The 56,702-nt window shown below is 52.2% G+C and carries 54 protein-coding genes, 1 other RNA gene and 4 pseudogenes (1 of these 59 running past the window's edge); 19 read left to right on the plus strand and 40 right to left on the minus strand.

The genetic code is table 11. The features are described 5' to 3' along the window. Window positions 1-283: 283 nt before the first annotated feature. Window positions 284-1,585 carry an MFS transporter gene (locus ACFL9S_RS19825; RefSeq protein ID WP_405263567.1) on the plus strand — a complete coding sequence of 434 codons (1,302 nt, stop codon included), beginning with the start codon at window positions 284-286 and terminating at the stop codon, window positions 1,583-1,585. On the opposite strand, the gene ACFL9S_RS19830 is transcribed toward ACFL9S_RS19825, so the two are convergent. From ACFL9S_RS19830 to trxC, 5 genes are all read right to left on the minus strand, one after another. Further along, window positions 1,586-1,906 (minus strand): YfiM family lipoprotein, encoded by a 321-nt coding sequence (locus ACFL9S_RS19830; RefSeq protein WP_405263568.1) that lies wholly within the window; start codon window positions 1,904-1,906, stop codon window positions 1,586-1,588. Window positions 1,907-1,959: 53 nt separating this feature from the next. After that, window positions 1,960-3,315: a CDP-diacylglycerol--serine O-phosphatidyltransferase gene (gene pssA, locus ACFL9S_RS19835; RefSeq protein ID WP_405263569.1), complete on the minus strand. Its 1,356-nt coding sequence runs from the start codon at window positions 3,313-3,315 to the stop codon at window positions 1,960-1,962. 99 nt (window positions 3,316-3,414) lie between these two features. Next, complete coding sequence (locus ACFL9S_RS19840; protein ID WP_405263570.1) at window positions 3,415-6,084, minus strand: GNAT family N-acetyltransferase; 2,670 nt, start codon at window positions 6,082-6,084, stop codon at window positions 3,415-3,417. 115 nt (window positions 6,085-6,199) lie between these two features. Beyond that, on the minus strand, window positions 6,200-6,892 hold the full coding sequence (locus ACFL9S_RS19845; RefSeq protein WP_405263658.1) for a tRNA-uridine aminocarboxypropyltransferase: 693 nt from the start codon (window positions 6,890-6,892) through the stop codon (window positions 6,200-6,202). A 63-nt stretch (window positions 6,893-6,955) separates the two neighbouring features. Then, window positions 6,956-7,375, minus strand: a complete 420-nt coding sequence (trxC, locus tag ACFL9S_RS19850) for a thioredoxin TrxC (protein WP_405263571.1) — start codon at window positions 7,373-7,375, stop codon at window positions 6,956-6,958. A gap of 234 nt (window positions 7,376-7,609) precedes the next feature. Here trxC and ACFL9S_RS19855 point away from each other — a divergent pair, with 234 nt between their 5' ends. After that, a complete protein-coding gene (locus ACFL9S_RS19855; RefSeq protein WP_405263572.1) occupies window positions 7,610-8,650 on the plus strand; it encodes a tRNA/rRNA methyltransferase in 1,041 nt (346 codons plus the stop codon). A gap of 90 nt (window positions 8,651-8,740) precedes the next feature. Here ACFL9S_RS19855 and emrB read toward each other — a convergent pair whose 3' ends face one another. From emrB to ACFL9S_RS19915, 12 genes are all read right to left on the minus strand, one after another. After that, complete coding sequence (gene emrB, locus ACFL9S_RS19860; protein ID WP_405263573.1) at window positions 8,741-10,279, minus strand: multidrug efflux MFS transporter permease subunit EmrB; 1,539 nt, start codon at window positions 10,277-10,279, stop codon at window positions 8,741-8,743. A gap of 17 nt (window positions 10,280-10,296) precedes the next feature. Further along, entirely contained in the window at window positions 10,297-11,469 is a 1,173-nt protein-coding gene (emrA, locus tag ACFL9S_RS19865; protein ID WP_405263574.1) for a multidrug efflux MFS transporter periplasmic adaptor subunit EmrA, read from the minus strand. Window positions 11,470-11,638: 169 nt separating this feature from the next. Continuing rightward, on the minus strand, window positions 11,639-12,169 hold the full coding sequence (mprA, locus tag ACFL9S_RS19870) for a transcriptional repressor MprA (RefSeq protein ID WP_405263575.1): 531 nt from the start codon (window positions 12,167-12,169) through the stop codon (window positions 11,639-11,641). Window positions 12,170-12,677: 508 nt separating this feature from the next. Next, window positions 12,678-13,862, minus strand: a complete 1,185-nt coding sequence (locus ACFL9S_RS19875; RefSeq protein WP_405263576.1) for an MFS transporter — start codon at window positions 13,860-13,862, stop codon at window positions 12,678-12,680. A gap of 195 nt (window positions 13,863-14,057) precedes the next feature. After that, window positions 14,058-15,053 carry a glycine betaine/L-proline ABC transporter substrate-binding protein ProX gene (proX, locus tag ACFL9S_RS19880; RefSeq protein ID WP_405263577.1) on the minus strand — a complete coding sequence of 332 codons (996 nt, stop codon included), beginning with the start codon at window positions 15,051-15,053 and terminating at the stop codon, window positions 14,058-14,060. Window positions 15,054-15,072: 19 nt separating this feature from the next. Beyond that, window positions 15,073-16,230 (minus strand): glycine betaine/L-proline ABC transporter permease ProW, encoded by a 1,158-nt coding sequence (proW, locus tag ACFL9S_RS19885; protein WP_405263578.1) that lies wholly within the window; start codon window positions 16,228-16,230, stop codon window positions 15,073-15,075. Beyond that, a complete protein-coding gene (gene proV / locus ACFL9S_RS19890) occupies window positions 16,227-17,423 on the minus strand; it encodes a glycine betaine/L-proline ABC transporter ATP-binding protein ProV (protein ID WP_405263579.1) in 1,197 nt (398 codons plus the stop codon). The genes proW and proV overlap by 4 nt, the downstream gene beginning before the upstream one ends. Before the next feature lie 395 nt (window positions 17,424-17,818). Then, entirely contained in the window at window positions 17,819-18,778 is a 960-nt protein-coding gene (gene nrdF / locus ACFL9S_RS19895; protein WP_405263580.1) for a class 1b ribonucleoside-diphosphate reductase subunit beta, read from the minus strand. Between the two features lie 144 nt (window positions 18,779-18,922). After that, window positions 18,923-21,073 carry a class 1b ribonucleoside-diphosphate reductase subunit alpha gene (gene nrdE / locus ACFL9S_RS19900; RefSeq protein ID WP_405263581.1) on the minus strand — a complete coding sequence of 717 codons (2,151 nt, stop codon included), beginning with the start codon at window positions 21,071-21,073 and terminating at the stop codon, window positions 18,923-18,925. Continuing rightward, complete coding sequence (nrdI, locus tag ACFL9S_RS19905) at window positions 21,046-21,456, minus strand: class Ib ribonucleoside-diphosphate reductase assembly flavoprotein NrdI (RefSeq protein WP_405263582.1); 411 nt, start codon at window positions 21,454-21,456, stop codon at window positions 21,046-21,048. Before nrdI ends, nrdE begins: the two co-directional genes overlap by 28 nt. Before the next feature lie 4 nt (window positions 21,457-21,460). Beyond that, window positions 21,461-21,703 carry a glutaredoxin-like protein NrdH gene (gene nrdH, locus ACFL9S_RS19910; protein ID WP_405263583.1) on the minus strand — a complete coding sequence of 81 codons (243 nt, stop codon included), beginning with the start codon at window positions 21,701-21,703 and terminating at the stop codon, window positions 21,461-21,463. A 283-nt stretch (window positions 21,704-21,986) separates the two neighbouring features. Beyond that, entirely contained in the window at window positions 21,987-22,310 is a 324-nt protein-coding gene (locus ACFL9S_RS19915; protein WP_405263584.1) for a DUF883 family protein, read from the minus strand. 151 nt (window positions 22,311-22,461) lie between these two features. Here ACFL9S_RS19915 and ACFL9S_RS19920 point away from each other — a divergent pair, with 151 nt between their 5' ends. Then, window positions 22,462-22,797, plus strand: a complete 336-nt coding sequence (locus ACFL9S_RS19920) for a DUF2002 family protein (RefSeq protein WP_405263585.1) — start codon at window positions 22,462-22,464, stop codon at window positions 22,795-22,797. Between the two features lie 113 nt (window positions 22,798-22,910). After that, a complete protein-coding gene (locus ACFL9S_RS19925; protein WP_405263659.1) occupies window positions 22,911-23,333 on the plus strand; it encodes a hypothetical protein in 423 nt (140 codons plus the stop codon). A 43-nt stretch (window positions 23,334-23,376) separates the two neighbouring features. Here the strand turns inward: ACFL9S_RS19925 and speG are convergent, their stop codons facing one another. From speG to ACFL9S_RS19970, 9 genes and pseudogenes are all read right to left on the minus strand, one after another. Beyond that, a complete protein-coding gene (gene speG, locus ACFL9S_RS19930; RefSeq protein WP_133845806.1) occupies window positions 23,377-23,943 on the minus strand; it encodes a spermidine N1-acetyltransferase in 567 nt (188 codons plus the stop codon). A 103-nt stretch (window positions 23,944-24,046) separates the two neighbouring features. After that, window positions 24,047-24,913 carry a nucleoside-specific channel-forming protein Tsx gene (locus tag ACFL9S_RS19935; protein WP_405263586.1) on the minus strand — a complete coding sequence of 289 codons (867 nt, stop codon included), beginning with the start codon at window positions 24,911-24,913 and terminating at the stop codon, window positions 24,047-24,049. Between the two features lie 410 nt (window positions 24,914-25,323). Beyond that, entirely contained in the window at window positions 25,324-26,466 is a 1,143-nt protein-coding gene (locus ACFL9S_RS19940) for a DUF4056 domain-containing protein (RefSeq protein ID WP_405263587.1), read from the minus strand. Continuing rightward, complete coding sequence (locus tag ACFL9S_RS19945; protein ID WP_405263588.1) at window positions 26,466-27,473, minus strand: BamA/TamA family outer membrane protein; 1,008 nt, start codon at window positions 27,471-27,473, stop codon at window positions 26,466-26,468. Before ACFL9S_RS19945 ends, ACFL9S_RS19940 begins: the two co-directional genes overlap by 1 nt. A gap of 128 nt (window positions 27,474-27,601) precedes the next feature. After that, window positions 27,602-28,627: a hypothetical protein gene (locus ACFL9S_RS19950; protein WP_405263589.1), complete on the minus strand. Its 1,026-nt coding sequence runs from the start codon at window positions 28,625-28,627 to the stop codon at window positions 27,602-27,604. 613 nt (window positions 28,628-29,240) lie between these two features. Beyond that, the gene (locus ACFL9S_RS19955) at window positions 29,241-30,092 is read right to left on the minus strand and encodes a PA4780 family RIO1-like protein kinase (protein ID WP_405263590.1); all 852 of its coding nucleotides are present in this window, start codon (window positions 30,090-30,092) and stop codon (window positions 29,241-29,243) included. A 245-nt stretch (window positions 30,093-30,337) separates the two neighbouring features. Next, complete coding sequence (gene uxuR, locus ACFL9S_RS19960; protein WP_405263591.1) at window positions 30,338-31,132, minus strand: Uxu operon transcriptional regulator; 795 nt, start codon at window positions 31,130-31,132, stop codon at window positions 30,338-30,340. A gap of 113 nt (window positions 31,133-31,245) precedes the next feature. Further along, window positions 31,246-32,667, minus strand: a complete 1,422-nt coding sequence (uxaC, locus tag ACFL9S_RS19965) for a glucuronate isomerase (RefSeq protein ID WP_405263592.1) — start codon at window positions 32,665-32,667, stop codon at window positions 31,246-31,248. A gap of 42 nt (window positions 32,668-32,709) precedes the next feature. After that, window positions 32,710-32,949, minus strand: a pseudogene (locus ACFL9S_RS19970) (mannonate dehydratase); the annotation flags it as partial. Between the two features lie 292 nt (window positions 32,950-33,241). Between ACFL9S_RS19970 and ACFL9S_RS19975 the strand changes: the two are divergent. Further along, entirely contained in the window at window positions 33,242-34,543 is a 1,302-nt protein-coding gene (locus ACFL9S_RS19975) for an MFS transporter (RefSeq protein ID WP_405263593.1), read from the plus strand. Between the two features lie 14 nt (window positions 34,544-34,557). Further along, window positions 34,558-36,951, plus strand: a complete 2,394-nt coding sequence (locus tag ACFL9S_RS19980) for a TIM-barrel domain-containing protein (protein WP_405263595.1) — start codon at window positions 34,558-34,560, stop codon at window positions 36,949-36,951. A gap of 37 nt (window positions 36,952-36,988) precedes the next feature. On the opposite strand, the gene ACFL9S_RS19985 is transcribed toward ACFL9S_RS19980, so the two are convergent. Beyond that, on the minus strand, window positions 36,989-37,279 hold the full coding sequence (locus tag ACFL9S_RS19985) for a contact-dependent growth inhibition system immunity protein (protein WP_405263596.1): 291 nt from the start codon (window positions 37,277-37,279) through the stop codon (window positions 36,989-36,991). 4 nt (window positions 37,280-37,283) lie between these two features. Next, window positions 37,284-38,114 carry an RNase A-like domain-containing protein gene (locus ACFL9S_RS19990; protein WP_405263597.1) on the minus strand — a complete coding sequence of 277 codons (831 nt, stop codon included), beginning with the start codon at window positions 38,112-38,114 and terminating at the stop codon, window positions 37,284-37,286. A 138-nt stretch (window positions 38,115-38,252) separates the two neighbouring features. Here ACFL9S_RS19990 and ACFL9S_RS19995 point away from each other — a divergent pair. The 3 genes and pseudogenes from ACFL9S_RS19995 to ACFL9S_RS20005 all read left to right on the plus strand — a co-directional run. Further along, window positions 38,253-38,366, plus strand: a pseudogene (locus ACFL9S_RS19995) (ogr/Delta-like zinc finger family protein); the annotation flags it as partial. 268 nt (window positions 38,367-38,634) lie between these two features. Continuing rightward, window positions 38,635-38,925, plus strand: a complete 291-nt coding sequence (locus tag ACFL9S_RS20000) for a hypothetical protein (RefSeq protein ID WP_405263662.1) — start codon at window positions 38,635-38,637, stop codon at window positions 38,923-38,925. Further along, window positions 38,909-39,007, plus strand: a pseudogene (locus ACFL9S_RS20005) (IS3 family transposase); the annotation flags it as partial. The gene ACFL9S_RS20000 and the pseudogene ACFL9S_RS20005, both read left to right, overlap by 17 nt. 93 nt (window positions 39,008-39,100) lie before the next feature. Here the strand turns inward: ACFL9S_RS20005 and ACFL9S_RS20010 are convergent. Both ACFL9S_RS20010 and ACFL9S_RS20015 read right to left on the minus strand, forming a co-directional pair. After that, complete coding sequence (locus ACFL9S_RS20010; protein WP_405263598.1) at window positions 39,101-39,391, minus strand: hypothetical protein; 291 nt, start codon at window positions 39,389-39,391, stop codon at window positions 39,101-39,103. 7 nt (window positions 39,392-39,398) lie between these two features. After that, window positions 39,399-40,223: an RNase A-like domain-containing protein gene (locus tag ACFL9S_RS20015; RefSeq protein ID WP_405263599.1), complete on the minus strand. Its 825-nt coding sequence runs from the start codon at window positions 40,221-40,223 to the stop codon at window positions 39,399-39,401. A gap of 112 nt (window positions 40,224-40,335) precedes the next feature. Here ACFL9S_RS20015 and ACFL9S_RS20020 point away from each other — a divergent pair, with 112 nt between their 5' ends. Beyond that, a complete protein-coding gene (locus ACFL9S_RS20020; protein WP_405263660.1) occupies window positions 40,336-40,476 on the plus strand; it encodes an ogr/Delta-like zinc finger family protein in 141 nt (46 codons plus the stop codon). 70 nt (window positions 40,477-40,546) lie between these two features. Here the strand turns inward: ACFL9S_RS20020 and ACFL9S_RS20025 are convergent. The 3 genes and pseudogenes from ACFL9S_RS20025 to smpB all read right to left on the minus strand — a co-directional run. After that, window positions 40,547-40,848 (minus strand): annotated as a pseudogene (locus ACFL9S_RS20025) (integrase arm-type DNA-binding domain-containing protein); the annotation flags it as partial. 181 nt (window positions 40,849-41,029) lie between these two features. Then, window positions 41,030-41,393: a transfer-messenger RNA gene (gene ssrA, locus ACFL9S_RS20030) on the minus strand. Between the two features lie 49 nt (window positions 41,394-41,442). Continuing rightward, the gene (gene smpB, locus ACFL9S_RS20035; protein WP_133845816.1) at window positions 41,443-41,925 is read right to left on the minus strand and encodes an SsrA-binding protein SmpB; all 483 of its coding nucleotides are present in this window, start codon (window positions 41,923-41,925) and stop codon (window positions 41,443-41,445) included. A 159-nt stretch (window positions 41,926-42,084) separates the two neighbouring features. Between smpB and ACFL9S_RS20040 the strand changes: the two genes are divergently transcribed. Together ACFL9S_RS20040 and ACFL9S_RS20045 are read left to right on the plus strand one after the other, a co-directional pair. Next, entirely contained in the window at window positions 42,085-42,519 is a 435-nt protein-coding gene (locus ACFL9S_RS20040; RefSeq protein WP_405263601.1) for a type II toxin-antitoxin system RatA family toxin, read from the plus strand. Next, on the plus strand, window positions 42,512-42,799 hold the full coding sequence (locus ACFL9S_RS20045) for an RnfH family protein (protein ID WP_405263602.1): 288 nt from the start codon (window positions 42,512-42,514) through the stop codon (window positions 42,797-42,799). The genes ACFL9S_RS20040 and ACFL9S_RS20045 overlap by 8 nt, the downstream gene beginning before the upstream one ends. A 42-nt stretch (window positions 42,800-42,841) precedes the next feature. Here ACFL9S_RS20045 and bamE read toward each other — a convergent pair whose 3' ends face one another. The 3 genes from bamE to nadK all read right to left on the minus strand — a co-directional run bounded on the left by bamE (window position 42,842) and on the right by nadK (window position 45,999). Then, on the minus strand, window positions 42,842-43,189 hold the full coding sequence (gene bamE, locus ACFL9S_RS20050) for an outer membrane protein assembly factor BamE (RefSeq protein ID WP_405263603.1): 348 nt from the start codon (window positions 43,187-43,189) through the stop codon (window positions 42,842-42,844). A 183-nt stretch (window positions 43,190-43,372) separates the two neighbouring features. After that, entirely contained in the window at window positions 43,373-45,034 is a 1,662-nt protein-coding gene (gene recN, locus ACFL9S_RS20055; RefSeq protein WP_405263604.1) for a DNA repair protein RecN, read from the minus strand. An 86-nt stretch (window positions 45,035-45,120) separates the two neighbouring features. After that, window positions 45,121-45,999: an NAD(+) kinase gene (gene nadK / locus ACFL9S_RS20060; RefSeq protein ID WP_167863448.1), complete on the minus strand. Its 879-nt coding sequence runs from the start codon at window positions 45,997-45,999 to the stop codon at window positions 45,121-45,123. Window positions 46,000-46,122: 123 nt separating this feature from the next. On the opposite strand from nadK, the gene grpE reads away from it, so the two are divergent. Continuing rightward, complete coding sequence (gene grpE / locus ACFL9S_RS20065; RefSeq protein WP_405263605.1) at window positions 46,123-46,704, plus strand: nucleotide exchange factor GrpE; 582 nt, start codon at window positions 46,123-46,125, stop codon at window positions 46,702-46,704. Window positions 46,705-46,790: 86 nt separating this feature from the next. Here the strand turns inward: grpE and ACFL9S_RS20070 are convergent, their stop codons facing one another. Both ACFL9S_RS20070 and ung read right to left on the minus strand, forming a co-directional pair. Then, a complete protein-coding gene (locus ACFL9S_RS20070; RefSeq protein ID WP_405263606.1) occupies window positions 46,791-48,356 on the minus strand; it encodes a methyl-accepting chemotaxis protein in 1,566 nt (521 codons plus the stop codon). A gap of 190 nt (window positions 48,357-48,546) precedes the next feature. Next, a complete protein-coding gene (ung, locus tag ACFL9S_RS20075; protein WP_405263607.1) occupies window positions 48,547-49,230 on the minus strand; it encodes a uracil-DNA glycosylase in 684 nt (227 codons plus the stop codon). 289 nt (window positions 49,231-49,519) lie between these two features. On the opposite strand from ung, the gene grcA reads away from it, so the two are divergent. After that, the gene (gene grcA, locus ACFL9S_RS20080) at window positions 49,520-49,903 is read left to right on the plus strand and encodes an autonomous glycyl radical cofactor GrcA (protein ID WP_200643657.1); all 384 of its coding nucleotides are present in this window, start codon (window positions 49,520-49,522) and stop codon (window positions 49,901-49,903) included. A gap of 229 nt (window positions 49,904-50,132) precedes the next feature. On the opposite strand, the gene srmB is transcribed toward grcA, so the two are convergent. Continuing rightward, window positions 50,133-51,461, minus strand: coding sequence for an ATP-dependent RNA helicase SrmB (gene srmB / locus ACFL9S_RS20085; protein ID WP_405263608.1), 1,329 nt, complete (start codon window positions 51,459-51,461; stop codon window positions 50,133-50,135). A 132-nt stretch (window positions 51,462-51,593) separates the two neighbouring features. Here srmB and ACFL9S_RS20090 point away from each other — a divergent pair, with 132 nt between their 5' ends. After that, on the plus strand, window positions 51,594-52,331 hold the full coding sequence (locus ACFL9S_RS20090; RefSeq protein WP_405263609.1) for a tRNA1(Val) (adenine(37)-N6)-methyltransferase: 738 nt from the start codon (window positions 51,594-51,596) through the stop codon (window positions 52,329-52,331). Here ACFL9S_RS20090 and nadB read toward each other — a convergent pair whose 3' ends face one another. Next, a complete protein-coding gene (nadB, locus tag ACFL9S_RS20095; RefSeq protein ID WP_405263610.1) occupies window positions 52,332-53,933 on the minus strand; it encodes an L-aspartate oxidase in 1,602 nt (533 codons plus the stop codon). Window positions 53,934-54,407: 474 nt separating this feature from the next. Here nadB and rpoE point away from each other — a divergent pair, with 474 nt between their 5' ends. The 4 genes in view from rpoE to rseC are tightly spaced (at most 29 nt apart) and all read left to right on the plus strand, a layout consistent with a single transcriptional unit that may run on beyond the window. Next, window positions 54,408-54,983, plus strand: a complete 576-nt coding sequence (gene rpoE, locus ACFL9S_RS20100) for an RNA polymerase sigma factor RpoE (RefSeq protein ID WP_062744587.1) — start codon at window positions 54,408-54,410, stop codon at window positions 54,981-54,983. A 29-nt stretch (window positions 54,984-55,012) separates the two neighbouring features. Continuing rightward, window positions 55,013-55,666, plus strand: a complete 654-nt coding sequence (gene rseA, locus ACFL9S_RS20105) for an anti-sigma-E factor RseA (RefSeq protein WP_405263611.1) — start codon at window positions 55,013-55,015, stop codon at window positions 55,664-55,666. Beyond that, window positions 55,663-56,619: a sigma-E factor regulatory protein RseB gene (gene rseB / locus ACFL9S_RS20110; RefSeq protein ID WP_405263612.1), complete on the plus strand. Its 957-nt coding sequence runs from the start codon at window positions 55,663-55,665 to the stop codon at window positions 56,617-56,619. Before rseA ends, rseB begins: the two co-directional genes overlap by 4 nt. After that, window positions 56,616-56,702: the beginning of a SoxR-reducing system protein RseC gene (gene rseC / locus ACFL9S_RS20115; protein ID WP_405263613.1), read on the plus strand. 378 nt of this gene lie beyond the right edge of the window; only the first 87 of its 465 coding nucleotides appear in the window; it begins with the start codon at window positions 56,616-56,618; its stop codon lies beyond the right edge, outside the window. Before rseB ends, rseC begins: the two co-directional genes overlap by 4 nt.

Genomic DNA, 56,702 nt, shown 5'->3' on the forward strand with positions numbered 1-56,702 from the left:
GTGTGGGGTCTCCCCATGCGAGAGTAGGGAACTGCCAGGCATCAAATAAAGCAATAACCCCGACCGAAAGGCCGGGGTTTTTTGCTTTTCAGAATAAACCGCGCAATTACCCTTCCTGAAAAATTCTACATTGCCCGATACTGAGCAATAATCGATTTGGATCACAAAATTACAATCATTCTTTATAAAACAACTCGTTAACAAAGCACCCTTTGAGTTAACTGATACATTCATCCCTTTGGCGCTTTCAAAAAAGCAAGGAAAGAACTCGCGAGGTTATGCAATGGCAGGACAGAGCACCAGTAAGTATCCAAACGCAGAAAACGAACTCACGACCCGGCAACGTATCTGGGCTATTGTTGGCGCTTCATCCGGCAACCTTGTTGAATGGTTTGACTTTTACGTCTACTCATTTTGCTCACTCTATTTTGCACATATCTTTTTCCCCAGTGGAAATCCTACCACTCAACTGCTTCAAACGGCCGGGGTGTTTGCAGTCGGATTCCTGATGCGCCCGATTGGTGGCTGGATCTTCGGTTATATTGGCGATAAGCACGGGCGTAAAGCCTCTATGCTGATCTCCGTCTGTATGATGTGTTTCGGATCGCTGGTGATCGCCTGCCTGCCTGGCTATGAGACTATTGGTGTGTGGGCACCGGCATTATTGCTGCTGGCCCGTATGTTTCAGGGGCTGTCGGTCGGTGGTGAATATGGCACTAGTGCGACCTATATGAGTGAAGTTGCAGTGGAAGGGCGTAAAGGATTTTATGCGTCATTCCAGTACGTGACATTGATTGGTGGACAATTACTGGCGTTGCTGACTGTGGTGGTATTGCAACAAGTGCTCTCCGATGAAGAGCTGCGAGCCTGGGGTTGGCGTATTCCGTTTGCGCTGGGTGCCGTGCTGGCCGTCGTCGCGCTCTATCTGCGGCGCTCTCTGAATGAAACCACTGATGATAAAACACGTTCACATAAAGATGCGGGTTCGCTGAAAGGTCTGTGGAAACATCGTCGTGCTTTCATCATGGTGCTGGGCTTCACCGCTGGCGGTTCACTAAGCTTCTATACCTTCACCACGTATATGCAGAAATACCTGGTGAACACGGCCGGAATGGATCACAAAGCGGCCAGCGCCCTGATGACCGGGGCACTGTTTATCTTTATGTTATTGCAGCCGTTCATCGGAGCGCTGTCGGATAAGATTGGGCGACGTAATTCGATGTTGATCTTCGGTGGTCTGGCTGCAGTTTGTACCGTCCCGATCCTCACCTTATTACAGGACGTGACCAGTCCGGTACTCGCATTCTCGCTGGTGATGCTGGCACTGGTGATCACCAGTTTCTACACCTCGATCAGTGGGATCCTGAAAGCAGAGATGTTTCCACCGGAAGTCAGGGCGCTGGGCGTTGGCCTGTCTTATGCGATTGCGAATGCGTTATTCGGAGGTTCGGCCGAGTATGTGGCGCTGTCACTGAAGGCGGCAGGCAGTGAAACCAGCTTCTTCTGGTATGTATCGGTAATGGGCGCACTGGCATTCCTGGTCTCACTGATGCTTCATCGTCGGGGAAAAGGACTGAAGCTGTAACTACTGACCCAGGTTCCATAATGCATAGCCGGTGGCAGCACCGGCTACGTCCCAGCTAAAATCCTTCCAGCTCCAGCCGCTTCCACCTTCTCTGCTATCGTACAGCTCCTTCGCGGCACCGAGGGTGATCGCAAACATCACCCCAAAGCTACCGCTGCGGCCTTCACGCCAGTTTTGATGTTCGCCATAGGCATTTCCGGCAGCCGAAAGAAAAGCGGAAGAGAGAAAATGCTGGGCTTTATCACGCCCGGTCCACTCATCTTGAGCCATATGGGTACAACCACTGCAAAATAGTATGCCAGCCAGCAGACAGATACGCATACATCCTCCCATAAAAAAGCCCCGGCTGAGCGGGGCGTGAAAAATGAGGCAGATTACAGAATACGGCTGATTAACCGATCAATACGAATACGGCGTAGACGACGGATAAGTTTACGAACCTTCACCGGATAATCAGCGATACTTTCCAAATCGTGGAAATGCTGCACTGTAGTGGTATGTTCCCGGATCAGGTTCAGCTCATGATCGCGCTGCGTGGTCAGTTGTTGGAGTGGATCGTGGATCAGCACGGCATTTTCCAGATCCAGACGCCATGCGCGTGGATTCAGGTTATTTCCCGTGACCATCATCCATTCATCATCAACCCACAGCCCTTTGAGGTGGTAGCTGTTCTCACCATCTTTCCATAAACGAACGGTGAGTTGCCCGCTGCTGACATAATATTGTAAGCGGCTGAGGAAACGACGCAGGTTGATCTCATACAAATAAGGCAGCGCCCCGATGATCTTGAAAGGCTGATCTTCCGGGATATAGAAATCGTTCGCGGTTTTGTCACCAACAATAATTTCGACATCTTTACCCTGTCGCAACAGATAGATAATGTTGCGCACCAGAATGGCGGGCAGATTGAAGTAGGGCGTGCAGATAGTCAACTTCTGCTCAGCACACGGCATCAGATGGTAGATTGTTTTGTTCAGAAGGCTGCGTTTACCGAGGCCAACCAGAGGCGTCACCGCCAGCTCTTCGTTGCTGGCATCCCCATTAAACGGATAATCGAAGCCACGCAGATCCTGACGGAACTGCCGGGTTTCATTCTTAATTTCCGGACTTTTCGGTCGCTCATACTGATCAAGCCGATTAACCGCTTCCGCCTGGATCAGGTTATTTTCGATCCAGTCGAACATGGTATCTGCCAGCGTACGGTTGCCGATCAGCTGATAGCGATCATAGCGATATCTGTCTTGCTGGTGCAGATACACATCATTAAAACTGGCCCCGGTATACAGCACGGTGTCATCAATGATGGAGCCTTTCAGGTGTAAAACACCCAGAGCTTCGCGCGTATTCACCGGAACGCCGTAGACAGGGATCGCCAGGCCGGGATGTTGGGTAGCCATTTCACAATACCAGTCGGCATTTGTCGCAACGGCCGCTGCACCGATACGCCCACGCTGGGCACGATGCCAGTCGACCAGCACGCGAATATCCAGTTCCGGGCGTTGCTGTTTTGCTGCATAAAGTGCAGACAGGATGGCGCGACCACCCTCATCATTTTCCAGATAGAGAGCCACTATGCAGATACGCCGTGTGGCAGACGCAATTTTTTCCAGCAGCGTTTCGCGAAATTCTGCTGGTGAATACAGCGTAGTGAAATCAGCAACTGACTGAGCTATTTTAGGCAGTTGCGCAAGGTGCTGTTGGTGTTTATTGCGCTTAAATTTTGACAACATCACAGTGCGTTTCTTCTCTGTTCATAGAATGGCCTTTTGCCATAAAATCATGACCCTAACCGCCAATAATACCACTAGTTGGTCATGACGCTATCAGATTTACTTTTTGTCGCCTGTACCATCGCTCTGTAACAGCAGTGACAAGCCGACGATGCCATCTTCAAGTTGGACGTCGATGGCAAAACCTAGCTTACGTGCCAGAGTGACCATACCTCTGTTACCCGGCATGGTAATGCCGTTCAGCTGCTGTAAACCATGCTGTCGGGTATAGATAATCATCTTTTCCAGCAGACGCCTGCCGAGGCCAAGTCCTTTCAGATCTGAGCGTACCAATACTGAAAATTCGGCATCAATGTTATCGGCATCAGAGATGGCACGGGTGACACCGATAATCTCATCCTGCCCCTGATGCTGGCGTACCGCGACAATCGCCATTTCCCGATCGTAGTCGATCTGCGTCATGTTAGCCAAATCGTCATGGGTGAACTCATTGATCTCACTGAAATAGCGGTAGTAGAGATCCTCCTTCGTCACCTGAGCAATGAACCGCTGCAGCAGCGGTTCATCCTCCGGCAGAATAGGGCGGAACAGGCACTGCTGCCCATTTTTTAACTGTACTGCCTCTTCCAGTTCATGAGGATAAGGGCGGATTGCCAGCCTGGCTTCGGCATCGCCGTGGAACTCAGCCAGCTGGAGCGTCACATCCAGCAAGGTAAATTCATCGTGACTGGCCAGTAGCGGGTGAATATCCAGACGCACGATTTCCGGGCAGTCAACCACCAGGTTGGAAACCCGGACCAGCACCTGGCTCAGGCCAGCAATATCCAGGGGATGCAGCGCACTACGGCCACGTATTTTCCCCTTCTTAATCGCCTGAATCACCAGATAGCGAGCCAGCGTCATATTCAGTGGTGGTAGGGCAATCACCGCTTGCCGATCGGCATGCCAGGTCACGCCGCCTTCTCCCAGCATAATCACCGGCCCGAACAGTGGATCTTGCTCTACCACGATGCGCAATTCCTGCGCGCCGGCACGGTTAGCCATACTTTGTACCAGCAATCCCTGGATACGCGCCTGCGGCCAGGCGAGCTTCACGCGATCGATAATCGCATCGGCGGCCTGTTGTACCTCGTCTGGGGTGCGCAGGTATAACATCACCCCTTGTACCTCTGATTTATGCGGAATATCCGGCGAGCGCAGCTTCAGCGCCACCGGATAGCCAATCTGCCCGGCAATGTGCACGGCTTCTGCGCTGTCGCTGGCAATCCATGTGGGGAGCGTGGTCAGGCCGTAGGCTTGCAGGATAGGCCGAACTTCATGCGTATCCAGCGAAGTGGCCCCGTCTTTTAATGCCTCATGGATCAACTGATGGGCATCGGTGGTATTCGCGGTCAGATTAGCGGGGAGTGCAGGCGTTTCACGCAGCTGTTTCTGGTTACGCCGGTACTCCACCATATGCATAAAAGCGGTGACTGTCCCTTCCGGAGTACGATACGTCGGAATACCGGCATCGCTAAACAGGCGGCGTGCTTCCATTGATGAATACTCACCACACCAGTTGGTCAGCAGGGTGAGCTGTTTACCGCGCGGGTGCTGTTTCACCAGCGCGATAATTTTCTGGGCCGTCATTGTTGGTGGTGCGACTGCGCTGGGCGCGTGAATAATCAGAATGGCATCCAGGTCATGGCTGGAGAGCAGCAGGGATAACGCCTGTAAATAGTGCTCCGGGGTAGCGTCATCTTTCAGGTCGAGGGGGTTACCTGTCGTGACGCCTTCCGGTAGCAGTTTGGCCATTTCAGTGAGTAAAGACTCACTCAGTGTGGCAAGCTTGCCGTTACGGGCATAGAGTGCATCCAGCGCCAGCGCTGCGGGTGCTGCACCGTTACTGATGATCATCAGCCGCTCCCCACGTAGTGGGCGCATATGGCTGAGCGTTTCCACCGCAGAGAACAGTTCATGGGTATCCTGCACACGTAACAAACCTGCACGTTGAATAGCGGCGTCCCAGGCGGCATCCATCCCGCCGTGCGTTTTCAGCAACTGTTGGGCCTGGGGACTGCGGCCACTTTTAATCACCAGAATTGGCTTGTTACGTGAGGCACTACGGGCGGCAGAAACAAAACGGCGGGCATCGCTGAGGTGCTCAAGGTACAACAAAATGGCGCTGGTTTTTCCGTCTCTGGCCAGGAAGTCCAGCAGGTCATCGGCATCAATATCCAGGCTATCACCTAACGCAATAAACCAGGAGAAGCCAAGTTGCCGCTGTTGCGCCCAGTCAAGAATAGTATTAGAGACGGCGGCCGACTGGGAAATAAAGGCCAGCTTGCCAGGGGTAATGGGCACCGGAGAGAAGCTGGCATTCAGCCCTTGCCACGGCGCAAGAAGACCAAGGCTGTTAGGGCCAAGCAGACGAATTTGCCAGCGGCGGGCGCAGGCTTTCAGTTCGGCAAGCTGTTCAGCAGGAGCAGAAAGGATGATACAGGCTTTGCAGCCACGTTCGCCCAGCGCAGTGAGCAGTTCAAGATTGCGTTTTGCATGGGTGCAGATAATGGCAAGATCGGGAGAGAGCGGCAGACTGGGAATATCGGGCCACGCCAGTACGCCGCAGACCGCCTGATATTTGGGGGTTACCGGCAACACCGGCCCGTTAAATCCCCCGTCCAGCAGGTTGCGCATCATCAGATACCCGGCACGTTCAGGCCGGGTGGAGGCACCGATCACCGCAATGGATTTCGGTTTTAGCAGTGCTTCTAATCCACGTTGGCTCATCTCCGCTCCCTTCGAGAATCGACCCGCTCAGGCTGTCGGGCAAAGTAGCTTGAGTCTACTCCGGGATGGCCGAAGATGCTGCGTTGCGTATCAGTTAATTGATCACAGGCAGAATTTAGTCATCATATTCAGCCATCTGCTGTGGATGATGCGGTTTTCCTGCCAGGTAGCGCTGGCGGAACAGATCAAAATGGCGGAACAGCGCCTCGCCTGCAGCGGTATCACCCGCCTGTAACAGCAGCTCGGCGGCGACTTCGGCCGTGCAGTGCTGCCCTTCGGCATGAGCAACGCGTAACTGATAGTTGGAAGGGCGCGTCAGCGTGAGCGACATCACCGGGAGGGTGTCCAGCCAGGGGCTTTTACGAAACATTTTACGCGCTTCTGTCCAGGTGCCATCCAGCATGATAAACAACGGCGGTTTTCCGCTGGTGGGTGGGGTGTTCAGCACTGCCCGGTCGGCATCGGCATAAGATTCAGGAAAAACAACGACGGGTTGATAACGCGGGTCGCGCACGGCGGCAAGCAGGGCGGCATCGGGTTCGGTGCGTGACCAGCCAAATGCCAGCGTATCCGGCAAAATATCGGCAATCAGCCGCCCGGTATTACTGGGTTTCATCGGTTCGCTGTCAAACATCACCAGGCAAAAGCGACTGCGTGCCGATTGGCTATCAATAGTCTCACACAGGCAGTTTTTTTGTGGCAGCAGGCAACGCTGGCAGCGCGTAATGCGGTTACCACGGGCAAGGAAAGGACGGGTCGCACGGGCGAGACGCGCAGCGCGCAGCAGCAAAACAGCGTTATCGGTCATCATCGATCATCATCGAAAAACGCTATTCTAACGGATTCTGGCCGGGCGTGCCCGGCCTGATGCTTACAGGTTTTCGTCCAGCCAGGCTTCGAAAGGTGCTTTCGGCATCGCTCCGCTTAACATATCGGCCATCTGGCCCTGTTTAAATACCATGATGGTCGGAATGCTGCGGATGCGAAAGCGTGCGCTCAGTTCTGGCTCGGCTTCGGTATTCACTTTCAGGAAACGAATCTTACCATTGCGTTCCTGTGCCACCGATTCATACACCGGGGCAAAGTTCACGCACGGGCCGCACCAGGGAGCCCAGAAGTCGATCACTACCGGCAGATCATCCTGCAGGTATTTGTCCAGGGTGGCAGCAGTGGCATTAACCACATGACCGTCAAACAGCACGTGACCACAGCGGCCGCACTTTGCGCCGTCAGCCAGCCGTTCAGCCGGAACGCGATTGGTCGCCTGGCAGGATGCACAAACCGTATTCATTATTCACCTCAGTTCAGGAGTAAGTGATTACTTACTGCATTTCTTAGTAAATCAGCCAACATTATGCGGGTGGGGGAAGAGGCTAACAACGAGATTTGTTCAATGGGTATAATAGGTAATGTCTCATAACAATGATGCGGATTAACGGCTACTGGCTTTTATTGGAAGTTGATAGCTAAGTGCTGCCACATCAGGTAATCTGCGCGCTTCGCGCTCAGGCCAGGTGGAGGAAAAATGAACGACGAATTTAAAGGTAAGAGCGGCAAGGTCAAAGTGATGTATGTCCGCGGTGATGACGAGAGCAGCAACAAGGGCGGGAATCCCCGTACCGGTAAAGGCGGCCCCCGTCAGCAGGATGGCGCACGCCGTCCTTCACGTAATGCAGACAGCAAGCCACGTGGCGGGCGCGATCGCGACGAAGGGCACTCTGACTCTCCGTGGCGTACCGTTTCCCGTGCGCCAAATGCTGCACCCGCTGCTGATGATAAACCGGACCACGGTGGCATCAGCGGTAAAAGCTATATCGATCCCGAGCAGATACGCCGTCAGCGTATGGAAGAGACGCGTGTGTATGGCGAAAATGCCTGCCAGGCCCTGTTCCAGAGCCGTCCGGAAAGCATTGTGCGTGCCTGGTTTATCCAGAGCGTCACACCGCGTTTTCGTGAAGCGTTAAAATATATGGCAGCCAACCGCAAGGCTTACCACACTGTGGATGAAGCTGAGCTGCAGAAGGCTTCCGGCACTGAACACCACGGCGGTGTTTGCTTCCTGATCAAAAAACGCGTGGGCATGCCCGTTAGCGAATGGCTGGCAACAGCCGGTGAGAAAGATTGCGTGCTGGCGCTGGAAGATATCGGCAACCCGCACAACCTCGGCGGCATTATGCGTAGCTGTGCACACTTTGGTGTGAAAGGTTTGTTGGTTGATGATGCTTCCCTGCTGGAGTCAGGCGCCGCTGTGCGTACTGCGGAAGGTGGTGCAGAACATGTTCAGGCAATTAGCGGCGAGAACTTTGCTGCGGGTCTGAGTGCGTTCCGCAAAGCAGGCTATACCATTGTTACCACGTCCAGCCATAAAGGTGTGCCGCTTTCACGGGCAGAACTGCCGGCAAAAATGGTACTGGTACTGGGTCAGGAACGTGATGGTCTGTCTGACAGCACCTTCGATCAGGGCGACCTGAGCGTTTCTATTGGCGGTACCGGGAAAGTGGAAAGTCTGAACGTTTCCGTGGCCACCGGTGTGCTGCTGGCCGAATGGTGGCGTCAGAACGTCTGATGTAGCCATTACATACGGCAATAAAAAAGGGGCGACCAGTCAAACTGGCCGCCCCTAATTGCAGGGGCCGATCATTGATCGGCCCCTTTTTTAATGGGCGCCGCCACCACCACCTGCACCTGCACCAAACGGTGGACGTGCAAACCACACCAGCACCAGCAGCAGGATAAACACCCCGGCAGAAGCCCAGAAGATCTCATTGGCCGAGATAATCAGCCCCTGATTGGTGATCTGCTGTGCCAGGTATGCTGATGCCTGGTCGTGGGTCATCCCCATTTGTTGCAGCTTCGCGTACATCTGCTGAGAATTAGCGCTATAAGGCGTCACCGATTCTGTCAGATGGGCGTGATGCAGCGACTCACGATCGGTCCACATCGTGGTGGTAATCGAAGTGCCAATCGAACCGGCCAGCGTTCGGGTAAAGTTCGACAGACTGGATGCCGCCGCCAGCCTTTCTGGTGGTAGCCCCGACAGCGTAATCGTCGTCAGTGGCATAAAGAAGCAGGCCACCGCAAACCCCTGTATAAACTGCGGCCAGGCGGAAGCGCCAAAGTCCATCCCCGGTTCAAAGGTATAAGCACGCCAGTAGAAGCACACCGCATACATAATGAAGCTGAAGGTCACCAGTCGTCGCATATCCAGCTTATGCGCAAAGCGTCCGATAATCGGTGACAGTATGACCGGAATGATGCCCACCGGTGCCGAGGCCAGCCCCGCCCACGTTGCCGTGTACCCGTAGACCTCCTGCAACAATTGCGGCAGCAGAACGATTGAACCGAAATAGAGCATATAGGCAAGACTGATCGACAGGCAGCCGATGGTGAAGTTGCGCGATTTAAACAGCGACAAATCCACGATCGGATGGTCGTCGGTCAACTCCCACACCAGTAGCACCACCAGGGCTACGACGGCAATGACCGTTAATGTGATGATTTCAGGGGAGCTGAACCAGTCCAGCTCTTTACCACGATCCAGCATGACTTGCAGACAGCCGATACCAACCACCAAAAGCACCAGACCGACGGTATCTATTGGGCGGATGACGGTTTCAGTTTCGCGATTACGTAATGTCTGTAGCGCCAGGACCACCACCACCACGCCGATAGGCACGTTGATAAAGAAGATCCATCCCCAGTGATAGTTATCACTGATCCAGCCGCCCAGGATAGGGCCGCAGATCGGAGCAACGATCACGGTCATTGCCCACAACGACAGCGCCACGCTGCGCTTCGCGGGAGGATAGTTGCTTAACAGCAGGCTCTGTGACAGTGGGATCAACGGACCCGCGACGATCCCCTGGATCACGCGGAAGAAGATCAGCATGCTCAGGCTCTCGGACATGCCGCACAGCCACGAGGCAATGACAAAGGCTATCGTCGACCACAGGAACAGCTTCACTTCCCCGAAACGCTTGGCCAGCCAACCGGTGATCGGAATCGAAATGGCGTTCGCCACGCCAAACGAGGTGATCACCCAGGTTCCCTGAGAGTTTGAGGCTCCCAGGTTCCCGGCGATGGTGGGGATGGCCACGTTAGCAATCGTGGAATCCAGCACCTGCATAAAAGTAGCCAGCGACAGCGCAATGGTCATCAGGACCAGTTGCGCGCCTTCAAGCGGTTTACGTGCCATAACAGTCTCCCGCCGTCTTAGCCGGCATTGGCACGAATAATATCGCTAATCAGCTGATTCGCTGGCGTCAGGTCCAGTGCCAGTGCATCACTTTCGTAGGCGGGTTTACTGCGTACGCTGGTGGCGAGTACGGCACCTTCACTGTTGCTGGTATCGATCTTGACCAGTGTCGACAGACCAATGCGAAGCGGATGTTTCGCCACTTCCTGCGGGTCAAGTTCGATACGCACAGGCAGGCGCTGAACGACTTTGATCCAGTTGCCGGTGGCATTTTGCGCCGGTAACAGGGAGAACACGCTACCCGTTCCCATATCGAGGCCGACCACTTTGCCCTTATACACTACGTCATCACCGTAGATATCACTGATGACAGTGGCGGTCTGGCCGATACGAACGCCTGCCAGCTGCGTCTCTTTGAAGTTAGCATCCACCCACAGATGATTGGCTGGAACAATGGCCAGCAGCGGCGTGGTGGTACCAATTTGTGAACCTACCTGCACACTGCGGCGTGACACATAGCCATCAATCGGGCTGATGACGTCAGTGCGTTGCAATGCCAGCCAGGCATCACGCAGGGCGGCGGCGTTCTGTTTCACTGCAGGTTGGTTTTCCAGTAACGTATCCAGAATCATCGCCTGGTTAGCGTTGTACTGCTGCATAGCCACATCAAGCTGGGCTTTAGCCGTTGTTACCGCATCACGGGCATGTTGCAGATCTTCTTTACCAATCAGGTTGGATGCACCCAGCGGCTCGCGACGGCGTAAATCTGCCTGAGCCTGTTCGAGTGCGGTTTTCTGCAATGCGATAGTGGCCTGATACTGTCGGCTATTGATAATCAACTGGTGCGTCTGACGTACGCTGGTTGCCAATGCTGTTTGCGCTTTTTCGAAAGCCTGTTCAGCATCGGTACGATCCAGCGTCACCAGTACATCGCCTTTCTTCACGAAGTCAGTATTGTCAAACCAGACTTTATTGACGCTGCCGGAAACCTGCGCCATCACCTGTGCCTGATTTCCGGCAATATAGGCATCATCTGTTTCCTGAAAATGCCGCAATACCAGGAACCAGTACGTCAGATAAGCCACCCCGATAATGACGAACAGTACAGCCAGAAAAATCAGTGCATTTTTGCGCGTCTTTTTCTTGTTTCCTGGCTGCTGCGGGTTTTGTGTCACCGCGCTTGCACTCATGATGTTCTCCTGATTCTCTGCCATTCGGGGCCGCTATCATCAATTATCGCGATCGCCCGAGTCTAAAATGCCAGCGTGTTTAGCGCTGGCATAAATATATTTCAAAGGGGCTTTAAGGTAACGATTTCCAATAAATGGTGTATCGCACATTATGCTATTAGTGGAACAATTATCTGGAAAGAGAAGCGACAACTTCCTCTTCATCCATTTTATCCAGGCGGGTCAACAGCTTGCGGGTGATGCCTTCAAGCTGTGATTTTTCTGATGAGCTGAGTGCAGACCACAGCAATTGCAGGCACTGATGCTGTGGTGGCAAAAGCTGGCGCAGGAACTCATGCCCTTTTGGCGTCAAATGCAGGTGCAGACAACGACGGTCGTGATCGCTTTCACGGCGCTCAATCCAGCCGCGTTTTTCCAGTTCATCGGCAATACGCGTGGCGTTAGTGCGGGATGAACCCAGGGCAGAACTCAGTTCTGACGGTTGAATGCTGTGATCTTCCTGCGCATCCAGCGTAATTAATGCCATAAACAGCGTCTCGTTGATCCCCTGTGCCTTCAGCATTTTGTTGCGGTTTTCCAGCAACTTACTTTGCATATGCATACACAGACGGGTCAGCATGATTTCCTGCAATGGGAAATCTTTCTGACGATTAGCGCGAAAATTCAGCATCTGTTCAATGGGAGTAAACGAACTTTCCATTATGTAGGAACCTCACTAGTTGCAACTGGTATAATAACAATGGTGATTAATTAAGTGATGCCACTTATCTGCAGACGGTGATCCCCTCACGTCGCTGCTGTCATCATCAGTAGTTTCCAGGTCACTCCATAACCCAGGGCGCTCAACAGCGTTGAAAAACAATGCTGCGCGTAAAATAGAAGGTAATACTCAGCAAGCCGAAACCCCGCAGGGCAGGCAAAAGGGCGGTAATGTGCAAGGATTAACGAGCAGACCCAGTCGCAGAGATCGAGTTAAGACATTCACCGGTCCGGCCAGCCAGGGGGCTGGGCCAGTAGCAGGGACTTGCCGCATTGTCATCCATCCTGAGTTCTGCTGCTCAGTCATGAGCCAATGTTACTCTTCTGTTACTGAATAATTTCATCTGAAAACATCACCAGCCTGAATAAATTGCGCCTAACCTTACCAGAGTACGAAATGTCTTAACAGGCCGCAGGTATTGAAAAAACTTCATTTTCTCTGCGAAAAATCAATGCAATTCAGCCTCGTAATGATGACTTCGCCACCAGTTAAATAGATTAACTATGGTTAACAGAGCGCCGACTGCGCAGACACCATACCAGCCTGCTGTCTGAAAGGCGGATGCAGACAGCAGTGACCCGGCTGCACCGCCGATAAAATAGCTGGTCATATACCCGGAGGTCAGTCGGTTACGTGCTTCCGGCATATGACGATAAATCACGCTCTGATTGGTAATATGCACGCCCTGCACAGCAAGATCGAGTAGGATAATCCCGATAATCAGAGCGATTAATGAGTGCGCGCCAAACGCGATAATGCCCCATGATACCAGCAAAATCAGCAGGCCTGCGCTGGTGGTCAGGCGGGCTTTGCCTTTATCGGCCAGCGACCCGGCTTGTCGTGCTGCCAGGGCTCCGGCTGCGCCAACCAGACCCAGCAAACCAATCTTTCCTTCGGAATAATTCCATTCTGGTGATGACAGCAGAAACGCCATCGAGGTCCAGAGCACGCTGAAGTTTGCAAACGCCAGGCAGCCGGTAATGGCACGGGTACGCAAGATCGGATGCTGTGCGAACAGAGTGAAAATAGATCCCAGCAGCTGACCATAATTTAACGGAATCGATTGCTTATAGCGTGGCAACCAGCGCCACAAGGCCAGTGCCATAATCACCATCAGTACACTCGCGACCCAGTAAACCAGTCTCCAGCCGCCCAATTGTGCCAGCCCCCCTGCGACGGTACGTGCCAGCAGGATACCCAGCAGCAGACCGCTCATGACGGTGCCGACGACTTTGCCCCGTTTCTCCGGTGCGGCAAGACTGGCAGCCAGCGGCACCAGAAGCTGCGCGACCACAGAAAACAGCCCGGTCAGCACGGTACCCAGCAGCATCATTACCAGAGAACCTGACAGCGCGGTGATCACCATCCCTCCGGCAGCCAGCAGGCTCATCATGACGATCAGCCCCCGGCGCTCCAGCATATCGCCGAGTGGCACCAGCAGCAGCAGCCCGGCGGCATAGCCTAACTGAGCGGTGGTAACGATAAATCCCGCCTGATGGAATGAGAGATCGAAGGTCTGAGCGATGGTTGCCAGCAATGGCTGCACGTAATAGTTACAGGCAACGGATAAGCCTGTAGCGATGGACATCAGGGCGACGAGTGCAGAATTCAGGCCGGGACGAGGGGATGTCATAACAACCAGTATCAGTGTGAGAATTATCTGAGTGGCTAATAATAACCTAAAAAACTATTTCACTCACATGATAATTGACAGGACAAACCAGTTCAGCACCCGAGGGCGACAGCTGGCCAGACAGGCGAAAAGGGTTGACCTGAAAAGAAGGCCAACCCTTGGGGGAAACGTATTCCGCTCACCGCTGTCTGGGGATTATTTCCCGGCAGCCAGTGCGTCTTTCACCCAGCCATCAAACTGTGCCTGGTGCGCTTTAATCCAGCCATCAACATGGGCGTTGATATCAGCCTCTGAGGACTGGCCCTGATGCATGCGGGAGTTCTGCGCATTGATATCGGCAATCGGCAGCTTCATCTCAGCAAACAGTTTTGCCGCCGCCGGGTTTTTCTCAGCCCAGGCTTTGTTGGCAACAATATGCATGGTGTTAACCGGGAAACCGTAGTTAGCGCCGTTTGGCAGCTTGGTATCCACCTCTTTCTGTTCGCCAGGCATGGAAGAGAAAGGCACCTGTAACCAGACAACATCACGGCCTGGAACCATCACATCACTTACCCAGTACGGGGTCCAGGTGTAATACAGGATCGGTTTACCTTCTTTAAAGCGGGTAATGGTGTCTGCGATCATCGCCGAGTAGTTACCCTGATTGTGTTCCACGGTTTTACTCAAATCGAAGGCGTTAATCTGGTGGTTGATCACCGCTTCACAGCCCCAGCCAGGCGTACAGCCCGTCAGGTCGGCTTTACCATCACCATTGGTATCAAACAGCTTCGCCAGTTTAGGGTCTTTCAGCTGATCGATGCGGGTAATGTGGTATTTTTCGGCGGTTTTCTTGTCCATCAGATAACCCTGGGCTGCACCCTGCACATAGGTTCCCTGACGATAGAGTTTTGCATCGCCGCCCGCAGCTTTGTACATATCGTCATGCAGCGGTTTCCAGTTCACGGCGGTGAACGTGCCATCGCCGGATGCCAGCGAGGTATAACCCACGTTGTAGTCGACTTCACTTGGCGCTTCAACGGTGTAACCCAGTTTGGTGAGTGCGCGGCTAACCAGTAATGTCTGGAAAGTTTCTTCTGTAATGGTGCTCTGTACGGGTTTAACCGTAATGCCTTTACCCGGCAGATCGGCGGCGGATACTTGTGCAGCAGCCAGCGTCGTAAACGCGGCGGCCAGCAATGTTATTTTTCGCATAGTCATGAGTACCTTCTTCTTATTTGATTTTACAGAAAGGGCGAGTCAGCAGACCCAGAGGGCCACTGGCGTACCAGCGACGGTTACCACGGCTGCGGCTGTCGCGCCCCAGCGACTGCGTCAGACGGTCGAGAATAATCGCCAGAATCACAATCCCAACGCCGCCGACGGTGGCCAGGCCCATATCCAGGCGACCGATACCACGCAGTACCATCTGGCCGAGACCGCCTACCGCGATCATCGAGGCAATCACCACCATTGACAGTGCCAGCATCAACGTCTGATTGACCCCGGCCATAATGGTCGGCATTGCCAGGGGCAGCTGTACCTTGAACAACATCTGACGTGGGCTGGCACCGAATGACTCTGCCGCTTCGATCAGGTCGGCAGGTACCTGCTTAATCCCCAGAATCGTCAGACGGACAATCGGTGGCAGGGCGAAGATAATCGTGACCACCACGCCCGGTACATTACCGATGCCGAACAGCATGACGATAGGCACCAGGTAGACAAACGCTGGCGTGGTCTGCATCGCATCCAGCAGTGGGCGGATAATCTTGCCCGCTCGCTCGCTACGTGCCAGCCAGATCCCCAGCGGCAAACCAATGATGATGCAGAACAGCAGGGCGGTTAGCACCAGCGCCAGCGTGACCATCGCCTGTGACCAGGCTCCTATCGCGCCAATAATCACCAGAGAGATCAGCGTGGCAATCCCCATACCTAAGTTGGAAATCTGCCAGGCAATCAGCGCAAACACGATGATCGCCACCGGTGCGGGCATGCCCAGCAACAGGTTCTGGAAGGCACTGAGGATGTAATCCACCGGCAGGCGGATACCCTGGAACAGGGGGCGGAAGTGGACAACAATCCAGTCAATGGCCGTAGTCACCCAGCTGTCGAGTGGGATCAGTGTTTTATGGAACGGATCGAGAATATTGAAATGTTCCACCTGCGGTGCCGGGGCGCTGTTCAGCCAGTCGCCGCTGGCGGCAGCATCGTGGCCAGCACTGCCCGCTGCGGCATCCGGTGCGGGCTGCGTCGTCGCCGCATCCGTTGGTGAACCCCAGGGATCGCTGCTACTGGCGGCGGCCTGGCTGCTGTCCGTTGGGGCGCTGGTGGCGGGGGCGGCATTCTGCGTGGTGCCGCTCTCCCACGGGTTACTGGTTTGTTCACTCATGGCTGGCCTCCATCACGGTCTAATGCCTGCAACAACATTCCTTTGGAAATAATCCCAACGTACTGACCTTCTTCGCCCACGATGGGCACGGCACAAGGGGCCTGCGCCACATGTGAAAGCAGATCGCTTAATGACGTTTCGGCGGGCATGGCGGCCGGGCTGTCCAGCAGCGCCTGGTCAAGGCCTTCGCCTGCGGCCAGTGCAACCTTCAGCGAATCAATCGACACGGTGCCAACGAAGCGCTGTTTCTCCAGCACATAACCGTATTCGCGGTCATTATCCTGAAGCAGTTTGATCGCTGAACGTGGACCAAAGCCGGGGGCTTTACGAATCAGCGCTGCGGCACTGCGGCGGGCAATATCTTTCGCGCTGAACACGTGGCTGATATCGACGCCCCGGAAGAAGGTTCGCACGTAGTCATTAGCCGGGTTATTGAGGATTTCATCCGGTGTACCGACCTGAATCACTTCCCCGCCTTGCATAATCGCAATACGGTCACCGATGCGCATGGCTTCATCAAGATCGTGGGAAATAAAGACGATGGTACGCTGGTGGCGAGACTGTAATTTCACCAGCTCATCCTGCATCTCGGTACGTATTAATGGATCGAGTGCAGAGAACGCTTCATCCATCAATAATATGTCGGGATTGATTGCCAGCGCACGGGCTAATCCGACGCGCTGACGCATTCCTCCGGAGAGTTCATCCGGGTAGGCGTGGGAATAATTATCAAGCCCCACCTGACGCAATGCATCCAGTGCTTTTTCCTGACGTTCCTGTAACGGAATTCCGGCCAGTTCCATACCGAAAGCAGCATTATTTAATACCGTCATATGAGGCATTAATGCGAAGGATTGAAATACCATGCTGATCTTATTTCTGCGAACCTGGCGTAATTCACTATCAGATATTTTTGCAATATCTTCGCCATCAATGATGACCTGGCCGCGGGTGGGTTCTATCAGACGATTGAGAAGGCGAACCATAGTGGATTTCCCTGAACCGGATAACCCCATGATGACAAAAATCTCGCCTTCTTCAATGGCCAGACTGGCGTCTTTCACGCCGAGAGACAGCCCGGTTTTCTCCAGAAGTGCCTCTTTACTGATCCCTTTTTCAATGTGCTTAAATGCGCGCTCGGGGTTTTCCCCAAAAACTTTATATAAATTTTTAACTTCAAGTTTAATAGCCATGCATGAATTAATTTCCTGGTTATTGATTGGTTTTATATATTTATTCTTCTGTGTAGTTAAATATTAACGGCCTATACCGTAGCACACTGAGAATCTGAGACAACCCTAAAAGGCCAGATCGAAAATGTTGAATGAGATACTCGTCCCGGCTAATGCCAGAGCAGGTAAGGGATGAGGGCGAATTGAGTTAGTCTGAAAAAAAATAGTATTTAACTAAGAAATGTCTTAGTTGTTGGTGAATTAGCGTTCTATCCGGCCTTATGACAAGGGAAATATTTTTCCGAAAACTGCCATATTGATGTCACTGAAAAAGGAGTGAAGGTCTGAAATTTAATAACTCATTAAAACGGGAAGGGGAGAAAGATGGCTGTCGGTCGCAGCCATCTCTGAAAGGATTAAAAGTTCCAGTCGGCGTCTTCAGTATCGACGGCTTTGCCCATCACATAAGAGGAGCCGGAACCGGAGAAGAAATCATGGTTTTCATCAGCATTCGGTGACAGAGCTGAGAGGATCGCCGGGTTCACGTCAGTCATCTCAGACGGGAACAATGCTTCATAGCCGAGGTTCATCAATGCCTTGTTGGCATTGTAATGCAGGAACTTCTTCACATCTTCCTGCCAGCCGACGCCCTCATATAAAGCATCGGTGTACTCCAGTTCGTTCTCATACAGCGCCAGCAGAAGCTCGACGGCGAACTGTTGCAGCTCTTCTTTACGCTGCGCACTCTGCGTCTCCAGCGCCTTCTGATACTTGTAGCCAATATAGTAGCCGTGAACCGCCTCATCTTTAATGATCAGACGAATAAGATCAGCAGTGTTGGTCAGCTTGCCGCGACTTGACCAGTACATTGGCAGATAGAAACCGGAATAGAACAGAAATGATTCAAGGAACACGCTGGCGATTTTTTTCTTCAGCGGATCGTTCTCATAATAGTGCTGAAGAATGATCTCGGCTTTGCGCTGCAACGGACCGTTTTCTTCGCTCCAGGCATAAGCGGCATCGACATCGCTGGTGTGGCACAGCGTGGAGAATATTGAGCTGTAGGATCGCGCATGGACCGCTTCCATAAAGCTGATATTCGACATCACCGCTTCTTCATGCGGCGTCAGCGCGTCAGCCATCAGCGCCGGTGCGCCGAGAGTATTCTGAATGGTATCAAGCAGCGTCAGGCCGGTGAACACGCGGATCGTCAGCTGTTGTTCATCATGATTCAGTGAGTTCCACGCGGGAATATCGTTAGAGAGCGGCACTTTCTCGGGTAGCCAGAAATTGCTGGTGAGGCGATTCCACACTTCCAGATCTTTGTCGTCTTCAATTTTGTTCCAGTTAATGGCGTGAATTTTTTTTAATTTCATGTTGTTGTTCCTGGAGCAGATCTTAACGGGTCAGGCATGCCTGACCCCTACGCAATACGGTGCAGTATTTGTAGGGGCGAGGCATACCTGACCCTTACGCTATTTGTAGGGGCGAGGCATGCCTCGCCCTCCCGCAGCAGTGTTTTACAGCGAGCAGGACACGCAGCCTTCAACTTCGGTGCCTTGCAGAGCCATCTGGCGCAGACGAATGTAATACAGCGTCTTGATGCCTTTCTTCCAGGCGTAAATCTGTGCCTTATTGATATCGCGTGTGGTGGCGGTATCACGGAAGAACAGCGTGAGCGACAGACCCTGATCGACGTGGCGTGTGGCTTCCGCGTAGGTATCAATAATCGCTTCCGGGCCAATATCATAGGCATCGCGATAGAACGCCTGGTTGTCGTTATTCATAAACGGCGCAGGGTAATAGACGCGGCCCGTTTTTCCTTCCTTACGGATTTCAATGCGCGACACAATCGGGTGGATACTCGATGTGGCGTGGTTGATATAGGAAATTGAACCGGTTGGTGGAATAGCCTGTAAATTCTGGTTATACAGCCCGTGCTGCATCACCGATTCTTTCAGTGCCTGCCATTGCGCCTGCGTGGGGATCGCAATCCCGGCTTTGGCAAACAGCGCGGCGACCTCAGCCGTGCGCGGCTGCCAGCTCTGTTCGACATACTGATTGAAGTATTCACCGCTGGCATAACGTGAGTCGGCAAAGCCACTAAAGCTGGTACCACGTTCGCGCGCCAGCAGGTTTGAGGTGCGCAGCGCATGATAGGTGACGGTATAGAAGTAGATGTTGGTGAAATCCAGCCCTTCTTCGGAACCGTATTGAATGCTTTCACGCGCCAGATAGCCATGCAGATTCATCTGTCCCAGGCCAATAGCGTGCGACTGCGCATTCCCCTGTTCAATGGAGGGCACCGAATGGATATGGCTCTGATCGGATACCGCCGTCAGGCCACGCACGGCAATTTCCACCGTGCGGGCGAAATCCACAGAATCCATCGCATGGGCGATATTCAGCGACCCGAGATTACAGGAAATATCCTTACCGATGCGTTTATAGCTGAGGTCATCGTTATATTCCGTCGGGGTATTGACCTGCAAGATCTCCGAACACAGGTTGCTCATATTGATGCGACCGTGAATCGGATTGGCGCGGTTAACCGTATCTTCAAACATGATGTACGGATAGCCGGACTCAAACTGGATTTCAGCCAGCGTCTGGAAGAACTCACGCGGGTTAATAAAGGTGCGACGAATGCGCTCGTCGGCCAGCATTTCGTCGTATTTCTCGCTGATGCTGATATCGGCAAACGGCAGGCCGTAAATGCGTTCGACATCGTACGGCGAGAACAGCGCCATCGGCTGGTTATCTTTTGCCAGCTGGAAGGTGACATCCGGGATCACCACGCCCAGCGACAGCGTTTTGATACGAATTTTTTCATCGGCGTTTTCGCGCTTGGTATCAAGGAAACGCAGAATATCGGGGTGGTGCGCATTCAGATAGACAGCGCCCGCGCCCTGGCGCGCACCCAGCTGGTTGGCGTAAGAGAACGCATCTTCCAGCATTTTCATCACCGGGATCACCCCGGAAGACTGGTTTTCGATACGCTTAATCGGCGCACCGGACTCACGCAGGTTCGACAGCAAGAAGGCGACACCGCCGCCGCGCTTGGAGAGTTGCAGCGCGGAGTTCACCGCACGGCCAATCGACTCCATATTGTCTTCGATGCGCAGCAGGAAGCAGGAAACCAGCTCACCGCGTTGCTGCTTACCGCAGTTCAGGAAGGTTGGCGTGGCAGGCTGGAAACGACCGGCGAGAATTTCGTCAGTCAGTGACAGCGCCAGTGCCTGATCGCCTTTTGCCAGCGTCAGGGCCACCATACAGACGCGCTCAGTGAAGCCTTCCAGATAGCGTTTGCCGTCGAACGTTTTCAGCGTATAGCTGGTGTAAAACTTCCATGCACCCAGAAATGTCTGGAAGCGAAAACGACGGTCGTAAGCCTGCTGAAACAGTGAACAGACGAACTCAAATGGATAGGCATTCAGAACGTCAGCTTCGTAATAGCCTTCGGATACCAGATACTGTAAACGGTCGGCAATGGAATCGAACTGAACACTATTGGGGATCACGTGCTGGATAAAATACTGGCGCGTGGCCTCACGATCTTTCTCGAACTGAATATGACCTTCAGCATCGTACAGATTAAGCATGGCATTAAGCGCATGATAATCCGGCGTTGCTGCGGTGGCCTCTATGAGTGTGCTGTCTGTCGCTGCCAAAATTGGGTTACTCCCTTGTGTACGTTAGCGATATCGTCAGAGGTGCCCATCAGCTCAAAGCGATAGAGGTAAGGCACCTGACATTTTCGCGCAATAATGTCGCCAGCCAGGCAGTAAGCCTCGCCGAAATTGCGGTTGCCAGCGGCGATAACGCCACGGATCAGCTGACGATTATTGGTGTCATTCAAAAACTGAATCACCTGTTTAGGGACCGCGCCGTGAGCCGTGCCGCCGCCGTAGCTGGGCACCACCAGAATGTAGGGCTGATCAACCTGCAAGCGCTGTGCGTCGTCCAGTGGAATACGCACAGCAGGCAGGTTTAAACGGATGATAAATCGATGGGTATTTTCAGACAGGCTGGAAAAGTAAACCAGCGTGGTCATGATCTCATCCCCGCGCCGTAGCCAGATGGCTCAGTGCATGGATTTTGTCCGGGCGGAAACCGCCCCAGTGATCCTGTTCAGCCATCACCACTGGCACCTGGCGGTAACCGAGAGACTTCAGCGTCTCCACATGTGCGGGTTCGCGGTCCAGATTGATCAGCTGGTAATCAATACCTTTCTTGTCCATGGCATTTTTTGTTGCATTGCACTGGACACAGTTATCTTTAGTGTAAATAATAATACGCATGATTCGTATTTACCTTTCGGGCTGGTTATCTTGAGTATCTGGCGCCAATTAACTGCCCAGGAAGCGCCACCACTGCCACACCATGTTGTGTGGTCTTGATGGAGTGAATACTAGATATAGCGTCGTAGAAATGCAACCACACAACATATAGTATTTTTGCATTTCTTAAGTCCGCTCACACCGAAGCCTTGTGGCATAAGGATTTCGCCCGAATAAAAAATTTTGATAACAAAAAAGCCCGCAGATTTCGCCACGGGCCTTTTTTCTAACTCAAATTTTTCGACTATCTGCTGGATGTGGTCGTGGCAATGAGAGCACCAACGAGGATACCAAGTGCGGCACCGATGCCCACGCCATGCCAGGGTTTATCGTGAACGTAGTTGTCGACATGATCTCCGGCGTCTTTCGCTGCCTGGGTTACGCGGTTGCGGCCATGAAGTTTGGCCCGGGTCTCTTTCAGCAGAGATTCTGCCCGTGAGCGAGCCTCATCCACCTCTTCCTTTGATTTACTTCCCCAGGATTTCAATAAATCATCCAGGCTGTCAGCCAGCAGCGAAACATCCTGATTCAGGTCGATATCGTTATTTTTTGTTGTCCGGTTGAACATTTTTTGCTCCCTTACTCTGAAAAAGTACTATTAAGTATAGGACACTCGCAGAGAACGCCATGCTCTCCAGGGCGTTTATGGACTATTCCGAAAGCGCTGACTGTGCCGCCTGTTGTAAGGTTGCGGGGTTAGCAGACTTAGAGGAGCAAGTATGTATTTACGACCGGATGAGGTAGCTCGCGTTCTGGAAAAAGCGGGATTTGAGATGGATGCGGTTACCGCAAAAACGTACGGTTACTGCCGCGGCGAAGACTATGTGTACGTCAACCGTGAAGCCCGTCTGGGCCGAACCGCACTCATCATTCACCCGACGCTCAAGGAGAGAAGTCAGGCGATCGCTGCGGCATCCTCGGATGTTAAAACCTGCGACCATTACGTGCGTTTCCCGATGTATCTTGTTGGGGAATCCAACGATCACTACGGCATTCCTCATGGTTTCAGTTCCCGCGTTGCGCTGGAACGCTATCTGGAAAGAATGTTTGGTTAACACTCACACGTCAATGGCTGAATAAACCACCCATTCTTCGCGCTATTAACGCGCTAGCTTGTCTTGTCTGACGCGTAGACTGTTAGCATGATGGATTTCAGGCAGGATGAATGATGAAACGGCTGATAGCAGCGCTGGCAGCAGCGTGGATGTTAAGTGGTTGCGCCACGATTGTCGGTAGTGAAACCCAGGACGTGACGCTTCAGACCCAGCCCCCAGGGGTGAAGTTTGTGGTGCAGGATGAGACGGGTAAAGCGGTAGCTGAAGGCTATACGCCAAAAACCGTGACGCTCAAGAAGTCTAACGGCAACTACTTCGGCAAGAAAAAGTATCTGGTGATGCTGGAGCGGGCAGGCTATGTGCCGCAAACGCTGCCGCTAAAAGAGAGCCCGAACCTGTGGTATCTGCTGGGCAACATCCCGCTGCTCGGCTTCCCTGGCTGGCTGGTGGTTGACCCGTTCTACGGGGGCATGTACAAGATTGAACCGGAACGCTTGCAGACCATCATGAACCCGGTCGGCGCGCGCGGCGGCTAAACGAACAACGGCAGGTCGGGTTATCCCACCTGCCGTTGTTGTTTTACTGCGCGGTGGTTTTGACCATGCCCTGCGCGGGTTTGAATTTTTCCAGATATTGATGCTGGAAAATGCACATGCGGATGGTGTTGCGATATTCGCCGTTGATAAAGAATTCGTGGATCAGCTCGCCTTCAATTTCAAAGCCCAGCTTACGATAAATATGGATGGCCTTTTCGTTCTCTTTATCGACGATCAGGTATAGTTTGTAGAGATTAAGCACCGAAAATCCGTAATCCATCGCCAGTTTCGCCGCCTTACTGGCCAGCCCTTTTCCCTGATGGCTGGGGGCAATAATAATCTGAAATTCGGCACGACGGTGGATATGATTAATCTCCACCAGTTCAACCAGTCCTGCGTTACTTCCATCGTGTTCAACCACAAACCGACGTTCGCTCTGATCGTGGATATGCTTGTCGTAAAGATCGGACAGCTCAACAAACGCCTCATACGGCTCTTCAAACCAGTAGCGCATCACGCTGGCATTGTTATCCAACTGATGGACGAACCGCAGGTCTTCGCGCTCCAGTGGACGTAGTTTCACGCTGTGATCAACAGACTTTGCAGACATAAAAATTCCTTTTAGCAGAAGCAATATTGCCGGAGGAGTATAGCGGTTTATTACAGGCAAAAAAAACGCGCCCGTCGGCGCGTTATATCAGTATTGCGGATTATCAGAAGTTATAACCGACAACCAGGTAGTAACCGAAACCGTCTGATTTCACGTTAAAATTACCTTTACCGAAGTTCAGCTCGGTGCCGTCATTCCACTGGCCACCGTTGTGGAAGTAACGTGCCACAACAGAGTAGTGCCAGTGGTCGTAGCCCAGAGAAAGAATATGGCTGGAGGCGATAGAGTTACTGGTGCGTGACGGGCCGGCTTTATCGGCGAGGTCAGAACCCCAGTCAAAGTTGGTAAAGCCGATATAGGTCAGGTTGCCGCCCCAAAGCTGGGTCAGCGGAACGAAATATTTCACCTTGAAGCGGTAGCCGTCCCAGCTGTCTTCATTGGCTGCACCGTAGTTTTCCCACTGATACTTGGCATACACATTCAATGACAGGCCTACATCAGAGTGGGTGTCGATGTCGGTGCCCAGACCCATATACCAGGTATTCTGACGGCTCGCCTTGTTGTCGCCCATATCGTAGATATAGTTGTTGGCGAAATACCACTCTTTGAATGGACCAAAACCAAGGTTGGTGCCGGTCAGTTTATCAATAGAGAAGCGCGGTTCGATCTCCATAAAGAACGGAGAACCATCATCCCATGCGCCGACATCGTTACCGTTACCCACGCCGAAGACTTTAGGCACGTCGATGTAGCCGTAGAAATCGAACCAGTCCTTTTTCGCAAACGCTTCATATTCCAGATAGACGTCATTGTTCAGCTGCGGCCCGAAGCGGGTGTGATAGCTTCCCACCACGTTCACGCTCTGATGCCACCAGTCAGAAACATATTCTGAGCTGTTGGTTTCAGCGATGGAAACATGGGTCCAGGAAAGTGCTGCCAGTGCGCCAGCCATCATAATTTTATATTTCATTATTATTACCACATGCTCTGAGACCCTGCTCGGCAGCCAGCGCGCTGGTGGGGTCAAGTTATCTACGGGCGACAAATGGGTGCTTGTGACTGCAACAAAAACACCCGCCATGAATACTGCGGCAGTGTGCCGCTATCAGTGCATTAGGAAATAGAGATTGCTCACACTTGTCAAATTCAGTTTCATTTTAATTCAGTTAAAGTGTGATTGGCGTCACATTAAAGTGCCGTATGAAGGGAACTTTTCGCGTAATGCGATTTTGGGCCATTTGTGACAAGGGGAAACGGTTGCCTGTAAGGAATGGCAGAGGTGCGGAGAACATCGGCACATTTTCAGGTCAATGCGGCGTTCTTCTTCTTGCTGTTATTTATAAGAATTACTTATGTTGCAGCGTGCTGGACAGGGGGTTTTCAATCACACTGGCTGCCAATTTTTGCCAGCATATGGCGATCGTTTTTTTCAGCCTGTTGCGCCAGAACGGCAAAATCATCGTAGCTATACATCAACAGTGGTGATGGCAGGTTGGCCATATTGTCACCCCTCCAGATTTCCATCCGCGCAAATTGCGACAGGGGATGATGGTCAAAATGGTCGGGTAAAGTCAGCCACAGTTCAGGCACATTATCTGCGGGGCGTGAAGGTTGGCGCTGGTTGCTGACGCTGTAGTTGCGCAGGCGTACCAGGAATTTGTCTGGCAGGCGGCAGTGACTGTTCCACCACGCACCATCCAGCATATCAAAGTGGAAGCGGGTAGCTTGCGGGCCGACGGCCTGTAACTGTACAAGTGCCTGCGGGAGCATTTGTGCCATCGAATGTTGATACTGCTGCAAGGTTGATGCACCGCCAGAATTAAGTATATCTGTAGCAATGCGCGCACCGAGCAGATTGGAATAGAGATCTTCCGGTGAAAAGGCGGAAACGGTTTCAGGATAGCCGGGCACTGACTGGAAGCCATACCACTGAGCGACCTCATGCCAGGCTGCAAGCTGGAAGGCGAGGTAAGCCGCCAGCCTGACACTCAGGTTGTAACGCGCCAGCGTGTTTTCAGGGGGCGAAAACTGCCGTAGCCGGATAATGCGTTGCCCGAGTTCATTGCTCATCTTTATCGTGGTAGCACGACCCAGCGCAGGCCAAATCTGACTGAACAGCCATAGCGTGTTGTCTGCGGTATCACGCACATGGGCGAGGTCAATAAATCCGCCCCGTCGTGTATAGATAATGCCGTCATGCTCACTGTTCATTCCCATCAGCGTCGTTAAGGTGCTTTTCCAACTGTCGTTATAGTGGTGCTTTCCCGTGTTATCAGGATCGACAACATTACTTAACTGAAAAAAGGGAACAGAAATACCTAAAAACTTAGCCCTGACGTTATAGCCAAAGGCACAACAAGGCCGCAGACCGTCAGGAGGAGAGAGGGGCGGTATCGCTGGCCAGACGCGTTCCGCCAGTGTTGCCGCAAGCTGCAAATCGCCCGGCATCATCGGGGTATTGGGTGAGCTATACGGATGGCAGGCGTTGATGAACAGGCATAGCAATAGCAGTGCATTTTTCATCAGAAGGCTTCACCTATCTGAAAATAGAAACCTGAACTTCTCTGTCCTACGCCGTAATCAAAACGGAGATTCATTCGTTTTTTAATCTCAAAGCGGTAACCGACACCCACTGAAGGGAGCCAGTGTCCATCCAGAACGTCACTCGGACGGGGGGACATACTGCCTGCGCCAGCCCAGGCAACCACACCATGCCGCCAGTTGAGCTTTTTACGCAGTTCAAGTTGTGTCGTGAGCACATTACGATCGCGGTATCGCCCCTCGTAATAGCCGCGCAGGTGATGACTGTCGCCCAGGCTTCCGTCCATCGTCCAGGGAACATTCCCCTGGGCGAAACGGCCGTACAGATCCCATGCCAGCAGAGTGGTTGGGTTGAAGGAGTGGTAAAGGTTGTATTGCATATCCCAGACGGAAAGACGGTTATCCCCGCCCAGTTCAGGGCTGTAATCGGTGTAGCGGACATTCAACAACTGGCCCTTTGAGGGGTTAATGGTGACATCTCGCGTGTCGTAGCTGAACAGCAAACTGACGCCAATGTTCAACTCGCTTAACGGCACCGGAGACTGGAAGAAACTCCCTGTCTCTTTATTCTGTAGTCCGGCTGCCTTTTCATAGGCGAGTGCGCCACCAATCCCTACATAGGTATGTGTCTGTAATCGATAGAGGATCTCTGGGTTGAACGACATAGTGCGTGAGTTGTAAGACTGTTTCCCATGTTTGTTGTGGCCAGCCTCATACCCCTGGCCCCAGTAATCCAGCGGACGATAGCTGATATCTCCGCTCAGAACAAAGCGCCACTGGTCATTACGCAGAAACGTATTGTTTTCGTAACCAAGGCCAAAGGCACCTGTGGAGCTGCCAAATCCGGTTAGTGAGAGCGATGAGAGCGGGGTCTGCTGCTGTTCTTCATCGGGACGATAAAAGCCCACAGCAGCCACCCCGATACCGATGCCCAGTTCAGGTGTGTAAAAAGGGCCTGGCACCACGCCCCAGTCGATGCTTTTGCGCATATCCACATGGTCTGAGCTGAATCTGGCAAGGTAGTCGTCGATTATCGCTCTGCTGGGCAGTAATGTTGCTTCAGACAACGGGGTAATTAAGAGCAACCCCATCAACAGGGAGTGATGAATGTGCATTTTCAGAAACGAAACTCGCCGCCAACCATAATGCTGTTACGTTTCTCGAAGCCCACTTCAGTAATCACATTGAAATTACGTGTTAACTCGTACTGACCGCCAACCAATACGTTCCAGGGGGACTGGAGGTGCTGTTTAACGCGAAAACGCCCCTGGTTGTCTTGGTTGACCATGTTAACCATGTTAACCAGATTAGCCGGCATATGCAGATTACTCAGGTTACCGCTGAAGTCCTGAGAAACATCTTGATACATGCTCCCAACCCATAAACTGGCGTGAGACACGGGAATAGAATATTTCGCTGATCCGGGCACGGTAAAACGATAACCAATGCGCGGTGTAAACGTATAGGCGGTAGTACTGCCATCAAGAATATCAAAACTAGTTCGAGTATAATTGAAATCCAGAGTGCCAAACCAGTTATGGTAACCATAGGCCAGTGTTGTACCTGCACCATAGGTGGTGCCTTTAAATTTTAAGGTGAAGTCAATATTTGACATTTTTCCTATTACTGGAGCATCAACGGAAACATTAGACTTCGAACTCCCTTTGGTATGCCCGACAACGGCGTAAACATTTAAAAAAGGAAATAGCCAGGTATCGAGTCTCGCTGTGTCAGTCAGGGATCTCTCCCGTGTGTGGCCAACATCGATTTTAAAAATATTTTGAGGGATAGGAAAACCGAAGAGTTTAAGTCCGGAAAAATCGATACTATCAACCTCAATGTTCTGGCGCATATTCATATGGTTATAACCAATTCCATAGGGATCAGGCAGTTCATAACCACGCTTACGTATTTCCTCACCAAAAAAAGGCAGCGGTCCTGTCGTTGGGCCAAACAGGTCTGGAGAGGCGGGGGGAGTTGCCTCTTTTACTGTCAGCGAATCTTGATTATCATTATGATAATCAAGAGAAAGTGGCTCATGTTTTGCGTTCGGGATATCTGCCAGGGCTTTTGTCGCCGGGATAGTACAAAAAAAAATGCCAATGAGCACATTCGATTTTGTATGTGGGGAGTTCTTCATCATTACAATCCGTGTATATCAAGAGGTTTAGGGGGCTGGAGCATAACGACAGTATGAGGGGCTTTCATTCCAGAAAATGCGATGTTTGAAGGGACAGCACTTTGTAGCGGCTGAAGTTGAGGGGGATGCTATTGGCTTTTTGTGTTTTTATTACGATGATGAGTATCAGATTTTTAAATCATATTGAGTGAATTTGATGTGGTTAATATTTTATTTAATTATGATGTTTTTTATAGTTGAGTTATTTATGTGTGAATGAAATAAGATAAAGAAAAAATTCATGGATGGTATGTTGCTTCTATATTTCATGGTGGATTCGGTTTCTCACGGTTCCAGGTGAACATCCCAATTGGTTCTTTTTTACAAAAATGTCGGCTGCTTCCCATCCTTTGAAAAAAACATCTGGTTCGTCATGCTATTTACAACATTCAACCGTATCTAATTGTGGTTTTTTAATATGCCCACTGGCTAAAAAGCCCACCAGGGTTAACCTTGTGGGCTTTCAAAACACCAGCGGATTATTGTGGTGTCACCGTTGAGTCATTTAGTTTGCTTTGACAGCAGTCAGTGCCTGGTTACAGGCTTCTTCTCTGCTGCTACAGCATCGTCATGCGTATTACTCTTCGCGATCCTGGGCTGCACGCTGGCGGTCGTAAAACTCGTCTTCAGCAGCAATAATTTCATCCATCAGTGAATCCATATCCACGTCATGGACCTCTTCAACGAACAGGCCGGTTAACGGTGCTTCTGGTGTTAACTTACCGTCTTCATATAGCAACCAGATTTCTTTCGCGTAACGGGTTTTCAAGAGCTTTGGTGCGAACTGGCCGTAGTAAGCGGTGATATTATTCACATCACGTTCAAACATGGATTCAGCATGGTTGTTTGCGGCGGCGTCGACTGCCTGTGGTAAGTCAATAATGACCGGCCCTTGTGCATCAAGCAGCACGTTAAACTCTGATAAATCACCATGCACAAGACCTGCACACAACATGCGCACGATATTGCGGATCATCTCGTGGAAATCAGTAACGGCCATCTCTTCCGTTAAGGTCACATCACTGAGACGCGGAGCAACCGCGCCTTCAGCATCCGTGACCAGCTCCATCAATAACACACCGTCCATGCAAAGATAGGGCTGCGGCACGCGAACCCCGGCATTCGCCAGACGGAAAAGGGCATCGACCTCCGCTGTTTGCCAGGTCTCCTCCTGTTGTTTGCGGCCGAATTTTGAGCCTTTTTGCATGGCGCGGGCATTACGGGTATTACGGACTTTACGCCCTTCCTGGTACTGCACAGCCTGCTTAAAGCTGCGCTGGGTCGCTTCTTTGTAAACTTTGGCGCAACGGATATTTTCACCGCATAAAACAGTGTAAACGTCTGCTTCCTTGCCGCTTTTTAGCCGCTGAAGCACATCGTCTATCAGGCCATCATCAACCAGAGGTTGGAGTCTGTTGGGAATTTTCATACGGCTTTATACCTTATTTCAGCCGATTTTCGTATCAATAACAAAGACGGCGGTACTGGAAAAAATGGCAAAGTCTGAATATACATAACGCCAGCCCTGGCTGCCAGCAGGATGGGGTGATAGTGATACCGGAAATTCAGGCTTCTAAGGGTAAATTGAAGACACAAAAAAGCCCACTCGGCGTTAACCTTGTGGGCTTTCAGGACTTCTGCGGTCGGCTCTGGAACCGCTGGTCCCCCGACAAATTAACTGTCGGTGTCACGAGCGCTCAGCTGATCCAGCGGCCAGGAATCAAATAAGTAGCCATCAAACCAGATATCATCCACATCTGAAAACTTCAGCAGACGTTGCTTGACGTTTTCCAGATGCTGCCACATCGCCAGCTTTGCCGCGCGGGCATCTTTTTTGATCAGCGCCACGAGGATTTTTTTATGATCTTCCAGCCACTCTTTGCGGTAATGAGTATTGTCCAGATGGCGATGCAGCTGATTCCACATCACATTATCTTCACGCCATTGCCAGGATTGTTTAAATAATTCCACCAGCATGCTGTTATGGGTGGCCTCAGCAATGGCCAGATGGAAATTCATATCGCCGTTCTCAGTTTCATCGGCGTCACCAGAAGCCAGCTCTTTCTCTTCCAGCGCCAGTGCCTGGCGCATTTTGGCTATATCTTCACGCGTTGCCTGTCGCGCGGCAAATTCGGCAATATTGCTTTCAAGCAACTGGCGCGCCTGCAACATTTCAAAAGGGCCGGCGTCGTTGCAGTGGTTCTGCACCGGCGCGCTTTCCGGCGTCTGCCGCATGGCGGGATCCTGAAGCAAAAATATCCCCGCGCCGCGCCGTACTTCGATCACTCCTTCAAGTTCCAGCATAATCAACGCTTCACGCACCAGCGTGCGGGTTACATTCAGCGTCCCGGCGATTTCGCGTTCAGGTGGTAAACGATCGCCAGCAGCATAGTGATTTTGCGCAATCATCTTACGTAGCATTGCCCCGACTTCCTGATAGGGGCGCTGTTGGGAAGTATTTGATTTCATAATGCTCTTTTCTGAGAGTTAACCGGTTGACGACCTGTGCCATGACCATCGCCGAATAGCCAGACCAGAGTATACCCCATGCTAAGCAGGGGGTAATCAGCCTTCCCGCCGCCCTACGCCGGGGGCAGTGCAAAGTAGCGTGCGGCGTTATTAAAGCAGATATCCTGCACCATACTGCCCAGCATAGCTCGATCGTCAGGCACGATGCCTTCTTTAACCCACTGGCCCAGCATATTGCACAGAATGCGGCGGAAATATTCGTGGCGGGTGTAAGAAAGGAAGCTGCGTGAGTCGGTCAGCATGCCAACAAACTGGCTTAACAGCCCCATTTGCGACAGCTGTTCCAGTTGCCGCAACATGCCATCTTTCTGGTCATTGAACCACCAGCCGGAACCAAACTGAATTTTACCGGCGATCCCTGCTCCCTGGAAATTACCGGCCATCGTCGCCAGCACCTCATTGTCGCGTGGATTCAGGCAATAGAGGATAGTTTTGGGTAACTGGTCGTTGATATCCATGCTGTCGAGCAGCCGCGCCAGTGGCCAGGCGAGCAGATTATCACCAATCGAGTCAAAGCCGCTGTCAGCGCCGAGCAGGCGGAACATGCGGGTACTGTTATTACGGATGGCACCCATATGCAGCTGCATCACCCAGCCGCGCCGCGCATACTCTCCACCAAGCCATACCAGCACGGCGGTGCTGAACTGTGCAATCTCGTTCTCTTCCAGCGTGTCACCACGGCGACGTTTCGCCAGGATGGCATCCAGCACCTTGTCATCCGGCACCGGCGCATAGCGCACGGTTTCAATACCGTGGTCCGAGGCGCGGCAGCCATGTGCGGCAAAGTGATCAAGGCGGCGGAACAGCGCACGACGCAGATCGTCGAAGCTGCCAATAGCCACATCGGCGGCGGCCTCCAGTTGCGCGAGGTAACCGACAAACCCCTCAAGCTCAATTTTGAACACTTTATCCGGACGCCAGCTTGGCGCGACATCAATATCAATGCTGTTATCGTCAGCGATCTGCCGATGGTATTCCAACGAATCAATCGGGTCATCGGTGGTGCCGACCATGCGCACATTCATCTGCCGCATAATGCCGCGCGCGGAAAACGCGGGCGTTGCCAGTTTTTGCTGGCAGTCATTCCAGATGGCTTCAGCGCTGTCCGGCCCCAGCAGGGTGCCGCTGATAGCAAAAGGACGGCGCAGTTCAAGGTGCGTCCAGTGGTACAGCGGGTTGCCCAGCAAACGGGGTACGGTATTCGCCCAGGCGAGATATTTATCGTAATCGCTGCGGGTTGTCCCGGTGATCAATGATTCATCGACTCCGGCGGCGCGCAGTGCCCGCCATTTGTAGTGATCACCTTCCAGCCAGATTTGAGTCAGGTTATCGAAGCGCCGGTCCAGTGCGATATCGCGCGGGCTGAGGTGGCAATGAAAATCATAAATTGGCATTGCTGCGGCAAAATGGTGGTAAAGATGGCGGGCGGTTTCGCTGTGTAACAGGAAATCGTCATCCATAAAGGCAGTTTTCATGATGTTCTCCGGCTCAGGGGGGCGATGGCCGCTCAGTCGCTGTTACTGGAAAAAAGCGCGATGAATGGCCAGTCCCACACCGCGTACTTCCGCCAGACCTTTCAGACGACCAATCGCCGAATATCCTTGGTTGGTTTTTGTGCAAATCGTCAAGCATCTGATGACCGTGGTCGGGCGCATCGGAATCAAATGTTCTGCGCCATCAGCTTTACGGCGATGCTCTTCTTCGCGCAGCGTCGGGCACAAATGGGCGAAATCGATGCGCGGGCCGAACTGCCTGAGCCAGATCTCATCCGGTCATGGGGTTATATTGGTTGACCAATATCGACGAAATTTGCCATATGGCATAACAATCAGGCCTTATGAGAGTGAAATTCGACTAATTTATGCACGATGTCAACCAAAGCCCTTGTTTTGGTTAACCAGATCACAAATGCAAACTCCTGCTGACGATCATGTCAGCAAACTGTGGTTCACTCATTTTCGCGCATTCAGAGACGACTCGAAAAATCCTTCCCCTGCAAGCAGGAGGAGTCTTAGTCATGATGTCACGATAAAAAAAGTGGAGAATCAGATGAACCGCAGTTTGAATCCGGGGATAAGCGCAGTGGGGAGCAGGCGTACTTTTCGCAATTTGCGCTGGTGGGTACTGATCCTGTTTTTAACCGGTGTGACGGTCAACTATATCACCCGAAATTCGTTGGGTATTCTGGCACCTGAGCTGAAAACCAGCCTGGGGATTACCACCGAACAATACTCATGGATTGTTGGGGCGTTTCAGCTGGCCTATACCTTCTTTCAGCCGTTGTGCGGCTGGCTGATTGACGTTATCGGTCTGAAAGTCGGCTTTCTGATCTGCGCCAGCGTCTGGGCATTAACCTGTCTGTTCCATGCCGGTGCCGGTAGCTGGCTGCATTTAGCCATCCTGCGCTTTGTGATGGGCGGTGCCGAAGCGGCCGCGACGCCAGCGAATGCCAAAGTGCTGGGCGAGTGGTTCCCGCGCAAAGAGCGTCCGATTGCTGCCGGTTGGGCGGGTGTGGGCTTCTCCATTGGTGCGATGTTAGCGCCGCCGATTATCTATTTTGCTCATTCGTGGTTTGGCTGGCAGGGCGCGTTTATCTTCACTGGCGGTCTGGCGCTGGCGTGGGTTGCTTTGTGGGCGCTTTTTTATCACAACCCGCAACAGCACCCGAATCTGGACCCGAAAGAACTGGAGTATATTCAGCAGGATAATGAACCAGCGGCCGTCAAAATGGGGTTCTTTACCTCGCTGAAATCCGTCTCGAAGAACAAACGTTTCTACGGCATTGCCATTCCGGCCTTTATGGCCGAGCCAGCCTGGGGCGTGCTGAGTTTTTGGGTGCCGCTCTATCTTGCCAACGATCTCGGTATGGATCTCAAACAGATTGCGATGTTTGCATGGATGCCGTTCCTTGCGGCCGATTTAGGCAGCGTCGCCAGCGGCTATCTGACCCGGCTGTATGTCCGCGTAACCGGCTGTAGCCAGGTTAACTCGGTGGTCGCCAGTTCGGTCACCGGCGCATTTCTGATGCTGTCGCTGGCGATGGTCGCCTTCACCAAAGATCCCTATGTCGCCATTGCGTTGATCTCGGTGGGTGGTTTTGGTCACCAGATTATCTCCTGCATGCTGAGCGCCCTGGTGGTGGAGAAGTTTGATAAAGGCCAGATGGCAACCGTCAACGGTATGCGTGGCTCTTTCGCCTGGATCTCCAGTTTTATGTTCTCACTGATTATCGGCTTAACTGCCGACAAAATTGGCTTTAATCCACTCTTTATCGCCATGGGATTCTTTGATCTGATTGGTGCGATATTCCTGATTGCATTTATTGCTGAACGACGCGCGAAACGCGCCTGAAGGGGAAGGTCACGATGAAAACCTTAAAACACTGGTCCTTAACCCAGTCTGATAACCATCATGTTGAACTGACGGTGGATGGCAAGCATATCTTTTGCCTGTATATCCTTGAAGAGACGCTGTTTCGCGTGGCGATCAAACGTCACGGCGAGTATAGCCTTGACCGGACCTGGAGCATCGCACCGCAGGACGATGTGCCGTGGGAAGGGCGCCCGCGTGAAAATCTGGCAGGCTTCTCCTTACCCGGTTTTACCCTGACGGAACAGGATGACTCGTTGATTGTCGCCACGGAGCAGTTACGGGTGATTATTCACCAGCCGCTTTGGCTGGAGTGGCAATATCGCCATCAGTCCGGCGAGTGGCGGCTGCTGACCAGCGACCGTCCGACCAGCGCCTATCTGCTGAATGCTCATGGCGATGGTGCCGCCCATTACCAGCGGCGGATGAATGACGATCGCTACTATGGCCTGGGAGAAAAAACCGGTGACCTGCAGCGCAACGGCAAGCGCTATGAAATGCGTAACCTCGATGCGATGGGCTATAACGCCGCGTCCACCGACCCGCTGTATAAACATCTGCCGTTTACCATTACTTATCGCGGCGAGGTGAGTTTCGGACTGTTTTACGACAACCTGAGCAACAGCCTGATCGACCTTGGCAATGAGCTGGATAATTACCACCAGCCCTATCGCCGCTGGCAGGCAGAAAGTGGTGATATCGATTATTACATCTTTACCGGCGCGCGGGTGCTGGATGTCACCAAAGCCTTTGTCCGCCTGACCGGCAAAACCCTGTTTGGGCCAAAATGGAGCCTCGGCTACAGTGGCTCTACCATGCACTACACTGACGCCGACGATGCACAGCATCAGCTGATGAATTTTATTCGTCTCTGCGAGCAGCATGCGATCCCTTGTGATTCGTTCCAGCTCTCTTCCGGCTATACCTCCATCAACAATAAACGCTACGTCTTCAACTGGAACTACGACAAGGTTCCACAGCCAGAAGTGATGAGCGAGGCTTTCCATACTGCCGGGTTCCGTCTGGCGGCCAATATCAAGCCTTGTCTCTTGCAGGATCACCCGCGTTATCAGGAGGTAGCGGAGCAGGGGTTATTTATTCTGGATTCGGAAAGCGATACGCCTGAACGCTCCAGTTTCTGGGATGACGAAGGTTCGCACCTTGATTTTACCCATCCGCAAGCGGTGGCCTGGTGGCAGGAAAATGTCACCACACAGCTGCTTGAGAAGGGGATTGATTCCACCTGGAATGATAATAACGAATATGAAGTCTGGGATGGTGAGGCGCGCTGTCACGGCTTTGGTCAGCCGGTGGCGATTAAACATATTCGCCCGGTGATGCCGCTGTTAATGATGCGTGCATCAATGGAAGCCCAGCAGAAGTTCGCGCCGGAAAAACGCCCGTTTCTGATCTCCCGTTCCGGCTGTGCCGGTATGCAGCGCTATGTGCAAACCTGGAGTGGTGACAACCGGACAAACTGGACCACATTGCGCTACAACATCCGCATGGGCATTGGCATGAGTCTGTCCGGTTTGTACAACGTGGGGCACGATGTCGGCGGCTTCTCCGGTGATAAACCGGATGCGGAACTGTTTGTTCGCTGGGTGCAGAACGGCGTGATGCATCCGCGCTTTACCATTCATTCATGGAATGATGATCACACCGTTAATGAGCCGTGGATGCATCAGGCAGTGATCCCGGCGGTTCGTCAGGCAATTGAACTGCGCTATCGCCTGCTGCCTTATCTGTATACCTTATTATGGCAGGCACATGTCGATGATGAGCCGATGCTGCGGCCAACCTTCCTCGATCATCAGCACGATGCGCAGACCTTTGTCGAATGTGATGATTTTATGCTCGGCCAGGATCTGCTGGTCGCCAGCGTGGTCGAGCCGGGCCAGCGCCAGCGCAGCGTGTGGCTGCCGGATAATCACAGCGGCTGGTATGATTTCGCCACCGGTCAGTGGTATAGCGGTGGACAGTGGATCACGCTGGATGCACCGCTGGAAAAACTGCCGCTGCTGGTGCGTGCGGGGGCAGGGTTGCCGCTTAGCCAGCGCCTGGCCCATGTGGATGCACGCGCCGACGATCAGCGCGAATTGCAGCTGTTCCCGTTGCAGGGCGTTGGCAGCGCGCGCGGGATGCTGTTTGAAGATGACGGCGAATCATGGGGCTATCAGCAGGGCAATGCGCTGTGGCTGCACTGGGAAATGACGTGTGACGCCAACGCTATTCGCCTCACATTTGATCCGCAGGGCAACTATCAGCCAGCATGGCAGCAACTAAAAGTTACTTTACCTGCCGGTGAAAAGCGTCGTCTGTATATTGATGGCGTGGAAGCCGATGCCGCAACGGCATGCTGGCACGCCGCTGGCAGGCTGACGAAATAAGTCTGCGGAGAGCAAAAAGCCCGCCGTATGGCGGGCTTTATATTTCTTCGTCACGCTTTTGTTTCAGGTACGCTGAGAGCCAGGTGAGGAAGTCTACAGGGGAGGGGTGTAAAAACGCCATACTGCCGTTACAAATTTTCTCTAAAGCAGGATTTGCTGAGTCGTTATCAGGATAATGCTTCAGAAAATCATCGATTTCCTCGATGAATTCATTATCAAACTCATTCTGACGGTTGATATACGCATCCACGATTTCTTGATAACTATCTCCCCAGTCGGGACCAAAAAAATACCGAAAAAAGATACTGATCGATTCGTATTTTTTCATCGTATTAATCCAGAATTGGAAACGCAGTTAAAATATAATAGGGTTTTTTATTGTGTTCTTTCTTTAAAAGAACAAATTCAATTTTATTGGTTTCAACCAGCTTACCTGATTGTACGGTAATGACGCCCCCTACCGGGCTACTGTGAGCGTAGCGCAGTTCTAAGTATGCACCGGCACGATCAGCGGAAGTACTTTTGGCCCAGGCCCTGATTCGTCCCCGATTTACTTTGATTGCTTTGCTGAGAGCCTTCTCAGCAGTATTTAAGTTATAGAACGAGCTGGTTGCTCCGGTAAGAGGGTTAAGAGATCCTGATTGCAGTCCCCGTTTGATTTTATCCCTCATCTCCAGCTCAGACTTACCAACGTGTTTTTTAATCGTATGACCACCACCTTTAATTCCTTTAACCGCCTCATGCTTCATCAGATTAACCTGTCCCATTCTGACCGACGCAACACGAGCCGCACCAGCAACAGAGAACGGAAGAATCACGTCTACGGCGATACCAATCTGATCAGCAGTGGATTTATCTGCACCTAGCTCTTTTGCGATACCAGCCGTAGCGCGTGCTGTCATTGACGCGGTTGGTTTGCCAGAATAGACCTGATAGGCAGAAGCGCTAATCCCATCCAGACTGTGTGCACCCACAATAATGCATCCCGCTTTCGTCACTCCGGTAGGCTCCGGCACCAGACAAAGGGCGGTGGCACTGGCAAGCTCCAGCACACTACCGAGAAATCCGATGCTGCCCCAGATACGCTCGGTGAGCACAGATTCATCCGCCATGACGGCTGCCAGTTGGACCGGGGTCAGGGCAATACTAAAACCGTTTTCCATAACGTTTCCTTGTTATCTAATAATCCAGAACGAATGGTAAAGGCGTGGGATTAGCGGGTAAATATTATCCTGAGTATCCACGTCTTTTTCGTAAAAATACTGACGTGATGTACTGCCCGCTTTCAAAAGCCCGGCCATGCTAAAGCAAGCTGCTATAAGTCCGAACAAATGAAGGAGCGCTATCATCAGTGCGCTAACCTCGGCTGCTTATGCTCGTTTAATATGTATGAAAACATCACCAGGGATCATTAACCGCAGTCGGTGGCTCCAGAACCGCAGAGTAAAATGCAAACAATCGGGCGCTATGGTTCAGCCTTTCGATCACCTTAATTCCTGATGCCGCAGCCACCAGAGCGGCGTTTTTATTCCCGCTGTTTCTCCTTTAAGTCCTTTTTTCGGGTCAGCCCACTTTGTGAAGAGTCGTGCATGCATAAGGTGCATGGATTTGCATGCGGTTTACTGGGGGGGAATATCTTAAGGTATAGCCATAATCATCGGATTCAGGTGGGGGGAGTATGGGTTGTTACAGACACAAAAAAGCCCACTCGGCGTTAACCTTGTTGGCTTTCAGGACTTCTACGCGGTCGGCTCTGTAACCGCCGCGAAAAAATTTGGGCTGGCGGAGTCTGAATGGATTGCGCAAATTCATGTAAAATTAGGTTTTTATCCAATTCAAATTTGTCCCGTGTACCTAAATGTGGCTTTGTTGAATAAATCGAACTTTTGGCCGTGGTCAGGATCAGATCACCACACTCCAGATCCTGCAGCGATATCACGTGGCAAAACAAACGTTCATCTTCGATTACATTGAAGTGTTCTATAACCGTACCCGACGCCACAGTTATCTCGGCGGCGTCAGTCAGGAGGCCTTCGAAAAGGCCTCTCGGTATTGAAGAAAACCACGCTGACGCTGAGTTCAGGAAAGTGACCCGATAGCAGTGGCCCACATGGATGTGGACTTTTTTTATTAAATTATAAGGTTTCAGTTATTGCTTCAGATAAACCGAAAGCCATGTAACGAACTCGAGCGGTGATGGTCGTAAAAAAGACATATCACCGATATCTCCATTGGTTAGCTTATTGAGGCACTTAGTTGCCGCGTCATTATCTGAGAAATCACGTGCGAACTCAGCAGCATCTGCCTGAAGGTCTGATTTTAATCCTGTGACCATGTCTATTGCAGTATCGACAATCTCAGAGTAGCTTTCACCATAAGCATCGGCATCATTACCAAGAAAGGTCGTCAAAAATACGTTTAAAGTTTGATATTTTTCCATTAGATGATCACTTGATTGGATAAGCTGTAAGAATATAGTATGGTTTTTTATTATATTCTTCTTTTAATAAGATCACTCTTAGTTTTTTAGTTTCCGAAAATTCTTTATTTGCAGCACTAACAACAATACCAACATTACTTTTTGATACGTGTTCTATTCTCAGGAAGTTGTTTTTTCCGCCTGTTGAGGTGTTTTTTGCCCAGAGGCGAATTACACTTCTGTTGGCTTTAATCGTCTGGCTCACGGCTCTTTCTGCAATTTCGATTGAAGGAAAAGAACTGGCAAAACTTCTAGCATCCAGTGTCCCGGACTTTAGTCCATGATCTATTTTTGAAGAAAGGTCTTCAAAGGATTTTCCTGTATGTTTTTTCAGGGTATGCCCACCAACTTTAGTGCCCTTAACTGCTTCATGACTCATCAGATTAACTTGCCCCATTCTGACCGATGCCACACGAGCCGCTCCGGCAACAGAGAACGGGAGGACCACATCCACGGCGATACTAATCTGGTCAGCAGTGGACTTATCTGCACCCAGCTCTTTTGCGATACCAGCCGTAGCGCGTGCTGTCATTGAGGCCGTTGGCTTGCCGGAATACACCTGATAGGCAGACGAGCTGATCCCGTCCAGACTGTGTGCCCCCACAATGATGCATCCCGCTTTCGTCACGCCGGTAGGTTCCGGGACCAGACAAAGGGCGGTGGCACCTGCAAGTTCGAGCACGCTACCGAGAAATCCTATGCCTCCCCAAATACGCTCAGTGAGCACTGATTCATCTGCCATGACGGCTGCCAGTTGGACCGGGGTCAGGGCAATACTAAAACCGTTTTCCATAACATTTCCTTGTTATCTAATAATCCAGAACGAATGGTAAAGGCGTGGGATTAGCGGGTAAATATTATCCGGTGTATCCGTGTCTTTTTCGTAAAAACACTGAAGTGATGTACTGCCCGCTTTTAAAAGCCCAGCCCATGCCAAAGCAAGCTGCTATAAGTCCGAACAGGTGAAGGTGCGCTACCACCAGTGCGCTAACCTCGGCTGCTTATGCTCGTTTAATATGTATGAAAACATCACCAGGGATCATTAACCGCAGCCGGTGGCTCCAGAACCGCAGAGTAAGGTGCAAACAATCGGGCGCTATGGTGGGATACTTAAAATGCGACCTGCTGCTGTTCTGTGGCCTGTTCGAATTGCGTCTGTGGGTCAATGGCATTAGCGAGTAAAGAGAAGTAATCAGCGCGCAGGTATCTAGCATCTCCCAGCGACAGGGCAGGCACCCACGCCAATTATGGTGCGTTGCTTTGTTGCAGGTCGCTGATAGCGAAATCGCCACAGTTTTTTCCCGGTCGTTTTCACCACCATGAGAATGCCGTTACCATCGTGCAATGCCAGATCTTTATCAATGGCTTTGGAGCGAAGAATTTCAGTGTTTGGTAAGGGGGCGTGTTGTCCGTGTCATCAGACCATCCTGTGTGAATTGGTATAGGTTTTTGGGGAATATCTTAAGGTATATCAATAATCATCGGGTTCAGGTGGGAGAAGTATGGATTGTTACAGGCACAAAAAAGCCCACTTGGCGTTAACCTTGTGGGCTTTCAGGACTTCTACGCGGTCGGCTCTGGAACCGCCGCGAAAAGATTTGGTGGAGCTGGCGGGAGTTGAACCCGCGTCCAGAATTACTACACCGTCGGCACTACATGCTTAGTCCATCTTTACATTCGCCGGTCAGCTGCGAACGGACACGCCACTGACAAACTAGCCTGATTAGATTTTAGCGCTTCAACCCCAGGCAAGGTATTCACGCGAGTTCTTTTAGGTTTGACCTCTCTTGATCCCCGTCTTAAGAACGGAAGCTAGGGAGAGAGGGCTCTAAGCAGGTTATTAAGCTGCTAGTGCGTAGTTTTCGTCGTTTGCAACTATTTTTTTGCGGCTTTTTACGAGGCAAACCGCCCCTCGGCATGCTCCTAGGGCTTTGCAAATCCTGTCGAATCCAGAATCAGCCCCAAGTACTGTTTCGCAGTATATCAGAAAAACCTGTCGCTGTACCAGTAGGTTAGCGATTAGCGTGCTTCATGATACGTGCTTTGTCTTGTTTCCACTCACGATCTTTAATGTCATCGCGCTTGTCGTGCTCTTTCTTACCTTTCGCCACGCCGATCTTCAGTTTGGCCCAGGCATTCTTCCAGTACATCGACAGTGCAACGATAGTAAAACCATCACGATTGGCTTTACCAATCAGACTATCCAGCTCGCGTTTTTTCAGCAGCAGCTTACGGCTGCGCGTGGGATCGCAAACATAATGCGATGAGGCGACGCTCAGAGGCTGGAAAGTAGACCCGAACAGGTAGGCTTCGCCATCGCGTAGCATGATGTAGCTATCACTGATGTTGGCCTTACCGGCGCGGAGAGATTTGACTTCCCATCCCTGGAGCGAAAGCCCGGCTTCGAACTCTTCTTCAATGAAGTATTCGTGGCGGGCACGCTTGTTCATGGCAATGGTCGCGGAACCGGGTTTATGTGCTTTTTTCTTTGTCATAGTGCCACTTAGTGTACATGAAGCAGTGATTAATGGCATCCCCTGTAGCGCCAGGCATGGGGGAAAAGCCTATTCTAGCAGATGGTTAGCTGGAGAGAATTTTTGTTTGATTGCAGGCGATGGTATTATTGGTACGTTTAGAAAATGACAGGAATCGATATGTCTCAGATTAGTCGTTCGGCGCTGGTGCCGTACAGTGCGGAACAAATGTACCGGTTAGTGAATGATGTCGACAGCTATCCGCAGTTTTTGCCGGGTTGTACCGGTAGCCGGATTCTGGATGCCAGTTCCGATCAAATGACGGCTTCGGTAGATGTCTCTAAAGCAGGGATCAGCAAGACATTCGTCACGCGTAACACGCTGACGGATAACCAAAGCATTCATATGCAGCTTGTTGACGGACCATTCCGCAAACTCAGCGGCGGCTGGCGCTTTACGGCATTAAGCGATGAAGCCTGCAAAGTGGAGTTAAATCTGGATTTCGAGTTCACCAACATGCTGGTTGAGCTGGCTTTTGGTCGTATCTTTAAAGAGCTGGCCAGCAGCATGGTACAGGCTTTCACTCAGCGCGCGAAAGAGGTTTACAGTGTCTGATATCGCTGTTGAAGTGGTGTATGCCTTGCCGGATAAACAGTACCTTTACAGCGTAAAGGTCGAAGAGGGCAGCACCGTTGAACAAGCTATTGTTGCCTCAGGTCTGCTCGCGTTGCGAAGCGATATTGATTTGCAGGAAAACAAAGTGGGCATCTTCAGCCGCCCGGTAAAACTGCATGATGTGGTACAGAGCGGCGATCGGATTGAAATCTATCGTCCGCTGACAGCTGACCCTAAAGATCTCCGTCGTCAGCGTGCTGAACGTGCGGCAAAAAAATAAGGCGCAATCTGCGCCTTATCTTGTTGAGCTGACAACCTGCTTTTAGCCTGCGTTAGCCGACAGAGCAGATTTGTTATCAATGTTAGTCAGTGTGCCGCTCTGATCGAAGGTCAGGGTCAGTGTCTGCTGCTTCACCGTCTCGTGGCCTGGCTGCTGGCGGAACACGTAGTACCAGACGTTGCTGCCAAACGGATCATGCATCATCGGTGTACCCAGCGTGTAGGCAACCTGTTGCTGGGTCATCCCCGTGTGAATTTTAGCAACATCATTGGCGACAAGGTAGTTGCCCTGGTTGATATCCGGGCGGTAAACCACGCGCTCCAGAGTGGAACAACCCGCGGTCATCATCAGAAGAACCACCGCAGCAGCAGTCAGCGTTTTACAGCGCATAATCAATGTTTATTCCTTTGTGGCTATATTCGTTTCCCCTGAAACCGCAGCTCCGGGTCTTTCGGGTTTATCAGTGTGCAATGATGATACCAGCGTAACTTGCCGATGATAATAAACCTTTCCGCAGTTTAAAACCTCTGCGAAGCAACGATATGACCACAAACCGGTAAAAAAGTGCAATCTTCAGGCGGCTAAAAGTTCTTTTGCGTTCGCCAGCGTGTTGCGTGTGACTTCGCTGCCGCCGAGCAGGCGTGCCAGCTCTTGCAGTCGTGCACGTTTGTCCAGGGCCTTCATGTGCGTCTCTGTCATCTCGCCGTCGGTCTCTTTGCTGACATAGAAATGCTGATGACCACAGCCAGCAACCTGCGGCAGGTGCGTCACGCACATCACCTGCGTGGACTCACCGAGCTGACGCAGCATTTTGCCGACAACCGCGGCGGTGGGTCCGCTAATACCGACATCCACTTCATCGAAAATCAGCGCTGGTGTATCCATCTTACGGGCAGTAATGACCTGAATCGCTAACGCAATACGCGAAAGTTCCCCGCCGGAAGCGACCTTCGCCAGCGGCTGAACCGGCTGGCCAGGGTTGGTGCTGACGCGGAAATCAATGCGGTCAGCGCCTTCGGCTGTCAGATGCTCCGGGTTGAACTGGATATCAATGGTGAAGCGCCCGTGAGGCATCGACAGCATATGCATGCTTTCGGTAATCAGCCCGGTAAGTTCATCGGCAAAGTGAACACGGCGGTCATGCAACTGCTGCGCGCAGCTGAGGGCCGCATCGTAATGAAGGCTGACGGCCTGGCTCAGTTCATCCTGGTCGCTTTCCTGCTGATCCAACAGCTGCTGTTCAGCCAGAAGTTGCTGGTAAAAAGTTGGCAACTCTTCAGGTGCGATATGGTGCTTACGCCCCAGGCCGATCTGACGTGACAGGCGCTGCTCCAGTTCGTGCAGCCGGTTGGGATCGAGATCCAGCCTATCGCAATAATGACGCAGCTCATCACTGGCTTCGCTGATCTGGATAGCGGCTTCTTCCAGCATGGCAAAGATGCCGCTCAGCTTGTCATCCATCTCAATCAGCTCCGCCATCAGTTGACGTGCGTTATACAGCTGGCTTTGCAGATTGTTATCGTCGCCATCAGCCAGCATCAACAGAGTCTGCTGGCTGGTGGAAAGCAGCTGTCCGCTGTTCGCCAGACGTTTGTACTCTTCATCAATCTGCTCATATTCACCGCTGATCGGGGCGAATTCATTCAGCTCCTTGAGCTGATATTGCAGCAGTTCACGGCGGGCTTCACGCTCCTGTGACTGTTGCTGATGCTGGGCAAGGGTGCGGCAGCTTTGATGCCACTGGCGATAGTGTTGCGCCATGTTTTGCATTAGCAACGATTCGCCCGCATAGGCATCCAGCAGATTTTTTTGATGTTCAGGCTTCAGCAGGAGCTGGTGAGCATGTTGACCGTGGATCTGAATCAGCGCCTGGCCGAGATCGCGCAGCTGTGAAAGCGGGACGGCGGTGCCGTTGATAAAGCCACGCGAGCGTCCATCGCTGCTAATCACCCGACGCAGCAGGCATTCATTGCCGTCGTCGAGTTGATTGTCGTTTAACCAGCGCTGGGCTGAGGGAGTATCTTTCAGCGAGAATCGCGCACAGATGTCGGCGCGTGCCGCACCCTGGCGCACCATATCTGCATCGGCACGTCCACCCAGGCATAAACCCAGCGCATCAATAGCAATGGATTTACCTGCCCCGGTCTCACCGGTAATGGCCGTCATTCCGCGCTGAAAGTCGATCTCCAGCTCACGTACAATCGCGAAGTTACTGATGGTCAGTTGTGCCAGCATGATGGTATTCCTGTATGAAAACACAGATATGGTTTTTCATACAGTATATACTGGTTTTATAAACAGTAAACCCGTTGACAACCGTTTTAGAATAATTTTTTTGACCAGCCCAACTTTGAGCTTAGTGTATTGAAATAATTGTAATTTTTAGGGTGTATCAGGTTGAGGTGGTAATCACTGCGACGGATTAATACATCTTCACCCTGTTGAATCGGCAGCGCTATCTGGCTGTCGCAGCTGATCTCCAGATCACTGCGCATATGAGAAAAACGCAGGCGAATGGTACTGCTGCTGTTAATCACCAGCGGGCGTGCCGAGAGGGTGTGTGGGAACATCGGTACAACGGCGATAGCATCCAGCGATGGCGTCAGAATGGGGCCGCCTGCTGATAATGAATAGGCGGTTGAGCCGGTGGGGGTGGAGATGATCAAGCCATCCGAACGCTGCGAAAACGCGAAGTTCTCATCAATGTACACTTCGAATTCAATCATATGTGCCACTTTACCCGGGTGCAGCACCACCTCATTGATAGCCGTGCCAATACGCGGGCTGCCGGACTGGCGGCAGACCTGGGCTTCCAGCAGGAAGCGGCTCTCGACGAAGTATTCTCCTTCCAGCACATCAGCGAGTTGCTGCTGAGCGTTATCAGGATCGAGATCGGTGAGAAATCCGAGATTGCCGCGATTAATGCCGATAACCTTAATATCGTAGCGTGCCAGCACTCTTGCTGCGCCCAACATATTACCGTCACCACCGACCACCACGGCCAGGTCAGCCTTGCGGCCAATCTCTGCCAGTGTTCCGGTCTGCACGCCTTCCAGTTTTAACTCACGCGCAATCTGCTGCTCAATAATCACCTGATAGCCTCTCGCTGTCAGCCAGCGATAGAGCATCTCGTGGGTGGTTAGTGCGGTGGGATGGCGTGGATGGCCGACGATCCCGATGCAGTTGAAGTGGTTATTCATGTTCCTGGCATTCCTCACGAGGTAAACTCCCCCGACAATGTGACTGGTTCCCTTGAAACCGCGATTCTGATCCCCATAATAAGCGAACCAGCGAGATGAATATGCACAAACGCGGAGAAATTCATGAGTAGTAAAGAACAGAACACACCTAACGAGCAAGTCTCAGACGAAATTGAGATGGAGCAGGCGCAAACCCAGGACGCGGAGACAGCAGAAGTGGTGGACCCGCGGGATGAGCGTATTGCACAACTGGAAGCCCAGCTGGCTGAGTCACTGGGCGGTGTGCGTGACGCACAGCTGCGTGCTCAGGCTGAGATCGAAAACATCCGTCGCCGTACTGAACTGGATGTGGAAAAAGCGCACAAATTTGCGCTGGAAAAATTTGCCAACGAGCTGTTGCCAGTGATTGATAGCCTGGAGCGTGCGCTGGAAGTGGCGGATAAATCCAATCCTGAGTTGGCCGCCATGATTGAAGGCATCGAACTGACCATGAAATCCCTGCTGGACGCTGTGCGCAAGTTCGGCGTGGAAGTGGTGGGGGATATCAATGTGCCGTTCAACCCGGAAGTTCATCAGGCCATGTCTATGGTGGAATCTGAAGACGTCGCGCCAAATCACGTGCTGATGGTGATGCAGCGTGGCTATACCCTGAACGGTCGCCTGCTACGTCCGGCGATGGTTGCAGTATCGAAAGCCAAAAACTGATTGTAGAGGGCGACCTTTGTTTCGGTCGCCCTGTGTATCGCTGTTTAAAATAGCCGCCTTGTGCGGCTATTTTTTTACCCCCAAGGTTAGTGGTAAGCGGGTTCATTCACCTTAAACACACGGATTGCCAGAGACAGCTGTTCTGCCTGTTCCTGCATGGACTGGGCTGCCGCTGCGGACTGATTCACCAGCGCCGCATTCTGCTGAGTCACCTGATCCATCTGAGTGATTGCCATGTTAATCTCATCAATACCGCTGCTTTGCTCAGCGCTGGCGATAGTAATCTCACCGATAATCCCGGTCACGCTCTTCACGCTGCTGAGCACTTCATCCATGGTAAGCCCGGCCTTCGCGACCTGGCGACCCCCTTCATCAACCCGTGCAACGGAATCCTGAATCAGTCGTGCAATCTCTTTTGCCGCAGATGCCGAACGTTGTGCCAGGCTGCGAACCTCAGAAGCAACAACCGCAAACCCACGGCCCTGTTCACCTGCGCGGGCCGCTTCTACGGCCGCATTCAGTGCCAGGATGTTGGTCTGGAAGGCAATGCCGTCAATCACACTGATGATATCGACGATTTTTTTCGATGAGCCGTTAATCATTTCCATCGTGCTGACCACCTGCTTCACTGCATCGCCGCTCTGTACCGCAACCTGGGAAGCCTGAGCTGCCAACTGGTTGGCCTGGCGAGCGTTATCGGCGTTCTGTTTCACCGTGGCGGTGATCTGTTCCATCGCAGAGGCTGTTTCTTCAAGGGAACTTGCCTGTTGCTCTGTGCGTGAGGAGAGGTCCATATTACCCGCAGAAATTTCACTTGAAGCGGTGGCAATCAGATCCGTACCTGCACGGACTTCGTTAACAATTTTCAGCAGATTGTCATTCATGTTTTTCAGCGCCAGCATTAACTGACCTGTTTCATCCGTCGAGCTGACATGAATGGTGGTGCGCAGATCGCCAGCGGCAACGTTTTCAGCAATGCTGACGGCTTCACGCAGCGGGCGCACAATCGAGCGGGTCAGGAGGAAGCCAAGCAGCATCGCCGCAGCAATAGCCAGTAGCGAGAAGATCAGCGTGATGCGAATGGCGGTAGAGCCATCATTGACCGCTTTAACGCCTTCAGCCTGTAACTGCGCAGACTGTGAATCAGCAAAGTTCACCACAATATCGAGAAACGCATTCTGTGTGGTGGTGATTTTCCGCAGAACATATTCCGTAGCCGGAGCGGCATCGCCTGCACGGATGAGCGTCAGGAGTGCTTGTTTATCACTCTCAAAACGCAGGGCGGACTCTTTTATTTCCTGGATTTTTTTAATCCCCACCTCAGTGCTTTGCAGCTGGGCGATTTTTTCAATTGCTACATTGGTTTTCTGCGTTGCACTATCGAGCTGGGTAAAACGTTTAACGTTATTTTCCGGACGGGAAATATCCAGAACCATACCGCGCAAATATTTAATCTGTTCGTTGACTCCATCTCGCACATCAAACGCCAGCCGGACTTTTATGTAACGATCGCTAACGATGCTGCCTACTGCCTGATTAATATTGCCAATTTTGATGGTTGCTGTGGCACTAACAATAATTAATAACAGTATCACCAGGCCGAAGGCGGCGCCCAGGCGAACACCTACTTTCATATTCTTCACGGATAACATCAGTTCTTTTCCCCTGAATGGTCCAGCCAATGTCGGGCGCATGAATATGCCCCCTGAAGCCGATCAGATCGGCAAAGACGGGAAAATCTTGATAAAAAGTTGCGACGAAAATCTCATTATTGAGTGTGAGAATGTAAATGAATGGGATGCCAGTGCATGGCAGGGGGCAGATACCCCCTGATTATCGAGGTTACTCGGAAGGTAAGTGCGGAACCCAGTCAATGGGGGCTTCGCCGTGTTCACTGAGCCACTGATTTGTTTTAGAAAAGTGGGCAGAGCCGAAGAAACCGCGGTGTGCAGAGAGCGGGGAAGGGTGGGGGGCCTGCAATACGTGGTGGCGGTTACGGTCGATAATGGCCCCCTTTTTTTGCGCATGCGATCCCCATAGCAGAAAGATCACGCCCTCACGATGCTGATTAATGGCCGCAATGACGTTATCCGTGAAGGTTTCCCAGCCAAATTTGGCATGAGAATGTGCCTGACCCGCTTCCACTGTGAGCACTGTGTTGAGCAGCATGACCCCCTGACGTGCCCAGCTTTCGAGAAAACCGTGTTTGGGCCGTTCAAAACCAGGAATATCTGTGACCAGTTCCTTATACATATTCACCAGTGAAGGGGGCACGGCAACCCCGGGCAGAACGGAGAACGCCAGGCCATGTGCCTGATTCGGACCGTGGTAGGGGTCCTGACCTAAAATGACCACTTTTACTTCGCCCAGTTCAGTCAGGCGAAATGCGTTAAACATGTCTTTTTGCGGTGGATAGACGGTCTTACCAGCCGCACGCTCTGCCGCGACTTTTGCCAGCGTTTCCCTGAAATAAGGCTTCTCTTTTTCCTCGGCCAGCACGTCGTGCCAGGTCATTGTATTGACCATTACCGTCTCCTTTTCATCATCAAAGTGCGTAGCTTATCGCGCTTTGCCACAAGGTAATACTTAAAAAAAAGTTGAAAATTTGCAAAAAAAGCAGAATTTTTAGATTTGATAAAATTGATATAAAACATAAAGTTGCTGTTTTGAGGGTGTAAATTCCCCATCGCAGGTTGATTTGTATCAAGGAGACACCATTCTGGTGCTGGTATACAGATCCCAGAAGATCACGGTTTTTTTCATCAACCTGGCGCTGGAATGAGATCAGCGCCCTATTGCCTGGGAGGCGACTCACATGATTACCGGAATTCAAATTACTCAAGCAACCAACAGTGCATTACTGAACTCTTTCTGGCTGCTGGACAGTGATAAAGCGGAAGCGCGTTGCGTTTGTGCAAAAGCGGGTTACAGCGAAGATCAGATCGTGCCAGTCAGCGATCTCGGCCAGATCGAATATCGTGAAATTCCTCTGGAAATGAAACCACAGGTACGCGTGGAAGGCGGTCAGCATCTTAATGTTAACGTCCTGAGCCGTGAAACGCTGGAGGAAGCTGTGAAGAACCCGGAAAAATATCCGCAGCTGACTATCCGTGTTTCTGGATATGCCGTGCGTTTTAACTCATTGACACCAGAACAGCAGCGAGATGTGATTACCCGTACCTTTACTGAAAGCCTGTAAGCTTAAACGGGGTGCGATAACAGGGCCGAAGGTGAAAAACGCACCTTCGGCCTTTTTTTGTTAACATCATGATTACAAAGTACAGAATCTGATTTTAACAAGCAGGAGACTGAGCAAAAATCGGTTATTTGCACCAGAGCGCGGGATCCCTTGCTCTGCTCCCTGTTTCTGTCAATTTAAGACAATAAAAAAGCGCCTTGATAAGGCGCTTTTTTGTCATGCAGTGTGATTATTCAGCACTGTCCGTTTTTGCTGCTGTAGGCTTACGGCGTTTACCCACATTCTTGGCATCGCGATGACGTTCTTTAACGCGTGGCTTCTCTTCCAGCTTCTCTTTGTCTTTCAGCTGTTTGCGCTTGGCCAACACTTTCTTGGATGGCTTGCCTTGCAGTTTTTCACTTGGTGCACGCGTGACCGGGCGCAGTTCATCAACGGTGCGCGCTTTCAGCGGCTCCTTGATGTAACGAATGATTCTGCCCAGCAGCATGTTGTCGTGCGCTTCAACCAGTGAAATCGCGATACCTTTTTTGCCTGCACGGCCAGTACGGCCAATGCGGTGCAGATAGGTGTCGGCGGTCACCGGCATATCGAAGTTGAACACGTGGCTGACATCGTCGATGTCGATGCCGCGTGCAGCAATATCGGTGGCAACCAGGACGTTTACACGGCCTTCAGCCACACGTTTTATCGCTTCGTTGCGCTTCGCCTGAACCAGTTCCCCTTCCAGGTAGCTGGTGTTGATCCCTGCTTCACGCAGCCAGCCACACAGCTCGTGCACGCGCTCACGTTTACGCACGAAGACGACTGAACGCGTCACTTCCGGTTGCTTCATCAGGTGGATCAGCAGCGCTGTTTTGTGTTTGATATCATCCGCGCGGTAGTACCACTGCTGGATTTTCTTACGCTCACGGCGCGCCGGGTCTGCTTCGATTTCAATCGGCTCATTCAGAATGCGCTCGGCGAAATCTTTGATCGCTTCGCCTTCCAGCGTGGCGGAGAACAGCAGAGTCTGCTTGCGCCAGCGGGTTTCAGCCGCGATGGTTTCGATATCCTGAGCAAAGCCCATGTCCAGCATGCGGTCGGCTTCATCAAGAACCAGCGTTTCAACGGCGCGGCAGTCAAAATTCTCTTCTTTAATGTATTGCAGCAGACGTCCGGTGGTGGCAACCACGATGTCCTGGTTTTCACTGAACACTTCAGCGTGGTTCATAAACGCAACGCCACCGGTGATAGTGGCAATATCCAGGTGGGTATGTTTCGCCATTTCACGCGCCTGGTCTGCAACCTGCATCGCCAGCTCACGCGTCGGGGTCAGGATCAGAATACGTGGCGGGCCGGACTTCTTACGCGGGAAGTCGAGCAGATGTTGCAGTGCGGGCAGCAGGTAGGCCGCAGTCTTGCCTGTACCGGTTGGTGCCGAACCCAGAACGTCGCGACCCTCCAGTGCTGCCGGAATAGCTTCTGCCTGAATGGCAGTGGGGCGCGTGTAGCCTTTCTCCTGCAGGGCTTGCAGTAGGCTCTCGTCTAGTTCGAGTTCGGAAAAAGTGGTTACAGTCATGGTCTACCTCAGTTTGGGGCGCTGATTATAGACAGATTGAACACGATCTTCATCTGTTTGTGTGGAGTTAATGACTTTTCCTTCGTCACGGTTTGTCCTATGCTAGCGCCGTTTCCCTTTCAGGTCAGCCAAATGTCACAACAGAAAGCTATTCTCCGCGCCAACGGATTTACCTTCAAACAATTTTTTGTCGCCCACGATCGCTGTGCCATGAAGGTCGGCACCGACGGTGTGCTGCTTGGTGCATGGGCACCTGTCGCCAATGTTCAGCGCGTGCTGGATATCGGCACGGGCAGCGGCCTGATTGCGCTGATGATGGCGCAGAGAACCGCAGAGTCCGTGGAGGTTGATGCCGTTGAACTGGATGAAATGGCTGCCGCGCAGGCGCAGGAAAATGTGGCTGCTTCGCCCTGGTCAGGAAGAGTGCATGTGTACCAGGCGGACATTGTGGAATGGTCGCAGCGCTGTGAGCAGCGTTATTCGCTGATCGTTAGTAACCCACCCTATTTTTCACCGGGATCGGAATGTGCCTCGCCTGAGCGTGCTTCTGCGCGCTATACCACGGATCTGACGCATGAGGTGCTGTTGATTTGCGCGGAAAATCTGATCGCGGAAGAGGGCTTCTTCTGCGTGATCCTGCCGGAGTCGGCAGGAAGTCAGTTGGTTGAGTTGGCCTTACAGCGCGGCTGGCACCTGCGTTTTCGCACTGACGTTGCTGACAATGATACTCGTCCGCCCAATCGGGTACTGCTGGCACTATCACCGAAGCCGGGCGAGCAATTACTGGATCGCATGACAATACGCGGGCCGGACCATCAGTATTCCGATGCTCACTGCAGCCTGACCCGCGATTTCTATCTGTTCCGCTAATCAGGGCGCCAGAATCGTTGGCAACGCTTCACCCAGTGCTTCTGGATAGTCGAGGGTGTAATGCAGCCCCCGGCTCTCTTTACGTGCCATCGCACAGCGCACCATCAGCTCAGCGACCTGCACCAGGTTGCGCAACTCCAGCAGGTTGTTGGAGATGCGGAAATGGGCGTAATACTCATCAATTTCTTGTTGCAGTGTGGTGATGCGTCGCAGCGCGCGCTCCAGTCGTTTCGTGGTGCGAACAATCCCCATGTAGTCCCACATAAATAACCGCAGTTCATGCCAGTTATGCTGGATGACCACGCGTTCATCGGAATCATCCACGCGGCTTTCATCCCACGCGGGCAGGCTTTCGACCATTTCAACTGCAGGCAGGCGCTGACGGATGTCTTCTGCCGCAGACCAACCGTACACCAGGCACTCCAGCAGAGAGTTTGATGCCAGACGGTTGGCGCCATGCAGCCCGGTATAACTGACCTCACCGATAGCATAAAGTCCGTTAAGGTCGGTGCGCCCTTGCTGGTCGACCATCACACCGCCGCAGGTATAGTGTGCTGCCGGTACAATCGGGATCGGCTGTGTGGTCAGGTCAATGCCCAGCGTCAGCAGTTTCTCGTAGATCGTCGGGAAGTGCGCGCGCACAAATTCCGGCGGCTGGTGGCTGATATCCAGGTACATGCAGTCAGCGCCAAGGCGCTTCATTTCATGGTCAATGGCACGCGCCACAATATCTCGAGGGGCCAGTTCGCCACGGGCATCGAAGTCGGGCATAAATCGGGTGCCGTCCGGGCGTTTTAACACGGCACCTTCACCTCGTAGCGCCTCGGTCAGCAGGAAGTTGCGTGCATCCGGGTGGAACAGGCAGGTTGGATGGAACTGGTTGAATTCGAGATTAGCGACCCGGCAGCCCGCGCGCCATGCCATCGCAATACCGTCTCCAGAGGCGACATCCGGGTTGGTGGTGTACTGATAGACTTTTGCGGCACCGCCCGTTGCCAGCACCACGGCCCGGGCACGACAGGTCTCTACCGCTTCTCGTTTGCGGTTCCAGATGTAAGCGCCCACAACGCGACGTTCACCCGGCAGGCCGATTTTATCAGAGACGATCAGGTCAACGGCATTACCGCGTTCGATCAGGGTAATGTTTGGGTGACTTAACGCCTGGCTGACGAGGGTCGTTTCCACGGCTTTGCCGGTGGCATCCGCGCTGTGCAGAATACGGCGGTGGCTGTGACCGCCTTCGCGGGTCAGGTGATAGCGTTCTTCACTGTTCACCGGCGTTTCTTTGTCGAACAGCACGCCATTATCAATCAGCCATTGCACACAATGGCGTGCATTGCTGGCGATAAACGAGACGGCCTCGCGTTCACACAGGCCGCCCCCGGCAATCAGCGTATCTTCAACGTGCGACTCAATGCTGTCTGTTTCATCAAACACGGCGGCAATTCCGCCCTGGGCATAAAAAGTTGAGCCTTCACTGACCGGGCCTTTACTCAGTACGGTGACCTGATGTTTCTCTGCCAGGCGTAATGCCAGAGACAAACCCGCCGCACCACTACCAATAATCAACACATCACAGCTGTAATCGGAAGAAAGAGTCATGTTGTTTAATTTACTAAACAGATTGTTTGTTGAGCATAGCACTCACTTATCCAGGCAAAAAGGCTTTTTATCGACCACTCTCCACTGTGGGAGCTAAATCAAAAATGGGACAAGTCTCGCGATGTTTGTGACCTCACTTAAATGCCAGGGGCAGAGATTACTCTGGTGAACTGTCACTTATTGGCGTGATTATAAGGTGAAAAAACTGGCTTCATGCGTTACTCTGCGGGCGTCATCAGGCTCCTGAACGATGATGTTCCGGGAGTGAGAGAGAGGCAGTGGCCCACAAGTCAGCGAGAATGCATAAAAACGCGTGCTGGTTTGTAAATGTCCCCTGATGGCACAACAAATATAATGGCGTAATGGAACTTTCCCAATGAATGCGACTCAGACTGGATGCTTGTTCATAATGATTGAGTTATTGCTGGAAGTGCGATTACGCGTGGAGACATGTTTGGGGAGATCTTACCTCGGATGAGCGAGCAGCTAACGGATCAGGTCCTCGTTGAGCGAGTGCAGAAGGGAGATCAGAAGTCATTTAACTTACTGGTAGTTCGCTATCAGCATAAAGTGGCCAGCCTGGTTTCCCGCTATGTGCCGTCAGGGGATGTGCCTGATGTAGTGCAAGAGTCGTTTATTAAAGCCTATCGTGCGCTGGAATCTTTCCGGGGCGACAGTGCTTTTTATACTTGGCTCTACCGGATTGCCGTCAATACGGCCAAAAATTACCTGGTTGCTCAGGGGCGCCGCCCACCATCAAGCGATGTGGACGCTATCGACGCCGAGAATTTTGAAAGTGCGGGAGCACTGAAAGAAATTTCGAACCCTGAGAACTTAATGTTGTCGGAAGAATTGAGACAGATAGTTTTTCGTACCATCGAGATGCTACCCGAAGACTTGCGTATGGCGATCACCCTACGTGAACTCGATGGCCTGAGCTACGAAGAGATAGCTGTGATCATGGATTGCCCGGTTGGTACGGTTCGTTCACGTATTTTCCGCGCCCGTGAAGCTATTGATAATAAAATTCAACCGCTTATCCAACGCTAGCGATAGCGACACAGGAAGGGTATTGAGGCATGCAGAAAGAACAACTTTCCGCTCTTATGGACGGTGAAACGCTAGACAATGAACTCATGTCTGCGTTGTCTAAAGACGTTGTGCTGCAAAAAAACTGGGAAAGCTATCACCTGATCCGTGACACATTGCGCGGTGATGTCCCACAACTGCTTGATTTTGACATCTCTGCCCGTGTGATGGCAGCGATTGACAATGAGCCAGCAAAAAATATTACGCTTCTGATCCCGGAAGAACAGCCGATGCCGGAACAGGCCGCAACAATGCCGTTCTGGGCGAAACTGCGTCCCTGGGCGGCTCAGATAACTCAGGTTGGCCTGGCTGCCTGCGTTTCACTGGCGGTGATCGTTGGTGTGCAGCAGTACAACAAACCTGTTGATATCCAGTCCCCGGATTCCCCGGTGTTCAATACATTGCCTATGATGGGGCAAGCCTCTCCGGTCAGCCTTGGTGTGCCAACGGACAACGCCGGTACGCAGGTTACTGCGAATCAGCAGGTGCAGGATCAACGTCGCCGCGTTAACGCGCTATTGCAGGATTACGAATTGCAACGTCGTCTGCATGCTGAGCAGTTACAGTTTGAGCAAAGCCCTAACCAACAGGCTGCTGCTCAGGTTCCAGGTAATCAGTCGTTAGGAATACAATCGCAGCAATGAAGCAGCTTTGGTGCGCCGCCAGCCTTATCGCTGGCTGCCTGATTTACTCCTCTGTCGCCCCGGCCGCTGCAACGCCATCCGGGGCGTTGTTACATCAGATGGAACAGGCCAGTCAGTCTCTCAGCTATGAACTCGCCTATATCAACGTATCGCGACTGGGCATCGAGTCACTACGCTACCGTCATGCCATCATCAACAACAAAATTTATGCACAGCTGCTTCAGATGGATGGCCCGCGCCGCGAGATTATTCAGCGCGGCAACGAGGTCAGCTATTTTGAATCGGGTTTAGAGCCGTTCACCATGACGGGGGATCACATTGTTGATTCACTGCCTTCACTGGTGTATGCCGACTTCGGTCGTCTGGCTGAAACCTACGATTTTGTTTCCGTTGGACGCACGCGTATTGCCGATCAGCTGTGTGAGGTTATTCGCATCGTGCCACGCGATGGCACCCGCTACGGCTATATCGTCTGGCTGGACAGCGAAACGAAACTGCCTTTGCGGGTTGATCTGCTCGATCGTGATGGCGAAACGCTCGAACAGTATCGTGTGGTCAGTTTCGCGGTGGATGACGGTGTGCGCAATATCATGCAGGGACTGGAAAGCGCCAAGATGCCTCCGGTGTTATCCGTGCCAACGGCAAATGCCGTGACGTTCAACTGGAAAGCGGGCTGGTTGCCCGCAGGGATGAAGGAGGTTGCGAAAAGCCGCCGTCAGCTTCCTTCGCTTGACCGCCCTGTTGAAACCAGCCTCTTTACTGATGGCCTGTTTAGCTTCTCCATCAATGTGACGCTTGCCGATAAAACCAGTTCGCCACAGCAATTGCGCACTGGGCGTCGCACGGTCCAAACTGAAGTGCGCAATAATGCGGAGATCACGGTAGTGGGAGAACTGCCTCCTGCTACCGCTAAACGTATTGCTGATAGTGTCACTTTAGGGGCCGCGCCATGATGAGAGAATGGGCAACGGTAGTGTCGTGGCAGAATGGTATTGCTACGTTGCACTCCGAAATTAAAACATCCTGTAGCAGCTGC

This window comes from Erwinia sp. AnSW2-5 (assembly GCF_045107195.1).
Taxonomy (GTDB): Bacteria; Pseudomonadota; Gammaproteobacteria; order Enterobacterales; family Enterobacteriaceae; genus Erwinia.

Excerpts from the sequence above, each read along its gene's own strand:
- ACFL9S_RS19825 (WP_405263567.1), top strand. The coding sequence starts at position 284 with ATGGCAGGACAGAGCACCAGTAAGTATCCAAACGCAGAAAACGAACTC.
- ACFL9S_RS19830 (WP_405263568.1), bottom strand. The coding sequence starts at position 1,906 with ATGCGTATCTGTCTGCTGGCTGGCATACTATTTTGCAGTGGTTGTACC.
- pssA (WP_405263569.1), bottom strand. The coding sequence starts at position 3,315 with ATGTTGTCAAAATTTAAGCGCAATAAACACCAACAGCACCTTGCGCAA.
- ACFL9S_RS19840 (WP_405263570.1), bottom strand. The coding sequence starts at position 6,084 with ATGAGCCAACGTGGATTAGAAGCACTGCTAAAACCGAAATCCATTGCG.
- ACFL9S_RS19845 (WP_405263658.1), bottom strand. The coding sequence starts at position 6,892 with ATGACCGATAACGCTGTTTTGCTGCTGCGCGCTGCGCGTCTCGCCCGT.
- trxC (WP_405263571.1), bottom strand. The coding sequence starts at position 7,375 with ATGAATACGGTTTGTGCATCCTGCCAGGCGACCAATCGCGTTCCGGCT.
- ACFL9S_RS19855 (WP_405263572.1), top strand. The coding sequence starts at position 7,610 with ATGAACGACGAATTTAAAGGTAAGAGCGGCAAGGTCAAAGTGATGTAT.
- emrB (WP_405263573.1), bottom strand. The coding sequence starts at position 10,279 with ATGGCACGTAAACCGCTTGAAGGCGCGCAACTGGTCCTGATGACCATT.
- emrA (WP_405263574.1), bottom strand. The coding sequence starts at position 11,469 with ATGAGTGCAAGCGCGGTGACACAAAACCCGCAGCAGCCAGGAAACAAG.
- mprA (WP_405263575.1), bottom strand. The coding sequence starts at position 12,169 with ATGGAAAGTTCGTTTACTCCCATTGAACAGATGCTGAATTTTCGCGCT.
- ACFL9S_RS19875 (WP_405263576.1), bottom strand. The coding sequence starts at position 13,862 with ATGACATCCCCTCGTCCCGGCCTGAATTCTGCACTCGTCGCCCTGATG.
- proX (WP_405263577.1), bottom strand. The coding sequence starts at position 15,053 with ATGCGAAAAATAACATTGCTGGCCGCCGCGTTTACGACGCTGGCTGCT.
- proW (WP_405263578.1), bottom strand. The coding sequence starts at position 16,230 with ATGAGTGAACAAACCAGTAACCCGTGGGAGAGCGGCACCACGCAGAAT.
- proV (WP_405263579.1), bottom strand. The coding sequence starts at position 17,423 with ATGGCTATTAAACTTGAAGTTAAAAATTTATATAAAGTTTTTGGGGAA.
- nrdF (WP_405263580.1), bottom strand. The coding sequence starts at position 18,778 with ATGAAATTAAAAAAAATTCACGCCATTAACTGGAACAAAATTGAAGAC.
- nrdI (WP_405263582.1), bottom strand. The coding sequence starts at position 21,456 with ATGACCACGCTGGTTTACTTTTCCAGCCTGTCTGAAAATACCCATCGA.
- nrdH (WP_405263583.1), bottom strand. The coding sequence starts at position 21,703 with ATGCGTATTATTATTTACACTAAAGATAACTGTGTCCAGTGCAATGCA.
- ACFL9S_RS19915 (WP_405263584.1), bottom strand. The coding sequence starts at position 22,310 with ATGTTCAACCGGACAACAAAAAATAACGATATCGACCTGAATCAGGAT.
- ACFL9S_RS19920 (WP_405263585.1), top strand. The coding sequence starts at position 22,462 with ATGTATTTACGACCGGATGAGGTAGCTCGCGTTCTGGAAAAAGCGGGA.
- ACFL9S_RS19925 (WP_405263659.1), top strand. The coding sequence starts at position 22,911 with ATGAAACGGCTGATAGCAGCGCTGGCAGCAGCGTGGATGTTAAGTGGT.
- speG (WP_133845806.1), bottom strand. The coding sequence starts at position 23,943 with ATGTCTGCAAAGTCTGTTGATCACAGCGTGAAACTACGTCCACTGGAG.
- ACFL9S_RS19935 (WP_405263586.1), bottom strand. The coding sequence starts at position 24,913 with ATGAAATATAAAATTATGATGGCTGGCGCACTGGCAGCACTTTCCTGG.
- ACFL9S_RS19940 (WP_405263587.1), bottom strand. The coding sequence starts at position 26,466 with ATGAAAAATGCACTGCTATTGCTATGCCTGTTCATCAACGCCTGCCAT.
- ACFL9S_RS19945 (WP_405263588.1), bottom strand. The coding sequence starts at position 27,473 with ATGCGCAAAAGCATCGACTGGGGCGTGGTGCCAGGCCCTTTTTACACA.
- ACFL9S_RS19950 (WP_405263589.1), bottom strand. The coding sequence starts at position 28,627 with ATGATGAAGAACTCCCCACATACAAAATCGAATGTGCTCATTGGCATT.
- ACFL9S_RS19955 (WP_405263590.1), bottom strand. The coding sequence starts at position 30,092 with ATGAAAATTCCCAACAGACTCCAACCTCTGGTTGATGATGGCCTGATA.
- uxuR (WP_405263591.1), bottom strand. The coding sequence starts at position 31,132 with ATGAAATCAAATACTTCCCAACAGCGCCCCTATCAGGAAGTCGGGGCA.
- uxaC (WP_405263592.1), bottom strand. The coding sequence starts at position 32,667 with ATGAAAACTGCCTTTATGGATGACGATTTCCTGTTACACAGCGAAACC.
- ACFL9S_RS19975 (WP_405263593.1), top strand. The coding sequence starts at position 33,242 with ATGAACCGCAGTTTGAATCCGGGGATAAGCGCAGTGGGGAGCAGGCGT.
- ACFL9S_RS19980 (WP_405263595.1), top strand. The coding sequence starts at position 34,558 with ATGAAAACCTTAAAACACTGGTCCTTAACCCAGTCTGATAACCATCAT.
- ACFL9S_RS19985 (WP_405263596.1), bottom strand. The coding sequence starts at position 37,279 with ATGAAAAAATACGAATCGATCAGTATCTTTTTTCGGTATTTTTTTGGT.
- ACFL9S_RS19990 (WP_405263597.1), bottom strand. The coding sequence starts at position 38,114 with ATGGAAAACGGTTTTAGTATTGCCCTGACCCCGGTCCAACTGGCAGCC.
- ACFL9S_RS20010 (WP_405263598.1), bottom strand. The coding sequence starts at position 39,391 with ATGGAAAAATATCAAACTTTAAACGTATTTTTGACGACCTTTCTTGGT.
- ACFL9S_RS20015 (WP_405263599.1), bottom strand. The coding sequence starts at position 40,223 with ATGGAAAACGGTTTTAGTATTGCCCTGACCCCGGTCCAACTGGCAGCC.
- smpB (WP_133845816.1), bottom strand. The coding sequence starts at position 41,925 with ATGACAAAGAAAAAAGCACATAAACCCGGTTCCGCGACCATTGCCATG.
- ACFL9S_RS20040 (WP_405263601.1), top strand. The coding sequence starts at position 42,085 with ATGTCTCAGATTAGTCGTTCGGCGCTGGTGCCGTACAGTGCGGAACAA.
- bamE (WP_405263603.1), bottom strand. The coding sequence starts at position 43,189 with ATGCGCTGTAAAACGCTGACTGCTGCTGCGGTGGTTCTTCTGATGATG.
- recN (WP_405263604.1), bottom strand. The coding sequence starts at position 45,034 with ATGCTGGCACAACTGACCATCAGTAACTTCGCGATTGTACGTGAGCTG.
- nadK (WP_167863448.1), bottom strand. The coding sequence starts at position 45,999 with ATGAATAACCACTTCAACTGCATCGGGATCGTCGGCCATCCACGCCAT.
- grpE (WP_405263605.1), top strand. The coding sequence starts at position 46,123 with ATGAGTAGTAAAGAACAGAACACACCTAACGAGCAAGTCTCAGACGAA.
- ACFL9S_RS20070 (WP_405263606.1), bottom strand. The coding sequence starts at position 48,356 with ATGTTATCCGTGAAGAATATGAAAGTAGGTGTTCGCCTGGGCGCCGCC.
- ung (WP_405263607.1), bottom strand. The coding sequence starts at position 49,230 with ATGGTCAATACAATGACCTGGCACGACGTGCTGGCCGAGGAAAAAGAG.
- grcA (WP_200643657.1), top strand. The coding sequence starts at position 49,520 with ATGATTACCGGAATTCAAATTACTCAAGCAACCAACAGTGCATTACTG.
- srmB (WP_405263608.1), bottom strand. The coding sequence starts at position 51,461 with ATGACTGTAACCACTTTTTCCGAACTCGAACTAGACGAGAGCCTACTG.
- ACFL9S_RS20090 (WP_405263609.1), top strand. The coding sequence starts at position 51,594 with ATGTCACAACAGAAAGCTATTCTCCGCGCCAACGGATTTACCTTCAAA.
- nadB (WP_405263610.1), bottom strand. The coding sequence starts at position 53,933 with ATGACTCTTTCTTCCGATTACAGCTGTGATGTGTTGATTATTGGTAGT.
- rpoE (WP_062744587.1), top strand. The coding sequence starts at position 54,408 with ATGAGCGAGCAGCTAACGGATCAGGTCCTCGTTGAGCGAGTGCAGAAG.
- rseA (WP_405263611.1), top strand. The coding sequence starts at position 55,013 with ATGCAGAAAGAACAACTTTCCGCTCTTATGGACGGTGAAACGCTAGAC.
- rseB (WP_405263612.1), top strand. The coding sequence starts at position 55,663 with ATGAAGCAGCTTTGGTGCGCCGCCAGCCTTATCGCTGGCTGCCTGATT.